Source organism: Pseudomonas sp. LBUM1653 (assembly GCF_059716115.1).
In genome coordinates, this window is record NZ_CP166803.1 from 872,843 (window position 1) to 930,513 (window position 57,671).

Annotated in this window: 45 protein-coding genes and 1 pseudogene (1 of these 46 cut by a window edge); 22 read left to right on the forward strand and 24 right to left on the reverse strand. The window is 59.6% G+C overall.

What is annotated here, in order from left to right:
* Positions 1-348 precede the first annotated feature (348 nt).
* Entirely contained in the window at positions 349-1,053 is a 705-nt protein-coding gene (locus ACA054_RS03875; protein ID WP_497690242.1) for a methyl-accepting chemotaxis protein, read from the forward strand.
* Between the two features lie 179 nt (positions 1,054-1,232).
* Complete coding sequence (locus ACA054_RS03880; RefSeq protein ID WP_497688260.1) at positions 1,233-1,622, forward strand: hypothetical protein; 390 nt, start codon at positions 1,233-1,235, stop codon at positions 1,620-1,622.
* Here ACA054_RS03880 and ACA054_RS03885 read toward each other — a convergent pair whose 3' ends face one another.
* Both ACA054_RS03885 and cra read right to left on the reverse strand, forming a co-directional pair.
* Positions 1,623-2,399 (reverse strand): TatD family hydrolase, encoded by a 777-nt coding sequence (locus ACA054_RS03885; protein WP_497688261.1) that lies wholly within the window; start codon positions 2,397-2,399, stop codon positions 1,623-1,625. It abuts the gene before it with no gap.
* 3 nt (positions 2,400-2,402) lie between these two features.
* Positions 2,403-3,398: a catabolite repressor/activator gene (cra, locus tag ACA054_RS03890; protein WP_497688262.1), complete on the reverse strand. Its 996-nt coding sequence runs from the start codon at positions 3,396-3,398 to the stop codon at positions 2,403-2,405.
* A gap of 293 nt (positions 3,399-3,691) precedes the next feature.
* On the opposite strand from cra, the gene ptsP reads away from it, so the two are divergent.
* The 3 genes from ptsP to ACA054_RS03905 are packed head-to-tail and all read left to right on the forward strand — an operon-like array spanning position 3,692 to position 9,245.
* Positions 3,692-6,553, forward strand: a complete 2,862-nt coding sequence (gene ptsP, locus ACA054_RS03895; RefSeq protein ID WP_497688263.1) for a phosphoenolpyruvate--protein phosphotransferase — start codon at positions 3,692-3,694, stop codon at positions 6,551-6,553.
* Entirely contained in the window at positions 6,553-7,494 is a 942-nt protein-coding gene (gene pfkB, locus ACA054_RS03900; protein WP_497688264.1) for a 1-phosphofructokinase, read from the forward strand. The genes ptsP and pfkB overlap by 1 nt, the downstream gene beginning before the upstream one ends.
* An 11-nt stretch (positions 7,495-7,505) precedes the next feature.
* Positions 7,506-9,245, forward strand: a complete 1,740-nt coding sequence (locus ACA054_RS03905) for a PTS fructose-like transporter subunit IIB (RefSeq protein ID WP_497688265.1) — start codon at positions 7,506-7,508, stop codon at positions 9,243-9,245.
* Positions 9,246-9,326: 81 nt separating this feature from the next.
* Here the strand turns inward: ACA054_RS03905 and ACA054_RS03910 are convergent, their stop codons facing one another.
* Complete coding sequence (locus ACA054_RS03910) at positions 9,327-9,569, reverse strand: pyocin S6 family toxin immunity protein (protein ID WP_497688266.1); 243 nt, start codon at positions 9,567-9,569, stop codon at positions 9,327-9,329.
* Between the two features lie 167 nt (positions 9,570-9,736).
* On the opposite strand from ACA054_RS03910, the gene ACA054_RS03915 reads away from it, so the two are divergent.
* Positions 9,737-11,278 (forward strand): alkaline phosphatase D family protein, encoded by a 1,542-nt coding sequence (locus ACA054_RS03915; RefSeq protein WP_497688267.1) that lies wholly within the window; start codon positions 9,737-9,739, stop codon positions 11,276-11,278.
* A 117-nt stretch (positions 11,279-11,395) separates the two neighbouring features.
* Here the strand turns inward: ACA054_RS03915 and ACA054_RS03920 are convergent, their stop codons facing one another.
* Positions 11,396-13,924, reverse strand: coding sequence for a PepSY domain-containing protein (locus ACA054_RS03920; protein WP_497688268.1), 2,529 nt, complete (start codon positions 13,922-13,924; stop codon positions 11,396-11,398).
* Between the two features lie 230 nt (positions 13,925-14,154).
* A complete protein-coding gene (locus ACA054_RS03925; RefSeq protein WP_497688269.1) occupies positions 14,155-16,494 on the reverse strand; it encodes a TonB-dependent receptor in 2,340 nt (779 codons plus the stop codon).
* 207 nt (positions 16,495-16,701) lie between these two features.
* Between ACA054_RS03925 and ACA054_RS03930 the strand changes: the two genes are divergently transcribed.
* On the forward strand, positions 16,702-17,382 hold the full coding sequence (locus ACA054_RS03930) for a Fe2+-dependent dioxygenase (protein WP_497688270.1): 681 nt from the start codon (positions 16,702-16,704) through the stop codon (positions 17,380-17,382).
* Positions 17,379-18,125, forward strand: coding sequence for a tetratricopeptide repeat protein (locus tag ACA054_RS03935; protein ID WP_497688271.1), 747 nt, complete (start codon positions 17,379-17,381; stop codon positions 18,123-18,125). Before ACA054_RS03930 ends, ACA054_RS03935 begins: the two co-directional genes overlap by 4 nt.
* Before the next feature lie 90 nt (positions 18,126-18,215).
* Here ACA054_RS03935 and ACA054_RS03940 read toward each other — a convergent pair whose 3' ends face one another.
* The 5 genes from ACA054_RS03940 to ACA054_RS03960 form a co-directional block, all read right to left on the reverse strand.
* Positions 18,216-19,379, reverse strand: a complete 1,164-nt coding sequence (locus ACA054_RS03940) for a type III PLP-dependent enzyme (protein ID WP_497688272.1) — start codon at positions 19,377-19,379, stop codon at positions 18,216-18,218.
* A 468-nt stretch (positions 19,380-19,847) separates the two neighbouring features.
* The gene (locus tag ACA054_RS03945; RefSeq protein ID WP_497688273.1) at positions 19,848-21,005 is read right to left on the reverse strand and encodes an osmoprotectant ABC transporter ATP-binding protein OsmV; all 1,158 of its coding nucleotides are present in this window, start codon (positions 21,003-21,005) and stop codon (positions 19,848-19,850) included.
* Positions 21,002-21,655 (reverse strand): ABC transporter permease, encoded by a 654-nt coding sequence (locus ACA054_RS03950; RefSeq protein ID WP_497688274.1) that lies wholly within the window; start codon positions 21,653-21,655, stop codon positions 21,002-21,004. The genes ACA054_RS03945 and ACA054_RS03950 overlap by 4 nt, the downstream gene beginning before the upstream one ends.
* A 12-nt stretch (positions 21,656-21,667) precedes the next feature.
* Entirely contained in the window at positions 21,668-22,561 is an 894-nt protein-coding gene (locus ACA054_RS03955) for a glycine betaine ABC transporter substrate-binding protein (RefSeq protein WP_497688275.1), read from the reverse strand.
* 20 nt (positions 22,562-22,581) lie between these two features.
* Positions 22,582-23,298: an ABC transporter permease gene (locus tag ACA054_RS03960; protein ID WP_497688276.1), complete on the reverse strand. Its 717-nt coding sequence runs from the start codon at positions 23,296-23,298 to the stop codon at positions 22,582-22,584.
* 559 nt (positions 23,299-23,857) lie between these two features.
* Between ACA054_RS03960 and ACA054_RS03965 the strand changes: the two genes are divergently transcribed.
* Positions 23,858-25,441 carry a peptide chain release factor 3 gene (locus ACA054_RS03965; RefSeq protein WP_497688277.1) on the forward strand — a complete coding sequence of 528 codons (1,584 nt, stop codon included), beginning with the start codon at positions 23,858-23,860 and terminating at the stop codon, positions 25,439-25,441.
* A 156-nt stretch (positions 25,442-25,597) separates the two neighbouring features.
* Here the strand turns inward: ACA054_RS03965 and ACA054_RS03970 are convergent, their stop codons facing one another.
* Entirely contained in the window at positions 25,598-25,963 is a 366-nt protein-coding gene (locus ACA054_RS03970; protein WP_497688278.1) for a nuclear transport factor 2 family protein, read from the reverse strand.
* A gap of 219 nt (positions 25,964-26,182) precedes the next feature.
* Here ACA054_RS03970 and ACA054_RS03975 point away from each other — a divergent pair, with 219 nt between their 5' ends.
* The 4 genes from ACA054_RS03975 to ACA054_RS03990 all read left to right on the forward strand — a co-directional run bounded on the left by ACA054_RS03975 (position 26,183) and on the right by ACA054_RS03990 (position 30,246).
* On the forward strand, positions 26,183-27,568 hold the full coding sequence (locus tag ACA054_RS03975; RefSeq protein ID WP_497688279.1) for a DUF6002 family protein: 1,386 nt from the start codon (positions 26,183-26,185) through the stop codon (positions 27,566-27,568).
* Complete coding sequence (locus ACA054_RS03980; RefSeq protein WP_497688280.1) at positions 27,565-28,617, forward strand: GNAT family N-acetyltransferase; 1,053 nt, start codon at positions 27,565-27,567, stop codon at positions 28,615-28,617. The genes ACA054_RS03975 and ACA054_RS03980 overlap by 4 nt, the downstream gene beginning before the upstream one ends.
* Positions 28,610-29,839, forward strand: coding sequence for an MFS transporter (locus tag ACA054_RS03985; RefSeq protein ID WP_497688281.1), 1,230 nt, complete (start codon positions 28,610-28,612; stop codon positions 29,837-29,839). The genes ACA054_RS03980 and ACA054_RS03985 overlap by 8 nt, the downstream gene beginning before the upstream one ends.
* Before the next feature lie 149 nt (positions 29,840-29,988).
* Positions 29,989-30,246 (forward strand): hypothetical protein, encoded by a 258-nt coding sequence (locus ACA054_RS03990; protein WP_497688282.1) that lies wholly within the window; start codon positions 29,989-29,991, stop codon positions 30,244-30,246.
* 172 nt (positions 30,247-30,418) lie between these two features.
* On the opposite strand, the gene ACA054_RS03995 is transcribed toward ACA054_RS03990, so the two are convergent.
* The 9 genes from ACA054_RS03995 to ACA054_RS04035 all read right to left on the reverse strand — a co-directional run bounded on the left by ACA054_RS03995 (position 30,419) and on the right by ACA054_RS04035 (position 42,405).
* Entirely contained in the window at positions 30,419-31,399 is a 981-nt protein-coding gene (locus tag ACA054_RS03995) for a peptide ABC transporter ATP-binding protein (protein WP_497688283.1), read from the reverse strand.
* Positions 31,399-32,367, reverse strand: coding sequence for an ABC transporter ATP-binding protein (locus tag ACA054_RS04000; RefSeq protein ID WP_497688284.1), 969 nt, complete (start codon positions 32,365-32,367; stop codon positions 31,399-31,401). The genes ACA054_RS03995 and ACA054_RS04000 overlap by 1 nt, the downstream gene beginning before the upstream one ends.
* A gap of 10 nt (positions 32,368-32,377) precedes the next feature.
* The gene (locus tag ACA054_RS04005) at positions 32,378-33,304 is read right to left on the reverse strand and encodes an ABC transporter permease subunit (RefSeq protein ID WP_497688285.1); all 927 of its coding nucleotides are present in this window, start codon (positions 33,302-33,304) and stop codon (positions 32,378-32,380) included.
* Between the two features lie 11 nt (positions 33,305-33,315).
* Positions 33,316-34,326: an ABC transporter permease subunit gene (locus ACA054_RS04010; RefSeq protein ID WP_008085273.1), complete on the reverse strand. Its 1,011-nt coding sequence runs from the start codon at positions 34,324-34,326 to the stop codon at positions 33,316-33,318.
* Between the two features lie 73 nt (positions 34,327-34,399).
* The gene (locus ACA054_RS04015) at positions 34,400-35,995 is read right to left on the reverse strand and encodes an ABC transporter substrate-binding protein (protein WP_497688286.1); all 1,596 of its coding nucleotides are present in this window, start codon (positions 35,993-35,995) and stop codon (positions 34,400-34,402) included.
* 78 nt (positions 35,996-36,073) lie between these two features.
* On the reverse strand, positions 36,074-37,507 hold the full coding sequence (locus tag ACA054_RS04020; RefSeq protein WP_497688287.1) for an OprD family porin: 1,434 nt from the start codon (positions 37,505-37,507) through the stop codon (positions 36,074-36,076).
* Between the two features lie 175 nt (positions 37,508-37,682).
* Positions 37,683-39,284 carry an ABC transporter substrate-binding protein gene (locus ACA054_RS04025; RefSeq protein WP_497688288.1) on the reverse strand — a complete coding sequence of 534 codons (1,602 nt, stop codon included), beginning with the start codon at positions 39,282-39,284 and terminating at the stop codon, positions 37,683-37,685.
* A 305-nt stretch (positions 39,285-39,589) separates the two neighbouring features.
* A complete protein-coding gene (locus ACA054_RS04030) occupies positions 39,590-41,215 on the reverse strand; it encodes an ABC transporter substrate-binding protein (RefSeq protein WP_497688289.1) in 1,626 nt (541 codons plus the stop codon).
* 473 nt (positions 41,216-41,688) lie between these two features.
* The gene (locus tag ACA054_RS04035) at positions 41,689-42,405 is read right to left on the reverse strand and encodes an SIMPL domain-containing protein (protein WP_497688290.1); all 717 of its coding nucleotides are present in this window, start codon (positions 42,403-42,405) and stop codon (positions 41,689-41,691) included.
* A gap of 318 nt (positions 42,406-42,723) precedes the next feature.
* Between ACA054_RS04035 and ACA054_RS04040 the strand changes: the two genes are divergently transcribed.
* The 9 genes from ACA054_RS04040 (at position 42,724) to ACA054_RS04080 (ending at position 54,309) form a co-directional block, all read left to right on the forward strand.
* On the forward strand, positions 42,724-43,986 hold the full coding sequence (locus tag ACA054_RS04040; protein WP_497688291.1) for an ATP-binding protein: 1,263 nt from the start codon (positions 42,724-42,726) through the stop codon (positions 43,984-43,986).
* Positions 43,979-44,539 carry a response regulator transcription factor gene (locus ACA054_RS04045; protein WP_008057484.1) on the forward strand — a complete coding sequence of 187 codons (561 nt, stop codon included), beginning with the start codon at positions 43,979-43,981 and terminating at the stop codon, positions 44,537-44,539. Before ACA054_RS04040 ends, ACA054_RS04045 begins: the two co-directional genes overlap by 8 nt.
* A 97-nt stretch (positions 44,540-44,636) precedes the next feature.
* Complete coding sequence (locus ACA054_RS04050) at positions 44,637-46,364, forward strand: ABC transporter ATP-binding protein/permease (protein ID WP_497688292.1); 1,728 nt, start codon at positions 44,637-44,639, stop codon at positions 46,362-46,364.
* Positions 46,365-46,541: 177 nt separating this feature from the next.
* Entirely contained in the window at positions 46,542-47,291 is a 750-nt protein-coding gene (locus ACA054_RS04055) for a FadR/GntR family transcriptional regulator (RefSeq protein WP_175391458.1), read from the forward strand.
* Between the two features lie 415 nt (positions 47,292-47,706).
* Positions 47,707-48,618, forward strand: a complete 912-nt coding sequence (kdgD, locus tag ACA054_RS04060; RefSeq protein WP_497688293.1) for a 5-dehydro-4-deoxyglucarate dehydratase — start codon at positions 47,707-47,709, stop codon at positions 48,616-48,618.
* Between the two features lie 61 nt (positions 48,619-48,679).
* Positions 48,680-50,125: an aldehyde dehydrogenase family protein gene (locus ACA054_RS04065; protein ID WP_497688294.1), complete on the forward strand. Its 1,446-nt coding sequence runs from the start codon at positions 48,680-48,682 to the stop codon at positions 50,123-50,125.
* Positions 50,126-50,272: 147 nt separating this feature from the next.
* The gene (locus ACA054_RS04070; protein WP_497688295.1) at positions 50,273-51,643 is read left to right on the forward strand and encodes an MFS transporter; all 1,371 of its coding nucleotides are present in this window, start codon (positions 50,273-50,275) and stop codon (positions 51,641-51,643) included.
* Positions 51,644-51,654: 11 nt separating this feature from the next.
* Complete coding sequence (gene garD, locus ACA054_RS04075; protein ID WP_497688296.1) at positions 51,655-53,208, forward strand: galactarate dehydratase; 1,554 nt, start codon at positions 51,655-51,657, stop codon at positions 53,206-53,208.
* Positions 53,209-53,367: 159 nt separating this feature from the next.
* Positions 53,368-54,309 (forward strand): AEC family transporter, encoded by a 942-nt coding sequence (locus ACA054_RS04080; RefSeq protein ID WP_497688297.1) that lies wholly within the window; start codon positions 53,368-53,370, stop codon positions 54,307-54,309.
* Here ACA054_RS04080 and ACA054_RS04085 read toward each other — a convergent pair.
* From ACA054_RS04085 to ACA054_RS04100, 4 genes and pseudogenes are all read right to left on the reverse strand, one after another.
* Entirely contained in the window at positions 54,306-55,781 is a 1,476-nt protein-coding gene (locus ACA054_RS04085; RefSeq protein ID WP_497688298.1) for a PhoPQ-activated pathogenicity-related family protein, read from the reverse strand. The two genes, ACA054_RS04080 and ACA054_RS04085, sit on opposite strands and share 4 nt — an antisense overlap.
* 192 nt (positions 55,782-55,973) lie before the next feature.
* A complete protein-coding gene (locus tag ACA054_RS04090; RefSeq protein WP_497637929.1) occupies positions 55,974-56,354 on the reverse strand; it encodes a carboxymuconolactone decarboxylase family protein in 381 nt (126 codons plus the stop codon).
* Positions 56,351-57,413: pseudogene (locus tag ACA054_RS04095) on the reverse strand (calcium/sodium antiporter). Before ACA054_RS04095 ends, ACA054_RS04090 begins: the two are co-directional and overlap by 4 nt.
* A 50-nt stretch (positions 57,414-57,463) precedes the next feature.
* Positions 57,464-57,671, reverse strand: the 3' portion of a protein-coding gene (locus tag ACA054_RS04100; RefSeq protein ID WP_497688299.1) for a septal ring lytic transglycosylase RlpA family protein. Its footprint extends 164 nt past the window's final position; the window shows 208 of its 372 coding nt (coding positions 165-372); the start codon falls outside the window, past its right edge; its stop codon occupies positions 57,464-57,466.

The following is a 57,671-nucleotide window of genomic DNA, read 5'->3' on the forward strand; positions in this document are numbered from 1 at the left end:
CAGGCCGTGGCGCTGTCGGTGGTGTTTGTGCTGATCTTTTATCTTTACGGCGCCTTCTACGCCTCGACCCGCACCACCCTCAAGCGTCTTGGCGCAGTCATGGACAAAGTGGCGGCCGGCGACATGACGGTCACCTTCAACGCCCACAGTCGTGATGAACTGGGCGAGTTGGGCGAGGTGTTCAACGGCACCGTGAAAAAGATCCATGACTTGATCGAGCGTGTCGGGCAGACCGTCGGCGAGGTCGAGCGCCAAGCCGGGCAAGTCGAGAGTGTCTCGGCGCGAAGCAACCAGGCCGTGGCCGGGCAGCGCTCGCAGATCGAGCAGGTCGCCACCGCGATGAACCAGATGTCGGCCACCTCCCTGGAGGTGGCGCGCAGCGCTGCCGCCGCAGTCAGCAGCGCCCACAGCGTCAATGACGAAACGGTGAGCGGTCGTGGGCTGGTGCAGTCGCAGCAGGGCAGCATCGCTGCACTGGCCAGCGAAATCGATCAGTCGGTGCAGGTGATCAACCAACTGGCCAGCGACAGCCAGTCCATCAGTCGTGTGCTGGAGGTGATCAAGAGCATCGCCGAGCAGACCAACTTGCTGGCACTCAATGCCGCCATCGAGGCAGCCAGGGCGGGTGAGCAGGGCCGCGGGTTTGCGGTGGTGGCGGATGAAGTCCGTACGCTGGCCAAGCGCACCCAGCAATCGACCGAAGAAATCGAACAGATGATCGCCAAGCTGCACGGCGGAGTCGGGGCCGCGGTCAAGGCGATGGGCGTCAGCCATGAGATGGCCAACGGTACGGTGGGGCAGTCGGAAAAGGTCCAGCAGGCCCTGGAAAATATCTTGGGGGCTGTCGGCATGATCGTCGACCAGAACCAGCAGATCGCCGCGGCTGTGGAACAGCAGACCGCCGTGGCCCACGACATTGACCAGAACATCGTCGAGATCAATCGTGCCGGAGAACGCACGGCTGAAGGTGCGAATCAGACGGAGGATGCCAGCCGCGCGCTGTCGGCGCAGGTTGTGGAGCTCAAACAGCTGATCAGCGCCTTCCGGGTTTAAAAAGCAGCTCGGCCTCCTGTGGGAGCGAGATTGCTCCCACAGGTTTGTGAATGTCTGAAAATTTTGTAGTACCTATTCTCAGCTTTCGTGGGAACAGTCCTGTTTTCCCCCGCGCTCTGGTTTTTCGTCTTCAATGAACGAAGATCCACTTCAATCAACCGCTTGAAGGAGGCCCGGTCATGGCTGTTGCAACACTTGGAATCCAGGGTCGCTGTGCACATTGCCAGCGCACGCTATTGCTCAAACCCTGGCAACTCAATGCCATTGCAATCAACGAAGCATTCACCTGTTCTCACTGTCAGAAAACCCTGCAACTGTGCGACCCGACACAGATCAAGCGCTTCAAGTCCCTGGACGCAGTGGCCATGTTGAAGGCGAGCCTGTTAGTCATGATTTGCAGCACATTGCTGGTGGCGTTGGTAATGGAATGGATTGGAATGCTCAGCGTCGTGGAGCAACTGAACGTTTCGCTGGTGGCGATTTTCGTCTACTTCGTTGCCCTTCGATTGGCCCGTCAGCGTCAGCACATGACGCTGATTCTTGATGCCGCCAAGGCCCACATCGACTGATTACCAGTTGAACAGTTCGCGGGCATTGGCACTGCTGGCGGCGGCCAGTTGTTCGGGGGCGAGCGACATGATTGCCGCCAGTGCCGTGCAGATCGCCGGCAAGTGCGCCGGGCTGTTGCGCTGGCCTGGGAACATCACGGGCGCCATGTCTGGCGAGTCGGTTTCCAGCACCACCGATTCCAGCGGCAACCGGGCGAGCACGCGGTGCATGCGCAGTGCCTGGGGCCAGGTCGCAGCGCCACCGAGGCCTAGCTTGAAACCGAGTTTGATGTATTCGCGAGCTTCTTCCTCGCTGCCCGCGAAGGCATGGATGATCCCGGCGCGTTTCAACTTGAAACGCTTGAGCGTGGCGATCACGGCCGCATGACTGCGGCGCACATGGATCAGCGCGGGCAGGTTGAAATCCACCGCCAGTTGCAGTTGCGCGTCGAACAACGCTTGCTGGCGCTCACGGTCCAGGGTTTCGATGAAGTAGTCCAGGCCGATCTCGCCCACCGCACACAGCTGGCGATGGCCGGCCAATCGCGTCAGCCAGTCGCCCAGTTCGGTGAGATGCTCGGGGCGATGATCCTCCAGGTACACCGGGTGCAAACCGAACGCCGCATGCAGGTCGGGATCGCTTTGCACCAGTTCCCAGACGCGCTGCCAATTGCCCTGATAAACCCCCAGCACCACCATCTGCCGCACCCCGAGAGCACGGCTTTGGGCCATTAGCGCCTGACGATCCGCGTCGAAGTCGGGAAAGTCCAGGTGGGTGTGGGTGTCGATCAGGTCCATGGCTCAGTCCTGGCGAATACGTTGTTTGAACGTCCGCGCGATGGCCTGCACACCGGGTTGGTAATCGGATTGCTCGATGGCCGCCAGAGCGAGTTCGAGTGCCTTGTCAGCAATCAATTGGTGTTGCTGTGCCATGGCGTTCACCGGCAGCGGCAGGAAATCCAGCAACTGGGTGTCACCAAATGTGCCGAGGCGCAGCGGACGGGTTTTCAGCGGGAAGTCGTGCAACGCATCGAATACACCCTGAAGCAGTACATAAGACGTCGTCACCAGTGCCTCGGGCAAATGTCCTACGCGCTGGAGCAGTTCTTCCATCAACTGTTTGCCGCACTCACGGCTGAACGACTCACCGTGTTCGATCAGTACCTCGCCGTCGTACCCGGTCAGGGCTTCCTTGAAACCGGCGGCCCGTTCCTGGCTGATGCTCAACTCGGGACGGGCGCCGATCAAGGCGATCTGTTTGGGCAACGGATCAAGCAGGCTTTGGGTCAGGTGCAGGCTGGCCTCTCGGTCGTCGCTGATCACCGAGCAGAAATATTCAGGCTCCATGACCCGGTCGATGGCGATGATCGGAATGCCTTTGGCTTGCAGCTGGCGGTAGCTGTCGTCACCGCGCGGCAGGCAACTGGCGACGATCAGGGCATCACAGCGACGGGCGCGGAACAATTGAAGCAGTTGCCGTTCACTGTCGGGTGCATCGTCGGAGCTGGCAATCAACAGCTGGTAGCCACGCGCCCGGGCGCCTTGTTCCAGTAGCTTGGCGATCCTCGCGTAACTGGGGTTTTCCAGGTCCGGCAGAATGAAGCCCAGGGTCCGGGTGTGGCGGCTGCGCAGGCCGGCCGCCTGGGGATTAGGCGTGAAGCCATGTTCTTCGACGACCGCGCGCACGCGTTCGACGGTGGCGCTGCTGATGCGTTGTTGTTCGGCCTTGCCATTGATGACGTAACTGGCGGTGGTGACGGACACACCGGCCAGTTGGGCTATATCACTGAGTTTCAACCCGCTATTCCTTGTTTTCTCGAGCTTGCCTCGACATTTTCACCAATCCTACCCGATTCAGGCAGGCGACCTCGGGCACAACGCATCCGACAAGTTGGACTTCAACGATGCAACATTATCGAGTAACGTGCCAATCACTCTAGATTAAACGTTTCAGCAAGCGTATTTTCTACGTTATTGGCTTCTTCGGCCGGTTCTGCCGCGAAACCGCCGAAGATTGTTTCAAGACAAAGGCCTAAGCTGGATCATTCAAAAACAATACCTGGCGCCTCAGGGTGCCAACAGGAGAAAGCATGCTCGAGCTCACCATAGAGCAGATATCCATGGGCCAGTCGGCTGTGGATAAGTCCGCAGCGTTGCAATTGCTGGCCCGACACCTGATTGCCGACGGCCTGGTTGACGAGGGCTATCTCAGCGGCTTGCAGGCGCGTGAAGCCCAGGGCTCGACCTTTCTCGGTCAAGGTATCGCCATCCCCCACGGTACACCCGAAACCCGCGATCAGGTGTTTTCCACGGGCGTGCGCCTGATGCAATTCCCCGACGGCGTGGACTGGGGCGACGGACAGATCGTCTACCTGGCGATCGGCATTGCCGCCAAATCCGACGAACACCTGCGCCTGCTGCAACTGCTGACCCGTGCCTTGGGCGAGACTGATCTGGGCCAGGCCTTGCGTCGCGCCAGTACCGCCGATGCCTTGCTGAAACTGCTGCAAGGCGCGCCGCAAGAGCTGGCGCTGGATGCGCAGATGATCGGCCTGGGCGTTGCCGCCGAAGATTTCGAAGAGCTGGTCTGGCGTGGCGCGCGTTTACTGCGTCAGGCCGACTGCGTCAGCAACGGTTTCTCCGCCGTGTTGCAGCAAGTGGAAGCGCTACCGCTGGGCGATGGCCTGTGGTGGCTGCACAGTGAACAAACGGTCAAGCGTCCGGGTTTGGCGTTCGTCACTCCGGACAAACCGCTGCGCTACCTCGGTCAACCGCTGAGCGGTTTGTTTTGTCTGGCCAGCCTTGGCGAGGCCCATCAAGCGTTGCTAGAACGCCTGTGTGCGTTGCTGATTGAAGGTCGCGGCCATGAGTTGGGCCGTGCCACCAGTTGCCGCGCGGTGCTTGAAGTGCTCGGCGGCGAGCTGCCGGCGGACTGGCCGAGCGCACGCATTGCGCTGGCCAACGCCCACGGCCTGCACGCCCGTCCGGCGAAGATCCTCGCGCAACTGGCGAAAAGTTTCGAAGGCGAGATTCGCATCCGCATCGTCGATGGCCAGGACAGCGCGGTGTCGGTGAAAAGCTTGAGCAAACTGCTCAGCCTCGGTGCCCGTCGCGGTCAGGTGCTGGAAATCATCGCCGAGCCGAGCATTGCTGCCGATGCCTTGCCCGCCCTGTTGGCCGCCATCGAAGAAGGCCTCGGAGAAGAAGTCGAGCCGTTGCCAGCGGTGAGCCAGCCGCGTGAAGAAATGCTCGAGGTGGCCCAAGTGCTGCTCGCCCCGGCGTCCGGCAGTCTGGTGCAGGCCATCGCCGCCGCCCCGGGAATCGCCATCGGCCCGGCGCATATTCAGGTGCTGCAAACCATCGATTACCCGCTGCGCGGAGAGTCCGCCGCCATCGAGCGTGAGCGTCTCAAGCAAGCGTTGGCGCACGTGCGTCAGGACATCGGCGGCTTGATCGAGCGCAGCAAGGCCAAGGCCATCCGCGAGATTTTCATCACCCACCAGGAAATGCTCGACGATCCGGAATTGACCGATGAGGTCGACACCCGTCTCAAGCAGGGCGAAAGCGCGGAAGCGGCGTGGATGTCCGTGATCGAAGCCGCCGCCAGGCAACAGGAGTCCTTGCAGGACGCCTTGCTCGCCGAGCGCGCCGCCGATCTGCGCGACATCGGTCGCCGAGTGCTGGCGCAACTCAGTGGTGTCGAAACCCTGAGTGAACCTGAACAGCCGTACATTCTGGTGATGGACGAAGTCGGTCCATCTGACGTGGCGCGACTTGATCCGACCCGTGTCGCCGGCATTCTCACCGCGCGGGGTGGCGCCACCGCCCACAGCGCGATTGTGGCGCGGGCCTTGGGGATTCCAGCGCTGGTGGGCGCCGGTGCCGCGGTGTTGCTGCTGGCACCGGGTACGCCGCTGTTGATCGATGGTCAACGCGGTCGTTTGCATGTGGACGCCGACGCGGCGACCTTGCAGCGTGCCACCCAGGAGCGCGACACCCGCGAGCAACGCCTGAAGGCCGCCGCCGAACAACGCCATCAACCGGCATTGACCACCGACGGCCACGCGGTCGAAGTGTTCGCCAATATCGGTGAAAGCGCCGGCGTCAACAGTGCGGTAGAGCAGGGCGCCGAAGGGATCGGTCTGCTGCGCACCGAGCTGATTTTCATGGCCCACCCGCAAGCGCCGGACGAGGCGACCCAGGAAGCCGAATACCGCCGCGTTCTCGATGGCCTGGCCGGTCGACCGCTGGTGGTGCGCACCCTTGATGTCGGTGGCGATAAACCGCTGCCGTATTGGCCGATCGCCAAGGAAGAAAACCCGTTCCTCGGGGTGCGCGGCATTCGCTTGACCCTGCAACGGCCGCAGATCATGGAAGCACAGTTGCGCGCCTTGCTGCGCGCCGCCGACAACCGCCCGCTGCGGATCATGTTCCCGATGGTCGGCAGCGTCGACGAGTGGCGCCAGGCGCGGGACATGACCGAACGCCTGCGCCTGGAAATTCCGGTGGCGGACCTGCAATTGGGGATCATGATCGAAGTGCCATCGGCGGCCTTGCTAGCGCCGGTGCTGGCCAAGGAAGTCGACTTTTTCAGCGTCGGCACCAATGACCTGACGCAATACACCCTGGCCATCGACCGTGGGCATCCAACCTTGTCGGCCCAGGCCGATGGCTTGCATCCGGCGGTACTGCAATTGATCGACATCACCGTGCGCGCGGCCCATGCCCATGGCAAGTGGGTCGGCGTGTGCGGCGAGCTGGCGGCCGATCCGCTGGCGGTGCCGGTGCTGGTCGGCCTGGGTGTGGATGAACTCAGTGTTGGCGGGCGCAGCATTGCCGAGGTCAAGGCGCGGGTTCGCGAACTCAGCCTGACCCGGGCTCAAACCCTTGCCCAACAGGCACTTGCCGTGGGCAGCGCGAATGAAGTGCGCGCATTAGTGGAGGCTTTGTAATGGCCAGGATTTTAACCCTGACCCTCAACCCGGCGCTGGACCTCACCGTCCAGCTTGCGCGCCTGGAACCCGGTCAGGTCAACCGCAGCGACACGATGCACACCCACGCCGCCGGCAAAGGGGTGAACGTGGCGCAGGTGTTGGCGGACCTCGGGCATCAATTGACCGTCAGCGGTTTTCTCGGTGAAGACAATCTGCAAGCGTTCGAAACCCTGTTCGCCAAACGCGGTTTTGTCGATGCGTTTATTCGTGTTCCCGGCGAGACGCGCAGCAATATCAAACTGGCGGAAAGCGACGGGCGCATCACCGACCTCAATGGCCCGGGACCGCTGGTCAGCGCGGCGGCGCAGCAGGCACTGCTCGAGCGTCTCGATCAGATTGCGCCGGGGCATGACGCGGTAGTGGTTGCCGGCAGCCTGCCCCAAGGCATCAGCCCGCAGTGGTTGCAGGCGTTGATCGGGCGATTGAAAGGCCTGGGCTTGAAGGTCGCCCTCGACACCAGCGGGCAGGCATTGCGTGCCGCGCTCAAGGCCGGTCCATGGTTGATCAAGCCCAATGCCGAGGAACTGGCTGAAGTGCTCGGTGGCGAGGTGGTGTCGGTCATGGCCCAGGCTGAAGCCGCCAGCCGTCTGCACGCCCAAGGCATCGAACATGTGGTGATATCTCATGGCGCCGAAGGCGTGAACTGGTTCAGCGTCGGTTCGGCGCTGCACGCCACGCCACCCAGGGTCAGTGTTGCCAGTACGGTCGGGGCGGGTGATTCGCTGCTGGCCGGGATGCTTCATGGCCTGGTCAACGCCGACACGCCCGAGCAGACGTTGCGCACTGCCACGGCGATTGCCGCGATGGCGGTCACCCAGATCGGTTTCGGTATCAGCGATGCTGCGCAACTGGCGCAGCTCGAACAGGGTGTGCGCGTGCGCCCCCTGACAGAACAATAAGAGGGTTGGTCATGAAGTTAGCCATTGTTACTGCCTGCCCGAATGGCATGGTCACCAGTGTGCTGTGTGCCCGTTTGCTCGATGCAGCGGCCCAGCGTCAGGGCTGGAGCACCAGCGTCGAGATCAGCGATGCGGCGCATCCCGAACGGCAACTGTCGGCAGCCACGATCGAGGCCGCCGAGTGGGTGTTGCTGGTGACCAGCGCGCCTGTGGATATGTCGCGTTTCGTCGGCAAACGATTGTTCCAGAGCACCCCTGCCCAAGCGCTGCAAGATGTCGAAGCCGTGTTGCGCCGTGGTGCTGAAGACGCTCAGGTATATGTTGCACCTGAAGCCGTGGTCGAGCCGGTTGCGGTCGTTAATAACGCGCCGCGACTGGTTGCCGTGACGGCGTGTCCGACCGGTGTGGCCCACACCTTCATGGCCGCCGAAGCCTTGCAGCAAGCGGCCAAGCGCTTGGGCTATGACTTGCAGGTGGAAACCCAGGGCTCGGTCGGCGCACGCAATCCGCTGAGCAGCGACGCGATAGCCGACGCCGATGTGGTGCTGCTGGCGGCGGACATCGAAGTCGCCACCGAGCGTTTTGCCGGCAAGAAAATCTACCGTTGCGGCACCGGCATTGCCCTCAAACAGGCTGAAGCGACGCTGAATAAAGCGCTGGCGGAAGGCCGGCAGGAAACCGTCTCGACCGGTGCCAAGGGGCCGGCCAAACAAGAGAAGACCGGGGTCTACAAACACCTGTTGACCGGCGTGTCGTTCATGTTGCCGATGGTGGTGGCCGGCGGTCTGATGATCGCCTTGTCGTTCGTGTTCGGCATCACCGCTTTCAAGGAAGAGGGGACGCTGGCGGCGGCGCTGATGCAGATCGGCGGCGACACCGCGTTCAAACTCATGGTGCCGTTGCTGGCAGGCTACATCGCCTATTCGATTGCCGACCGTCCGGGCCTTGCGCCGGGGATGATCGGTGGCCTGTTGGCCAGCACCCTGGGCGCCGGGTTTATCGGCGGGATCATTGCCGGTTTCCTCGCTGGTTACGCGGCGCAGGCGATCAATCGTTATGCGCGGTTGCCGCAGAGTCTTGAGGCGCTGAAACCGATCCTGATCATCCCGTTGCTGGCGAGCCTGTTTACCGGCCTGGTGATGATTTACGTGGTCGGCAAGCCGGTGGCGGGCATGCTCACCGGGCTCACGCATTTCCTCGACAGCATGGGCACCACCAACGCGATTCTGCTCGGCGTGCTGCTGGGCGGCATGATGTGCGTCGACCTTGGCGGGCCGATCAACAAGGCCGCCTATGCGTTTTCGGTCGGGCTGCTGGCGTCGCAGAGTTATGCACCGATGGCGGCGACCATGGCCGCCGGCATGGTGCCACCGATCGGCCTGGGGATCGCCACGTTCATCGCCCGGCGCAAGTTCGCCCAGACCGAACGCGAGGCGGGTAAAGCGGCCTTGGTGCTGGGGCTGTGCTTCATCTCCGAAGGCGCGATTCCGTTTGCCGCGAAAGACCCGCTGCGGGTGATCCCGGCGAGCATTGCCGGCGGTGCGCTGACCGGTGCCTTGTCGATGTACTTCGGCTGCAAGTTGATGGCGCCCCATGGTGGGCTGTTCGTGTTGGCGATTCCGAATGCGATCAACCATGCGTTGCTGTATTTGCTGGCGATTGTTGCGGGGAGTTTGTTGACGGCGGTGGTGTATGCGCTGGTCAAGAGGCCGGAGGTGGTGGAGTTGGCGGTAGACCCCGTCACCGCCTGACACCCTAACCCTGTGGGAGCGGGCTTGCTCCCACAGGGATCTGCTGTGTTGGTAAGTTTGTGGCATGTCTAAGACACAGCCTTACATGTAGCTGCTGAGATGCAGCATTAGATTTCTGGGTAATTTGATCATTGCGAGATTCTCTATTTTCGCAATCTGCCTGGCGGTTAGCAGATGGATCGCCATGGCATCCTCTTCTTGATGCCAAGCCATTATCGGCATCAGGGCATCCGTGGTAACGGTCGGGGGTAAATCGGTTTCGAATACCGCCAGATCGCGGGCTTCGTCTCTCCCGTAAATTTGAAACTTCAAATCATATTTCATGGTTCAACCATCCTGGTTACGTTGGCCGGCGCTGTCTGCGCCTGTGTCTTCGAGTTAAAACTACTGAAGTGGCTCAGGCGCTGGCGTTAGGACGTTTCTCCATGGCGCTGTTGAAATTTCCTATTCTTTGGTAGGGCCAGCAAATCAGTCGGTCCAGGGAGAACACCATGAGCGAACTCGACCTCGGCCGCCGGCGTATCATGCAAGCGCTTGGTGCCGGTTTTTTGATGCCAGGCCTCGCACCGGCGGTGATCGCTTCGGTCAAGGATCGTCCACAACTCACCGACGGCGTGCAGTCCGGCGACTTGCTGGGCGATAAAGCGATCATCTGGAGCCGCTGCGATCGGCCTGCGCGGATGGTGGTTGAGTGGGACACCCGCAGTCTCTTTCCCAATCCCCGACGGTTCGTCTCGGCCCTGGCCGATGCCCGCAGCGATTTTACGGCGCGGGTCGAACTCACCGGGCTACCCGCCGATCAGGCGATTTTCTACCGTGTGCTGTTTGAGGATGCCCAGAGCGGCGTCGCCAGCGCGCCGTGGTTCGGCCACCTGCGCAGTGTGCCCCAGATCCGGCGCGATATTCGTTTCGTCTGGAGCGGCGACACTGCCGGTCAAGGCTTCGGGATCAACCCGGACATCGGCGGCATGCGCATCTACGAAGCCATGCGCCTGCGCCTGCCGGACTTCTTTATCCACAGCGGCGACACCATCTACGCCGACGGCCCCATACCTGCGCTACTCCTCACCGAGGGCGGCCGGGTATGGCGCAACATCACCAGCGAGGCGAAGAGCAAAGTCGCCGAAACCCTCGACGATTACCGTGGCAACTACCGCTACAACCTGATGGACGAAAACGTCCGCCGTTTCAACGCCGAAGTCCCGCAGATCTGGCAATGGGATGACCATGAAGTGCTGAACAACTGGTCACCGGGGACAGCGCTGGATAAGCGCTACACCCACGAAGATATCCACAGCCTGGTGAGTCGCGGACGCCAGGCGTGGCTTGAATATGCGCCGATGCGCTGGCAGGCCGCCGAGGGTGGCAAACGGATTTATCGTCAACTCGCTTACGGGCCTTTGCTCGATGTGTTCGTGCTCGACATGCGCAGTTATCGCGGGCCCAATGACGCCAATCTTGGCGATGCCAAAGCGTTTCTTGGACGTGAACAACTGGACTGGCTGAAGGCTTCGTTGAAAGCTTCCAAAGCCCAATGGAAAGTCATCGCTGCGGACATGTCGATTGGCCTTGGCGCACCGGATGGCCAGGTCAGTCCCGGCGTGATGCGCTGGGAAGCAGTGGCAAACGGTGACTCCGGACCGGCCCAGGGTCGGGAGCTGGAAATTGCCGAGTTGCTGGGTTTTCTGCGGGCGCAGCAAGTGCGCAATTTTGTCTGGCTGACGGCGGAAGTGCACTATTGCGCGGCGCATCACTATCACCCGGACCGTGCGGCGTTTCAGGACTTTGAACCGTTCTGGGAGTTTGTCGCGGGGCCGCTGAATGCGGGGAGCTTCGGCCCGGACAAGCTGGACAAGACCTTCGGCCCTGAAGTGGTGTTCGAGAAAGCGCCACCCGCGCAAAACTTGTCGCCGTTTGCCGGATTTCAGTTTTTTGGCGAGGTGAACATTGATGGGCAGAGCGGGGAGTTGAGTGTGGTGTTGCGGGATCTGGAAGGGGTGGCGGTGTTTGAGCAGAAGTTGCAGCCTATCTAAAATACCAGCCCCTGTGGGAGCGAGCTTGCTCGCGATGACGGTGGGACATTCAACATTTAAGCTGGCTGTCAGTCCGCTTTCGCGAGCAAGCTCGCTCCCACAGTGGATTCGGGGGGGTCAGTAAACGTCGCGGCGATAGCGGCCTTGTTCGATCAGGCGCTCGACCTCGGCAGCGCCGAGTACATCGTTGAGAACTTGATCGACGCCTGAGGCCATGCCCTGCAAGCTGCCGCAGATGTAAATCACCGCACCGTCCGCCAGCCACTTTTTCAGCTCTCCGGCCGATTCACGCAAGCGATCCTGCACGTAGATCTTCTCGGCCTGGTCCCGCGAAAACGCGAGGTCCAGGCGCTCAAGATCGCCGGCAATCAACCACTCTTGCAGCTCATCGCGACACAGATAGTCATGCTCACGATTGCGCTCGCCGAACAACAACCACTGGCGTTGCTGGCCATCGGCGATCCGCGCCTTGAGCAAGCTGCGCAGACCGGCCAGCCCGGTGCCGTTGCCGATCAGGATCATCGGCACCGGTTCATTGGGCAGGTGGAAGCCGCTGTTGCGGCGCACGCGCAGGCTGATGCTGCCACCCACGGGGGCGTGTTCGGTCAACCAGCCGGAACCGACGCCAAGGCTGCCATCGGGATGCAGTTCCTGGCGCACGATCAATTCGAGGATGCCGTCGGCAGCAATCGAGGCGATGGAGTATTCGCGCATCGCCAAAGGCACCAGCGCAGCCACCAGCGCCTGGGCATGCAAGCCGACCAGATGCGTCCGGTTCTCGGGCAGCTGGCGACCGGCCAAGGCCTGCTCCAGCGTTTGCGACAAGCCATCGAGTTCAATCGTGGCCCGACCATCAATGCCCAGGCCATCGAGGAAATGCTCAATCGCCCATGGACAATTGCGCGGCAGCACCTCCACCAGATCACCGGCCAACCAGCTGCTGGTACTTGGAGCCTTGAGGCCCAACATGTACACCGATGAACCGCTGCTGTCAGGGTTGAGCAATTCCCTACGGACCAGGGTCCAGTTTTCGTAGCTCGGTGCTTGCCAGGTGCCCACAGGCGCCTGGCCGGTCACCAGGCCGAGTTGCTGCTGCCAGTGACGCAAGGCATAGGGGTCGCCGCTGTCGACTTCCACCGGTGCGAACAAGGTCTTGCCGCCGTGCTCGCCCAGCCACTTGTGCAGGCGCTGGGCGAATCCGCAGAAGTGTTGATACTGCCGGTCGCCGAGTCCCAGCACGGCGTAGTTCAGGCTATCGAGGCTCAACGCCCGGCCCAACACCTTGCGCTCGAAACCCCGGGCGCTGTCCGGCGCTTCGCCGTCACCGAAGGTGCTGACCACAAACAGCGCGTTGTTCGAAGCATGCAGGTCCTGCTCGCTGACATCCGCCAGCGGCTGCACCTTCACCGGCAGGCCCGCCGCCTGCAACTGGCCAGCGGTCTGCCAGGCCAGTTGCTCGGCGAAGCCACTCTGGCTGGCGAAACCGATGAGCCAGGCCGGGGTGTCGCTGCCGGGTTGCGCCAGGCCTTTGCGGGCGTCCTTGATCTGGCGCTTCTTGCGTCGACGATCAAGGTACAGCAGCCAGCCGGTGATGAAGAACAGCGGCATGCTCAAGGCCGTGAGCGTCAGGATGATGCGCCCGACGATGCCGAAGTAGCTGCCCACGTGCAGCGCATAGATGCTGGTCAGCAGCTGCGCCTTGAGGCTCTTGTCGCTGTAGCGGTCATGCCGTTTTATCGCGCCGGTTACCGGGTCGAGGGTGATCTGGTTCAGCGCACGGTCGTGGGGCGAGTTTTTCAACAGGTAGAAAACGGTTGCCGGTTGCCCGGCCACGGGCGGCATGCGGGTGTTGTAGAAGCTCAGGTCGGGACCGGCAGCGCTGTAGATGCTGCTCCATACGGCCGAGTAATCGACCGTTGGAGCAGGACCGCTTGGCGCAGGGCCGCGCCCGCCGCGTACCCGTTCGTTTTGCGGCGAATCGGAGAGCAGGCGAGTCAAGCCCTTGTTGTACCACTCGTAGGACCAGGACAAGCCGGTCAGCGCGGCCAGGAGGTAAAACACCAGGCACCAGGTGCCGGCAATCGAGTGCAGGTCCCAATTGAAGCTGCGACCTTTTTTCTTCCAGTCGAGGGTCAGCCAGGCGCGCCAGCTTTTCCACTGGCGAGGCCAGCGCAGGTATAGCCCCGACAGACAGAAGAACACCAGGATCAGGGTGCAGGCGCCAGTGATTTGCCGGCCAGTATCGCCCATGGCGAGGAAGCGGTGCAGTTGCAGCATCAGGCCGAAGAAGCCTTGGCCGGTGGCGTCGCCCAGGAGTTCGCCGGTATACGGATCGACGTAACGCATGGGGCCGCGCCGCTCGCCCGCTGGCGGAGTGAAGAACACTTTTGCGGCAACGTCGCTGTCGATGCCGACCGAGAGCATCGCGACTTTCATGCGCGTCGCCGCTTCGATCTTCTCCACCAGATCGGCGGGTGGCAGCACGCCGGCGACTTGTTTCTGGACCTGCAACACGGAAGGGTTCAGCGCGTACAGGATTTCATCCTGAAACGAGACCGTTGCACCGGTGATGCCCATCAGGGCCAGGACCAGTCCGGCGCTGATGCCAAAAAACCAGTGCAACTGGAACAGGGTTTTCTTCAACACGTCGCTCGCCTTGTTCGTTTAAAAATAATCATCACGGCGCGCATTATGCCGTGGGTTGTCGAGAAACATTCCCTTTACACACAAAAGCCCCGTTCACCTGGATGAACGGGGCCTGACCTCACTGCCGGCCAATCCATGTGGGAGCGAGCCTGCTCGCGAAGGCAACATCAGCCGCGACAAATGCGTTGCGACAGACACCGTATTCGCGAGCAGGCTCGCTCCCACATTGGTCAGAAGTGGAAGTTGGTGCTCAGCAACGCAGTCCGGCCCGCCGCCTGGTTGGCGAAGTGCGTGGAGAACGCCTTGTCGTAGTAGGTGACGTCGGTCAGGTTCTGCACGTTCAACTGCAGGTCGATGTTCTTGGTCAGCTTGTAGGCGGCCATGGCGTCGTAACGCACATAGTCGTTGACCATAGTGGTGTTGGCCGCGCTGCCGAACACGTCGTCGACATAGAACGCACCGCCACCGATGGTCAGCTTCGGCGTGACCTGGTAGGTCGTCCACAGGCTGGCGCTGTTTTTCGGGGTGTTAGGCAGTTCGTTGCCGTCGTTGGCTTTGTTTGCCGGCATGTCACCACCATCGATTTGCTCGCTGTCCATGTAGGCGTAGCCGGCGAAGACTTGCCATTTGTCAGTGAGTTTACCGGTGGCCGACAACTCGAAACCTTGAACACGGGTTTTGCCGACGTTTTCGTACGTAGTGGTGTTGGTCTGTACACGAGCGTTGTCTTTCTCCGTGCGGAAGATATCCGCGGTCAAGGACAAACGATCGTTCAGCAGATCCCACTTGGTACCGATTTCGTAGTTCTTGGTGGTTTCCGGCTCCAGGTCGCTGCTCAGCAGGTTGCCGTTGCGATCCGGGGTGCCGCCCAGCGGGTTGCCGTCCTGACCTTCGCCAAGCGTGGAGCCCGGAGGTGTCGCGGACGTTGCGTAGGACGCATAGATGCTGCCGTTTTCCGCTGGTTTGTAGACCACACCGAACTGACCGGTGACGAACTCGCTGACATCATCGCCCTTGGACGTGGTGGTGCCGGCGGCGTTGTAGGTCTTGTAGTCGGTGTCGAAATGGTCGTAGCGCAGGCCCATGTTCACCAGCCACTGTTCGGACAATGTCAGGGTGTCGAACACGTAAAGCGCGTAGGTTTTACCCGTGGTGTCGGTGCCGGCGTAGTTGCGGGTGATCGAACCGTTCCATGGATCGTTCGGGTTCGGGTTCGACAGCGAGGTGCAGTTGTAGCCGCTCGGAGCACCGATCATCGCTTGGGCGCAGTTGCTGCCTGATGGAGTCGCTGGTGTAATTGGAGTCAGTGGCGTTGTATCGGTGTTGACGGTATACGAGGACTTTTTGCTTTCCTCGCGGCTCAACTCGATACCGGTGGCGAAGCTGTTCTTGAAGCCTGCGATGTAGACATCACCAAACAGGTCGGTCTGGTTGGTCGTCGTATCGGTGTTGCTGACGCGGGTGTTGGCCCGACGCCACACGGTACCGTTGTTGACGTTGCCCTTGCTGTCGTCCGGCTGGGTCAGGATGTAGTCCTGCATGCTGCTGCCGTGGCGCAGGGTGTTCTTGACGGTCAGCGCGTCGTTCAGGTCGTGCTCGACGGCGATGGTCGCGGTGTCGGTACGGCCCTTGCGGAAATCACGATCGGTCAGGCCGTAGAAGTTGCTGCTGTCGCCGCCGGCGTACGGTTTGTCCGGATTGGACTTGGTGCGGGCAGTCGAGCCACCGGCCGGGATGGTGTAGGGAATACCCGAATCCGGCGTGTCGTTGCTTTCCAGGTGGTAGTAGTCGAGGTTGACACGGGTGTCGGTGCCCAAGCCGAAGGCCAGCGATGGCGCGACGCCCCAGCGATCGTAATCGACGCTTTCGCGGCCTGCGACATTGCTTTCGTGGCTCATCAGGTTCAGACGACCGGCAGCGGTGTCGGAAAACTGGTAGTTGCCGTCCATGGTGTAACGCTGGGTCTGGTCGGAACCCCAGGTAAAGCCACCGTCGAACGAGTCGCCCAGGTGGGCTTTCTTGCTCACCAGGTTGATGCTGCCGCCGGCAGCGCCGCGACCGCCAATGGCCGAGTTGGGGCCCTTGCTGACTTCGATCGATTCAACGGCGAAGATTTCGCGGCTCTGCGAACCGGTATCGCGCACGCCGTCCAGGTAGGTGTCGCCTTGGGCATCGAAACCGCGAATGAACGGACGGTCGCCCTGGGGGTTGCCGCCTTCACCGGCACCGAAGGTGATGCCTGGAACGGTGCGCAGTGCGTCCTGCATGTTCAGGGCGCCGGTGTCCTTGAGAACTTGTTGCGGGATGACGGTGATCGAGCGCGGTGTGTCCACCAGGGGCGCGGTGTACTTGGGCGAGGAGGCTTTTTCGACGTTGTAGGAGGTCTCGTCCTGGGCTTCGCCGGTGATCGCGGTAGCACCCAGGGAAATCGTGTTGCTCGGCGCTTTCTCGTCGGCTTTTTCAGCGGCGAAAACCATGTGGCCCGCAGAGCCGGCAGTGATTGCCACGCCAATTGCGGAAGCGAGCAGACGCGGTGAACTGACCGGTAGTTGTGGGTGTTGACGTGACATTTTTATTCCCCTCCCCAAGGATTTGAGGCGGCGGAATATAGGGTAAACACGTATTTGTATCAATTGCGAAATATTACTATTCGCGCTGAATTTACATTCTTTACAATTTAGCCATACGGTTTTTACCGTTTCATTCGTCTCGCGGGTTTTACACGGGCAATAAGAATCAATACCATTGGCATCCCTTTGCTCTCAGGTGCTTGCCCCATGCTGCTGCACATTCCCGGCTTGTTCGAAAAAGAAGAAGTGCAGCGTATTCGCGAGGCTCTGCAACAGGCCGATTGGGCCGATGGCAAGATCACGGCCGGTTACCAGTCGGCCAAGGCCAAGCACAACCTGCAGTTGCCGGAAGGTCACCCGCTGGCCAAGGAGATCGGCGCGGCGATGCTGGAGCGGCTGTGGAAAAACCCGCAGTTCATGTCAGCGGCGTTACCACACAAGGTGTTTCCTCCGTTGCTGAACTGTTACACGGCCGGCGGCAGTTTCGACTTCCACATCGACAACGCCGTGCGTCAGCCCAAGGGCAGTATCGAACGGGTGCGCACCGACCTCTCGGCCACGCTGTTCTTCAGCGAGCCCGAGGACTACGACGGCGGCGAACTGGAGATCCAGGACACCTACGGCACCCAGCGCGTGAAGTTGCCGGCTGGCGACATGGTGTTGTACCCCGGCACCAGCCTGCACAAGGTCAGCGCCGTCACCCGTGGTACGCGCTACGCCTCGTTTTTCTGGACCCAGAGCCTGGTGCGCGAAGACAGCCAGCGGGCGCTGTTGTTTGAGATGGACGGGGCGATCAGGCAACTGACCCAGGACGTGCCGGATCACCCGTCGCTGATCCGCCTGACGGGGACTTATCACAACCTGTTGCGTCGTTGGGTCGAGGTATGAGTTTTCAATTGCGCCGCCAAGAGGTGCTCGATGGAGACCGTCTCAAATCCATGCTCGACGAAAGCCCCGCCCGTGCGGCCCAGGCGATTGTAGCGGCGGCCCGCGAGGGGCTCGTCGATGCCCAGGCGCTGCTCGGGCAGATCCTGCTGGACGGAAGTGGAATCGCCCAGGATCAACCGCTGGCGTTGCGCTGGTTCGACATCGCCTCCCGACAAGGGCACCTGATGGCGCGCAACATGCTTGGGCGCTGTCATGAACATGGCTGGGGTTGTGTGGCCGATGCAGCGGCGGCGGCTCGGCATTATCGAATCGCCGCAGAAGCGGGGCTGGATTGGGCGATGTACAACTACGCCAACCTGCTGGCCACTGGGCGCGGAGTGGCCGAGGATCAATCGTCGGCGCTGAACCTGTATCGCCGCGCCGCCGAGCTTGGCCATGCGAAATCGATGAACCTGCTGGGACGCTATCTGGAAGAGGGGCGCGTTTGCCCGGCAGATCCCAAAGCGGCCCGGGACTGGTATCGGCGTTCGGCGGTAGGTGGGGATTTTCGTGGGCAGTTCAGTTATGCGGCGGTGTTGGCCGCTGAGGGGAACATCGACAGTGCATTGGGTTGGCTGCGCAAGGCATTGACCGGTGGCAATCTGAACTTTCTTCGGGTGGCGAGCCAGGCGCTCATGGGCGCAACCGAGCCCCGGATTCGCGCAATGGCCGACGACTACGCCAAACGTTGCGCCGAGCTGTAAGCACACCTGAAGACAGAGCGTGGGAACGATCAGTCAGGTACAAAAAAGCCCATGACTCGTCATGGGCTTTTTGCTTTCAGCGTGTAGCGCTTACACGTAGAAAGATTTCAACGGCGGGAAGCCATTGAACTCAACTGCGCTGTAGCTTGTGGTGTACGCACCGGTCGACAGCCAGTACAAACGATCACCGATCGCCAGGTTCAGTGGCAGGCCGTACTTGTAGTTTTCGTACATGATGTCGGCGCTGTCACAGGTTGGGCCGGCGATGACGACTTCTTCCATCTCGCCTTTCTTTTCGGTCCAGATCGGGAACTTGATGGCTTCGTCCATGGTTTCGATCAGGCCGGAGAACTTGCCCACGTCCGTGTACACCCAACGCTCGACGGCGGTACGGGATTTACGGGCGACCAGCACCACTTCGCTGACCAGGATGCCGGCGTTGGCGATCAGCGAACGGCCCGGCTCCAGGATGATTTCCGGCAGGTCGTCACCGAAGTCTTCCTTGAGGAAGCGAATGATTTCTTCAGCGTAGGTTTCCAGGCTGTTGGTGCGGGTGATGTAGTTGGCCGGGAAGCCACCGCCCATGTTGATCAGCTTCAGCACGATGCCGTCTTCTTCCTTCAGGCGTTCGAAGATCACTTTGACCTTGGCGATCGCGGCGTCCCAGACGCTGATGTCGCGCTGCTGCGAGCCTACGTGGAAGGAGATACCGTACGGCACCAGGCCCAGGTCACGGGCGAGGATCAGCAAGTCCATGGCCATGTCGGTCTGGCAGCCGAATTTGCGCGACAAAGGCCAGTCGGCGGTGGTCGAGCCTTCGGTCAGGATGCGTACGTAGACTTTCGAGCCCGGTGCAGCCTTGGCGATGTTGCGCAGGTCGGCTTCGGAGTCGGTGGAGAAAAGACGCACGCCCTTCTCGTAGAAGTAGCGGATGTCCTTTGATTTCTTGATGGTGTTGCCGTAGCTGATTCGGTCAGCGCTGACGCCACGGTCCATGACTTTGTCCAGCTCGTAGATCGAGGCGATGTCGAAGCTCGAGCCTTTCTCTTTGAGCAGGTCAATGATTTCCACAGCCGGGTTGGCCTTGACCGCGTAGTAGACCTTGGCGAATTCGAAACCGGCGCGCAGGTCGTCGTAGGCCTGGCTGATCATCGCGGTGTCTATGACCACGAACGGGGTTTCTTGCGTGTCGGCGAAGGCCTTCAATTTCTGAAAGGTTTCGCGCGCGTAATAGTCTTCGACGTTGATCGACATGCTGGGAACTCCTACTGGCAAACTAAATTAATCAATGGGTGCAAATGAACGTCCTCCGTATCCCCACTTTGGTTCGCCTACTTCCCAAGGCATGTCGCCGAAAGCAAAAAGGCCATGGGAAGCGCTGCTTCCCTTGGCCTTGCTGTCTCGTCGTCAGTACTTGAGCCGGATGGATCGTTTCCAGCATGGACGTTCGGCGCGAACTTTAGGGCGTGAGGGGCTTGAGATCAACAAAAAATGTCGCGTTTTTGCACGCATCCGTCGTGCGGTCCCTTACAGCTACTGATGTAACGGACCTGTGTGACGGTGTGATGTTCCCCTTGGAGGGATATTTGAGGTGATTCAGCGGGAATTGAGGAGCCCCATTCGCGAGCAGGCTCGCTCCCACAAGGGATGTGTGTTTTTGCACACATTTGTATGCAGACCACAGATCAATTGTGGGAGCGAGCCTGCTCGCGAAGGCGCCGGTCAGGCCAGCACGGCTTCTGCTGGCGAAACAATACTGGTCTTGCCCCCACGGGACTTGCCGGAACTTAAATACTCGGCAATCGATTCCTGAGTCACTTCCCCAAGGAACACCCGCTCCGCATCCATCACCGGCAGCCACGACCGGTTGAACTCATACATCCGCGACAACAGGATGCGCAAGTGCTCGTCATACGCCGCCGTGGCGTTGAACTCACGCAGGTACTGCCCGCAAGTGCCAGCCTGCCGGTGCAGGTCGCGACGGCGTACATAACCCAGGGCCTTGTTCTCGGCGCAAGTGACCACCACGTAGCGACGGTCATGCTCATCCATCAATTCCAGCGCCTCGGCCACCGGCGTTTGCGGGCTGACCGATGGCGCGTTGTCCGCCGCATCTTCGGCCTTGACCAGCAAGAGGCGCTTGAGGGTGCTGTCCTGGCCGACGAAGTTGCTGACAAAATCGTCCGCCGGGTGGGCCAGCAGGGTATCCGGGTGGTCGATCTGCAGCAGTTTGCCAGCACGGAAGATCGCGATCTTGTCGCCGAGCTTGATCGCTTCGTCGATGTCATGGCTGACCATGATCACGGTCTTGTTCAGCGCCCGCTGCATCTCGAAGAACTCGTTCTGGATCATCTCGCGGTTGATCGGGTCGACCGCGCCGAACGGTTCGTCCATCAGCAACAGCGGTGCATCGGCGGCCAGCGCGCGAATCACGCCGATCCGCTGTTGCTGGCCGCCGGACAGTTCCCGAGGGTAGCGATGCAGGTATTGCTTGGGTTCGAGCTTGATCATGCTCATCAACTCGCGGGCGCGGTCGTGGCATTTCTGCTTGTCCCATCCCAGCAGTTTGGGCACCACCACGATGTTCTCTTCGATGGTCATGTTCGGGAACAGGCCGATCTGCTGGATCACATAACCGATGTTACGGCGCAGGGTCACTGCGTCGAGACCGGTGGTGTCTTCGCCATTGATCAGGATCTTGCCCGAGGTCGGTTTGATCAGGCGGTTGATCATCTTCAGCGTGGTGCTTTTGCCACAGCCCGAAGGCCCGAGGAACACGCAAATCTCGCCTTCATTGACGGTCAGGTTCACCGAGTCCACGGCTTTCACGTCTTTGCCGTTGCTTTGGAAGGTCTTGCTGAGGTTTTGAAGTTCGATCATTTCAGGAGTCCTTTTGGAGTCAGCGAGCGTTGCAGCCATTGCAGAAGCAGGTCGGCGAAGATGGCCAGCAGGCTGACCAGCACGGCGCCGACGATCAGCATCGACATGTCGCTGCGGCTGATGGAAGCGAGAATGAGTACACCGAGGCCACCGGCGCCGATGGTCGCGGCAATGGTCATGACACCGATGTTCATGACCACGGCCGTGCGCACGCCGGCGAGGATCACCGGCACGGCGATCGGCAATTCGACCATGCGCAGGCGCTGGCCGAAGGTCATGCCGATGCCGCGCGCGGCCTCGCGGATGCCCGGTTCGACGTTGGTCAGGGCCAGGTAGGTGTTACGCATAATCGGCAACAGCGAGTAGAGAAACACCGCGGTGATCGCCGGCATCGGCCCCAGGCCCTGACCGAATTTCGAGTAGAACGGCAACAACAGGCCAAACAGGGCGATCGATGGCACGGTCAGCAGCACCGTGGCGCTGGCTTGTAGCGGTCCGGCGAGGCTGGGGAAGCGCGTCATCAGCACGCCCAGTGGCACGCCAACCAAAATCGCCAGGGTCACGGCGATGCCAACCAGGGTGATGTGCTGCCCGGTCAGCTGAAGTACCTGCTGCCAGTCGAGATGGGAAAAGGCGTTCAGGAATTCCATAGCTCTACCTCTTCAGTTCAATGGGTGTTGGCGCAGGAAATCGGCGGCAACGGCTGAAGGACTCTGGTGATCGACATCGACCCGCGCGTTGAGCTCGCGCATGGTGTCGTCGTCGAACAGTTCAGCCAGTGGCTTGAGCTGTTCGGCCAGTTGCGGATGCGCATCGAGGTAGGCCTGGCGAACCACGGGCGCGGCGGTGTAGTCGGGGAAGTAATGCTTGTCGTCTTCCAGGAGCTTGAGCTTGAAGGCGTTCAAGCGACCGTCGGTGGTGTAGACCAGGCCGGCAAACACCTGGCCGTTGCGCAGGGCGGTGTAGACAAGGCCTGCGTCCATCTGCCGGATGTTCTTGCGGGTGAGGTTCATGTCGTACAGCTGCACCATACCGTCGAGCCCGTCCGAACGATTGGCGAACTCGGTGTCGAGTGCCACCAGATTGTTGGTCCTGGCTTCCTTGCGCAGCACGCTGTTCAGCTCGCTGATGGTGTTGATCTGCGGGTACTGGTCGGCGACGTTTTTGGGCAGGGCCAGGGCATAGGTGTTGCTGAATTTCGAGGGAGTCAGCCAGACCAGGCCTTTTTTCCCGTCGAGTTCTTTCACCCGGGCGTAGGACTGTTCGCTGTCGAGTTTTTCAGTGACATGGTTGTAGGCCACCAGCGACACGCCGGTGTATTCCCAGAGCATGTCCAGTTGCCCGCTTTCGTGGGCGCTGCGGGCCAGATTGCTGCCCAGGCCGCCGGTCACTTGCACCTCATAACCCTTGGTGCGCAGGTATTGGGAGGTGATTTCCGCCAGCAATGTCTGTTCGGTGAACACCCGGGCACCGATGCGGATAACCGGTTTTTCCGCGGCTTGGGCAAATCCTGCGAACAGCAGGACGCAGCCTAGTAAAAAGCTTGATGTCTTCATGATGATTCCTTTGCCGGGGCTTAAGACGGGCGCAAACCGCGTTCGAGCCAGAGACGGCTGGCAAGTGTCACCAAGCCATCGAGCAACAAGGCCAGCAGGGCGGTGCAGGCAGCGCCCAGCAGCAGTTGCGGCTGGTTGTTCAGGGCGATGCCGGGGAAGATCAGGCTGCCCAGGCTGTTGGCGCCGATCAGGAACGCCAGCGGCGCCGTCCCGACGTTGATCGCCAATGCCACGCGCACGCCGCCGATGATGATCGGCACGGCATTCGGCAGTTCGACCCGCCACAGCACTTGTGTCGGCGTCATGCCGATGCCGACGGCCGCTTCCTTGAGTGAACCCTGAACGTTTTTCAAGCCTTCATAGGTATTACGCACAATCGGCAACAACGAGGCGAGGAACAGGGCGAAGATCGCGGGGCCGCTACCGATGCCGAGGATGCCCAGGGCGATGGCCAGTACGGCGAGAGGCGGCACGGTGTTGCCGATGTTGAAGACCTGCATGAAGCGTTCGGCGCGTCCGACCATGGTCGGGCGGCTGAGGAAAATGCCGGCAGGGATGCCCACAAGGAGGGCGGCCAGCATGGAAGCGAGGACGAGAATCAGGTGAGCTTGCAGGTAAAACAACAAATCGTCGCGGTAATGTTCGATCGTGTTGATGCCGATCCAGTGGACCAGCAGGGCCAGAAGGGCGACGACAACCGCACCTCCTATCAGCCCTTTGCCATAGCGAATAGCCACAGGCGAACTCCTTTTTTTCAGTCGGCGAACGCAGTCCCGAGTGGCAATGCCATTCCTGGCTGCCGGGAAATACAACGTTCGCGAGAAGCAGCTCATGCCGAACGCGTCCCACTGTAGGAGCGAGCCTGCTCGCGAAAAACGCCCAGACAACGCGTGCATTCAGACACCCAACGTTATCGTTGACGTCCATCGCGAGCAGGCTCGCTCCTACAGGGGACGGCGTACGGCTTATCGAGCCATAAGCGCAGCCTCGTCAGGCTAACTTGCTGATTTTTCAGCCCCTGGTACGAGTGCTGTAACAGGGGAGTGGACGCCTCCACCTTTTAAAAGGTTCCATATTTAACAGCAGATAGCCACCCTCGATGCCATAACACACACCTGTAGGAGCCGGCTTGCTGGCGATGGGCGCAACTCGGTCTGTCAGATACACCGAGGTGATTCGATCGCCAGCAAGCCGGCTCCTACAAAGTTCCGCGCGTCCGGGCGGGCGGTGGTCCGTGAAGGTCGGTTTGCGCTATACTCGCCGCCCTTTTTTGAATCACCTGCCAGGCGATTTCCCATGACCAAACAGGCCGCCGAAGTCGCGAAACGCCGCACTTTCGCCATTATTTCCCACCCCGATGCCGGTAAGACCACCATCACCGAGAAGCTCTTGCTGATGGGCAAGGCGATTGCGATTGCCGGTACGGTGAAATCTCGTAAATCCGACCGCCATGCCACCTCCGACTGGATGGAAATGGAAAAGCAGCGTGGTATTTCCATTACCACGTCGGTCATGCAGTTCCCGTATCGCGAGCACATGATCAACCTGCTCGACACCCCGGGCCACGAAGACTTCTCCGAAGACACCTACCGCACCCTGACGGCAGTGGACTCGGCCTTGATGGTCCTCGACGGCGGTAAGGGCGTTGAGCCACGGACCATCGCCCTGATGGACGTCTGCCGTCTGCGCGACACGCCGATCGTCAGCTTCATCAACAAACTCGACCGTGACATCCGCGACCCGATCGAACTGCTCGACGAAATCGAAGCGGTCCTGAAGATCAAGGCGGCGCCGATCACCTGGCCGATCGGTTGCTACCGCGACTTCAAGGGCGTGTACCACCTCGCCGACGACTACATCATCGTCTACACCGCCGGTCACGGCCACGAGCGCACCGAAACCAAGATCATCGAAAAGCTCGATTCCGACGAAGCCCGCGCCCACCTGGGTGACGAGTACGAGCGCTTCATCGAGCAGCTTGAACTGGTGCAGGGTGCCTGCCACGAGTTCAACCAGCAGGAATTCCTCGACGGCCAGCTGACGCCGGTATTCTTCGGTACCGCACTGGGTAACTTCGGTGTCGATCACGTACTCGACGCGGTAGTCGACTGGGCGCCACGCCCGCTGGCACGGGTGGCCAACGAGCGCACCGTGGAGCCGGTGGAGGAGAAGTTCTCGGGCTTCATCTTCAAGATCCAGGCGAACATGGACCCCAAGCACCGCGACCGTATCGCCTTCATGCGGATCTGCTCCGGCAAGTACGAAAAAGGCATGAAGATGCGTCACGTGCGCACCGGCAAGGACGTGCGGATCGGCGATGCCCTGACCTTCTTCTCCTCCGAACGTGAGCAACTGGAAGAGGCCTTCGCCGGCGACATCATCGGCCTGCACAACCACGGCACCATCCAGATCGGCGACACCTTCAGCGAAGGCGAAGTCCTGGGTTTCACCGGCATCCCGCACTTCGCCCCGGAACTGTTCCGCCGCGTACGCCTGAAGGACCCGCTGAAGTCCAAGCAACTGCGCCAGGGCCTGCAACAACTGGCCGAAGAAGGCGCGACCCAGGTGTTCTTCCCAGAGCGCAGCAACGACATCATCCTCGGCGCCGTTGGTGTGCTGCAGTTCGATGTGGTCGCCAGCCGCTTGAAAGAGGAATACAAGGTCGAGTGCTCCTACGAGCCGATCACCGTGTATTCCGCGCGCTGGATCGAATGCAGCGACAAGAAGAAGCTTGAGGAATTCTCCAACAAGGCGGTGGAAAACCTGGCACTGGACGGCGGCGGTCACCTGACTTACCTGGCTCCGACCCGGGTCAACCTGGCACTGATGGAAGAGCGCTGGCCAGACGTGAAATTCCGTGCGACGCGTGAGCATCACTAAGCGTTGAGTTGAAACACCAAAAACCCCGTTGCGAAAGCTGCGGGGTTTTTTGTTGGCGAACCGATCGTTCCCACGCTCTGCGTGGGAATGCAGCCAGGGACGCTCCGCGTCCCAAAGGCCGGTTGCCACTGGTTGGTTGCAAGAGCACACCAGAAGTCAGCTCTGGGGAATCAATGTTCCCTGGTGGAAAACCATCTGCCATTGCTCGCCCTGCCTACGCCAGATGGAACTGCGCAAACTGCCGATGGTGCAACTCTGGCCGAGGATGTCGGCGTGACAGTGGTAACTCACCAAGGCGGTGTGTTCTGACAGTGGTTTGACTGCAAACTGGCTGATGGTCCGTTGGGTGAAAGACTCTTGGGGCAACTGCTCGACCACCTCGGCCTTAGTCCAGATGCTGCCGCTGGCGCCGAACCCGATGAAGTCGTCGGCGAGCAGGCCTGAGAGTTCCTCGGCATCGCGTCGCGTTGCCTGTGACAGGAGGCGTTGTTCGAGTTGCAGAAGTGTTTGAGACAGATCCATGGCGGTAGCCTTTTCCTGAGTTGTACGGTTTCACCTTGCGTAGCGAACCAAGTCGATAGCTGGGTAAGACTTTTCTGTCGGAGCATTTTCCTGAGTCTGTAGCTTGAATCTGGTTTTCCATTCCACCGGCTTTTACCCGCGACAACGCATTCCTTGACGTCTAGCGTTCGAAGGGCATTTCGCAAATAGCGAATTTCCTCGGCCAGGAGCATATGAAAAATGGATGCGATGAAAATTGATACCGGAGCATTGGCAACGCAACGACCTGAAACTCCTATTTCTGTTATCGAGCGTTACTACGATCTGATCGTCAGCAGTTCTTCCTATTTTGAGATCAGTACCAGCGGTGCCGCTTTCGAACCATCGATGAGATTGCCTGAACTTGACCCCCGCATGCAGTCTTTTCTATCCGTTGCCACAGCGCAGCTTTTCGAAATGGGCAGCTATCGAGATGTACCGCTGCGTGTATTCGACCTTAGACAAAACGAAAGTACGCAAACGACAAAGACCTTTGCCTCCACGCTGATCGTTGCTCGTGCCATCCGGCATATTCAGGAAACTGGCGACAGCATTCTGTTGTTTTCCCCTTCATCGGGAAATAAGGCCATTGCACTACGTGATGCGGTTCTACGTGCACTGAAAGCCAAACTGGTTCATCCCGAGCAGTTGCGTATCGTCACGCTGACACCCATGCAGACTATCGGGAAGTTGCGAAAGACTGAGCTCTATGATGACCCTCGGCTGCGTGACCTTAATCCGATATTCGTCCTTGATACAGAGTCGCCGGAGGCTGTGAAAATTGTTGGGCAGCAGTTCAAGGAACTCTTTAATCGCAAGCCAGTGGGTGATTCGAAGCTGTGGCATTCCTTGCGACTTGAAAATTACCGATTCTCTGACCAGGCTCGGGCGTTTTTTGACTTCGAGTACGGAGACGCTTGGGACACTGATCGCAAGACGGTACATGTGCATGCGGTGTCGAGCGCTTATGGTCTTCTGGGATATTGCTCTGGTGTGGAGCTGTTGAAGCGTCAGAGAGAAAAGGTTTCCACTCCTTCATTTTTATTGGTTCAACACTTAGCTACCAGTGACATGGTTCTGCACTTGCTCGACGGAAATTTCGAGGGTGCTTCCACTCCACATTACATCCAGGAAGGAAGCGGTTTGTGGACGCAATCGGAATCTGCACATTTTCCTGCAAAGACCTGGAGTCCCGCAGAGATCCTTGAGCCCACTTTTTATACTCATCAGCCACCAACAGCTGTGGAAATGTCCAAGCATGTTAGAGCCAGTGGTGGCTCAGGAATTGTCGTTTCGCTCTATGAATGCATGCAACGCTACAGCGAATGCGCTCATTTGCTCGCCAATACCCCTGTGCGACTGCCCGACGATCCTCGGGATTTAAAAGAATGGTCGTTGGTGATGGCGATGACCGGTTGCCTGAATGCGATTGATCGAGAGTTGCTGGAGGGTGTGGACGGTTTCACCATTCATGCATCAGGTACCTATTGTCATGGGGATTATCAAGTCATGCCACTTGATGGGTTGTCATTCATAGGCAGTGCTGAAGAGATGATAGAAACCCTTCTTAATCGTAACAATACATGAGTGCTGATTTTCAAATGACTCAGAAAGCACTCTGTCATTTTCGTATTTACAGTGGGAGCTCCAGAGTCGGAAGCTCGGCTCGTCTTACGTATATCGGAGTCGAAGAGGGGCTGCTCTACATTGCCCCTTTTGTGGATCAATGCTTTTTCGATCATTCATCCGTGGAGCGAGAGGGGGTTTTGGAATGGGAGCAACTTGAGGTTTTTTTAGAACAGAATCAAACCGACATGAGCTTATTGATGGCGTCGTTGGCGGTCGTCCAGCGATGCCAGCAATCAGGTGATATTGTCGGGCTCAGCAGGATTCACCAGAAAGTCGATGTGTCTGCGGGGTGGGAGTATGTGTTGGGGGAAATCTCCCATCGGGAAAGCAAGCGCAGGACTCAATCGATCAAACAGGGTTTTAAGTTCGATGTGTCAACTGAGGATGAAGACTTTTTCTCTTTTTATCGCTCCATGCACGTTCCGACAATGAGCGCTCGCTATGGGGTCTTTGCTCGAAGCGTACAGGAGCAGCCGGCATACCGAAATTTGTTCAAAAAAGGAGTTTTGTTCCGGATCCACTTGAATGAGGAATGGGTAGCGGGGAGTGTTTCCCAGATTGATTGGCCAGCGCGCACCTTGAATGCACGCTTGATTGGGGTAAAAGACGGTGGAGCACTTTATCGGGAAAATGGGGCGCAAAATTTTGTTTATCACTCGATCCTGGAGTGGGCCTCCAATCAATCATCGATTAACAGTGTCGACTTCCAAGGTTGTGAGCCGTTTTTGAGCAAAGGAACATTTCAATACAAAAAGCGCTTCGGGGCTGAGGCTATTATTCCTGCGAACACGTTCGGTCTAATGCGGATATTGATTCGAGCACCGACACTTTCCGCTGCGTCCCGACATTTTTTGATTAACAACCCTTTAATCGGTCTGGATGCTGACGGAGAGCTTCAAGCTCAGTATTTTTTCGATTCAGATCACGAGATTCGTCCAGATATTCCATTTGCTGCAAAAGGCATTCACAGTCGAGTGAGCCACAACCTGGATCACTGGCATGACTAGTCGGCTCGCCCTCCTGATTCGGCTGGATGGCTACTTCTCCACAATGGCCTGGGTACTTGCTGCATTGATTTTCATCAGTCGGTTGAGCGCTATGGTCAAGTTGTTCATGGCGTTGTATCTGCGTCAGGCGCTGGGGCTGCCGATTGAAACCGTTGGCTGGTTGTTATCGGGTTACGGAGCAGGGTTGCTGATTGGGTCTATGGGCGGTGGATTGCTGAGCGATTATTTCTCCACGGCGCGGCTTACGGCCTTGTTGTTTTTTTTATCGGCGTGGATTCTGGTTTTATTGGGTCTGGTCAGCAACGTGCTTTTGTTGGCTGGATTGCTGCTGTTCAGCGGTGCGCTCGATGGTGCGATCCGTACCCTGCATCAGCGTTTGATTATGGAGTATTGCCATCTTGCGCAGCGTGCCCGTGCGCAGTCTTTAAGCCGTGTTGCCAGCAATCTGGGTATGGCGGTAGCAGGAGTGGTCGGGGGATTTCTGGCACAGACTGATTTTCGATGGGTGTTTTTCGTCAGTGCCGCCATGACGTTGCTGGCCTTGGTCTGGTTTGTCCGGGCGACGCCTCATCGAAAGGTGCTGACGCGGGAAGAGTTTGTCGATACCACTTCGGGCTCAAGCGTTCCTTTTCGCGACAAGCCCTTTCTCTGGTTACTGGCGGCTTCTGTTTTACTCGGCCTTGCATTCGAACCGGTCTACAGCGTGTTGGGTAACTATTTACTCGACTTCTATCAGGTAGGACCGGAGTTCGTAGGATGGCTATTTGCGCTCAATGCGATGCTCGTGGTTTTACTGCAAATTCCGTTATCCCATCTGAGCGAAACATGGGGCCCGCGCCGGCAGCTGATGGCTGGTGCCGTATTGCTGGCTTGTGGACTTGGAATGTTGCCGTGGGGAAACGATGCCCTTTATGCGTGCCTGTCGACCATTATCTGGACGCTGGGCGAAATCCTGTTTTTGCCAACGTTGAACGTGTTGGTCATGCAACGTGCGCAAGCAGGTAGAAGCGGGCTTTATTTTGGCGCTTTTTCAATGTGCTGGAGTATGAGTGTGCTTATTTCGCCGACATTGGGCGGCCAGTTGTACGGATACTTAGGAGGACATAGTGTCTGGATCGCGGGCGCGACCCTGGCATTGTTAGCGATGCCATTGATCTGCCAAGCGACACGCTTACACATGGGAATCGTTCGCTCCTCTTTGCCAAGTGAAACGGCACCATAGCTGATTTGCTTATATCACCTATTCAAAACCAGTCTCATCTTCCACGGCATTTCCGACCGGTCGTTAGCGTCCTATTTGGAGATCCCAGCTGATCGGAACTAGATTTTATTCAGCGCCGGACAGGCACTCTACGAAAGGAAGGATTCGACATGAACAGGTTGCTACGCGTTGTGTTGCTGTTGAAGGTTTTGGTGATGCTGGCCCTCGGCAGTTCGGCGGTCTGGGCCGAGTGTGAGGATCACGAAACCCAGGCGTCGAGCGGGCAGGGGACCCACGGTGATCTGATGATCGCCAAGTCCGAATCGGAACCGGGCGACAAGGGGCAGGGTGGTGCCGACAACGATGATGACTCGACCACCGATGAGCCAGACTCCGATGACTCGGACGAGGGAGACAGCCAGACGTAAATTGCAGGCAAAAGAAAACCCCTATTCCCCCGACTAGTGCGTAATCGAAGGAGAAGGGGTTGTTGAACTGGAGAAATCCTGTGGGAGCGGGCTTGCTCGCGAATGCGGTGTGTCAGTCGATGGAGAAGGTGACTGACAGAACGCCTTCGCGAGCAAGCCCGCTCCCACATATTTATGCCGCGCCGTCGAGGAATTGCTCGGCGTAGTGGCAAGCCACCTGGCGATTATCCAGCAACCGTAAAGCCGGCTCTTCAGTGCTGCAACGCTCAGTCGCATACGGGCAACGCTTGTGGAAAGCGCAGCCGGGCGGCGGGTTCAACGGGTTGGGCAACTCGCCGACGATCTTGATTTTCGGCTTGTTGGGGTCCGGGTGGATGGTCGGGGTGGCCGACAGCAACGCCTGGGTGTACGGGTGCAGGGGACGCTCGTAGATGTCGTTCTTCGGGCCCATTTCCACCGGGCGGCCGAGGTACATCACCATCACGTCATCGGCGACGTGTTGCACCACCGCCAGGTTGTGGGAGATGAACACGTACGCCGTGTTGAACTCTTGCTGCAAATCCATGAACAGGTTCAGCACCTGCGCCTGGATCGACACGTCCAGTGCCGAGGTCGGTTCGTCCGCGACCAGCACTTTCGGTTGCAGCATCATCGCGCGGGCCAGGGCAATCCGCTGGCGCTGGCCACCGGAGAACATGTGCGGATAACGCTGATAGTGCTCAGGGCGCAAACCCACCTGCTTCATCATCGCCTGGACTTTCTCGCGACGTTCCGAGGCGCTCAGGTTGGTGTTGATCAGCAGGGGCTCTGCCAGTTGATCACCGACTTTCTGCCGTGGGTTCAGCGAGGCGTACGGGCTCTGGAACACCATCTGCACGTCTTTGCGCAGTTGTTTGCGCTGGGCCTTGTCGGCACCGGTGACTTCCTGGCCGGCGATTTTCAGGGAGCCGGAGGACGGTTCCTCAATCAGGGTCAGGGCACGGGCCAAGGTGGACTTGCCGCAGCCCGACTCACCTACAACGGCGAGGGTCTTGCCGGCTTCCAGCTCGAACGACACCCCATTGAGGGCGCGGACGGTGGCGTGTCCCTTGAACATGCCACGGGACACTTCGTAGTGACGGGTCAGGTCGCGGGCGGTAAGTACGACGGCCATTACGCCACCTCCTGGTTCAGCGGGTAGAAGCAGCGGGCGAGGCTGTTGCTTTTCTGGTCAAGGTTTGGGCGCTGCACGCGGCAGTTGTCCTGCACATAGGGGCAGCGCGGCGACAGCAGGCAACCCTGCGGACGGTCGTAGCGACCCGGCACGATGCCCGGCAGGGTCGACAGGCGCGAGGCGCCCAGGCTGTGTTCCGGAATCGCCTTGAGCAGTGCTTCGCTGTACGGGTGCGCAGGGATGTCGAACAGTTGTGGCACCTGACCGACTTCGACCGCTTGGCCGGCGTACATCACGCACACGCGCTGGGCGGTTTCGGCCACGACCGCGAGGTCGTGGGTGATCAGCACCAGGCCCATGTTCTGCTCTTTCTGCAACGCCAGCAGCAGCTCCATGATCTGTGCCTGAATCGTTACGTCCAGTGCAGTGGTCGGTTCGTCGGCGATCAGCAGCTTCGGTTCGCCGGCAATCGCCATGGCGATCGCGACACGCTGGCTCATGCCGCCGGACAGTTGATGCGGGTAGGCGTCCATACGGCTGGCGGCGCCCGGGATTTCCACTTTTTCCAGCAGTTCAATAGCCCGTTTGCGCGCTTGCTTGCCGGACATTTTCAGGTGCAGGCGCAGCACTTCTTCGATCTGGAAACCGACGGTGTAGCTCGGGTTCAGCGCGGTCATCGGGTCCTGGAAGACCATCGACAGGTCTTTACCGACAATCTGCCGACGCTGACGGTTGCTGAGCTTGAGCATGTCCTTGCCGTCAAAGCTGAGCGAGTCGGCGGTGACGATACCAGGATGCTCGATCAGGCCCATCAGCGCCATCATGGTCACGGATTTACCCGAACCCGACTCGCCAACGATGGCCAGCACTTCGCCCTTGTCGACTTTCAGATCGAGGCCATCGACCACGGGCGTAGCGTTCTTGTCGCCGAAGCGAACGTTGAGATTCTTGATTTCTAGCAGTGACATTGGAATCTCCTCAGGCGGCGTTCTTGAGTTTCGGGTCCAGCGCATCGCGCAGGCCGTCACCCATCAAGTTAATTGCCAGCACGCTGAGCAAAATGGTCAAACCAGGCAGGCTGACGACCCACCAGGCGCGTTCGATGTAGTCGCGGGCCGAGGCCAGCATGGTGCCCCACTCAGGGGTTGGCGGTTGTACGCCAAGGCCGAGGAAGCCAAGGGCTGCGGCATCGAGAATCGCCGAGGAGAAGCTCAGGGTGGCCTGAACGATCAAGGGCGCCATGCAGTTGGGCAGCACGGTCACGAACATCAGGCGTGGCAGGCCGGCACCGGCCAGGCGCGCGGCGGTCACGTAGTCGCGGTTCAGCTCGCCCATCACCGCGGCGCGGGTCAGGCGAACATAAGACGGCAACGAAACCACGGCGATGGCAATAATGGTGTTGATCAGGCCAGGGCCGAGGATGGCGACAATCGCCACGGCCAGCAGCAGCGAGGGCAGGGCCAGCATGATGTCCATCAAACGCATGATGGTCGGGCCTAAAATACGCGGGTAGAACCCGGCGAACAGACCCAGCAGGATCCCCGGGATCAGCGACATCACCACCGATGACAAACCGATCAGCAGCGACAGGCGCGAACCCTGGATCAGGCGCGACAGCAGGTCGCGACCCAGTTCATCGGTACCCAGCAGGAACTGGATCTGCCCACCTTCCAGCCAGGCTGGCGGGGTGAGCAGGAAGTCGCGGTACTGCTCGCTCGGGTCATGCGGGGCGACCCACGGGGCGAAGATGGCGCAGAAAATCACCAGCAGCATGAACATCAGGCCGGCAACGGCACCTTTGTTCTTGGAAAACGCTTGCCAGAATTCTTTATACGGCGACGGGTACAGCAGGCTTTGATCCACCGCGGAGGTGGTAGTGGCTACTGAGGATGTTGGAGTGCTCATGGGTATTGACCTCAGCGCTGATGACGGATGCGTGGGTTGGCAAAGCCGTAGAGGATGTCCACTACGAAGTTGACCAGAATCACCAGGCAGGCGATTAACAGGATGCCGTTTTGCACGACCGGGTAGTCCCGGGCGCCAATGGCTTCGATCAGCCATTTGCCGATACCCGGCCAGGAGAAGATGGTCTCGGTCAGGACCGCGCCGGCCAACAGGGTACCGACTTGCAGGCCGACCACGGTCAGCACCGGAATCAGCGCGTTGCGCAGGCCGTGCACGAATACAACGCGCGATGGCGAAAGGCCCTTGGCCTTGGCGGTACGGATATAGTCTTCACGCAGCACTTCGAGCATCGACGAACGGGTCATCCGCGCGATCACCGCCAGCGGGATGGTGCCGAGCACGATGGCCGGCAGGATCAGGTGGTGCAGGGCATCGAAGAACGCGCCAACGTCATCGGCCAGCAGCGTATCGATCAGCATGAAGCCGGTGCGTGGCTCGATGTCATACAGCAGGTCGATGCGCCCGGATACCGGGGTCCAGCCCAGGGAGACCGAAAAGAACATGATCAGGATCAGGCCCCACCAGAAGATCGGCATCGAGTATCCCGCCAGGGAGATGCCCATCACCCCGTGGTCGAACAGGGACCCTCGCTTGAGGGCCGCGATCACCCCGGCCAACAGGCCCAGGATACCGGCGAACAACAGGGCGGCCATGGACAGTTCCAGGGTCGCGGGGAATAGGGAGGTGAACTCGGTCCAGACGCTTTCACGGGTACGCAGGGATTCCCCGAGATCGCCGTGGGCCAGTTTGCCGATGTAATCCAGGTACTGGGCATACAGGGGTTTGTTCAGACCTAGGCGTTCCATTGCCTGAGCGTGCATTTCCGGGTCGACTCTGCGTTCGCCCATCATGACTTCCACGGGGTCGCCAGGGATCATGCGAATCAACGCGAAAGTCAGCAAGGTGATGCCGAAAAACGTGGGGATCAGTAACCCCAGTCGGCGGGCAATAAAACTAAACATCGTGGGTTGTACCTCATCAGCCGGTTAGGCGTGCCCGGCAGGCCTGGGTCAGGCATGCCGGGAGTTTTCTTATTTACTTCACCTGGGTGGTGGCGAAGTTATTCGTGGTGAGGGGGCTAATGTGATAACCCTCTACGTTGTTGCGCATTGCAGTGAACATTCTAGTGTGCGCCAGGCTGATCCATGGCTGGTCCTGGTTAAAGATAACCTGAGCCTGTTCGTACAGCGCTGCACGTTCGGCCGGGTCGGTTTTTTCGCGGGCCTGGTCTAGCAGGGCCTGGAATTTTTCATTGCACCAGCGTGCATAGTTTTCGCCGTTCTTCGCCGCCTCGCAACTGAGCATAGGCGTCAGGAAGTTATCCGGGTCGCCGTTATCGCCCGCCCATCCGGCGGAAACCATATCGTGCTCGCCGTTTTTCGCGCGTTTGAGCATTTCGCCCCATTCCATCACGCGGATGTCGATCTTGATCCCGACCTTGGCCAGGTCGGCCTGCATCATCTGCGCGCCGAGCATCGGGTTCGGGTTGGTCGCACCACCGCCGTTACGGGTGAACAGGGTGAACACGGTGCCTTCCGGTACGCCGGCTTCCTTGAGCAGGGCGCGGGCCTTGTCCAGGTCACGGGTCGGGTTCTTCAGGTCGTGGTTGTAGCCCAGCAGGGTGTCCGGGAACGGGTTGACCGCCGCGGTCGCATTGCCTTTGCCGAACAGCGCGTTGACGGCCGCTTCCTTGTCGAAGGCGATGTCGATGGCTTTACGTACGCGCACGTCACTCAGGTATTTGTGCTGGGTGTTGATAGCGATGTAGGCGACGGTCATCGCATTCAGTTCATCGACCTTCAGGTTCGAGTCTTTCTTGATGCTCGGAATGTCATCCGGCTTCGGATACAGCGCGACCTGGCACTCGTTGGCCTTGAGCTTCTGCAAGCGCACGTTGTTGTCGGTGGCGATGGCGAGGATCAGCGAATCAGCTGGCGGCTTGCCACGGAAATAATCCGGGTTGGCCTTGAAGCGGACCTGGGCGTCCTTGTTGTAGCGCTGGAAGACAAACGGACCGGTGCCGACCGGCTTGCTGTTCAGGTCGCCGGTCTTGTTGACCTTGAGCAACTGGTCGGCGTACTCGGCAGGGTAGATCGAGGAGAACGCCATGGCGAGGTCGGCCAGGAACGGCGCTTCGCGGCGGGTCAAAGTGAACTTGACCGTGTAGTCGTCGACTTTTTCGACGTTTTTCAACAGTTCCTTGAAGCCCATGCTTTCAAAGTACGGGAAGCCCACGCTCGACAGTTTGTGCCATGGGTGGTTCGGGTCCAGCTGACGCTGGAAGCTCCAGACCACGTCGTCGGCATTCATGTCGCGGGTCGGCTTGAAGTATTCGGTGGTGTGAAACTTGACGCCTTTGCGCAGGTGGAAGGTGTAGGTCAGGCCGTCTTCGCTGATGTCCCAGGATTCGGCCAGTGCCGGAATCACATCAGTGGTCCCGGGCTTGAAGTCCGCCAGGCGATTGAAGATGGTTTCGGCCACCGCATCGGCTGTGACTGCAGTCGTGTACTGGACCATGTCGAAGCCTTCGGGGCTGTTTTCGGTGCACACCACCAGCGGCTTGGCCGATACACCCACCGCGACAGTCAGCAAGGCGGCCGCGATGGCCGCACGTAGGGGAAGCATTTTCATCAAGAACCCTCTGCAATCGGTTGAAGGACAAAAGCCCCACGGTTGATTCATCGTTGGATCAACCGTGGGGCGGGTGCATTACAGAATGTTGAACGGAACAGTAGTCACGAGACGGAACTCGTTGATGCTGCCGTCAGCCTGGTTTTCGCTGGCGCGGTGAGCGGTGTAGGTCCCGCGAACAGTGGTGGCCTTGAACGGGCCGCTCTGTATAGCGTAGGTGGCACCGATGCCATATTCGTAATGGTGTTCGCCGTCTTGCGACTGGATACCGTCGTAGCCTTTGTCCGCCACGCCTTTGTTGCCGGTGTAGTGGGTACCGTCGATGCCCCAGCCGCGCGCCTGGTAGATGTTGAACTTCAGGCCTGGCACGCCGTACTCGGCCATGTTCAGGCCGTAGGCGATCTGGAAGGACTTCTCGTTCGGACCGTTGAAGTCCGACAGCAGGGAGTTGGCCAGGTAGATACCGTTGGTTTCGTGCAGGTAGTCGAAGTACTCGTTACCGTTCACTTCCTGGTACGAGAAGGTCAGGCTGTGCGCCTGGTGAGTCAGGCCGAACGACAGGGAGTAGGTGTCGTTGTCGATGTCGCCGATCAGCGCTTTGCCTTCTTCCTGGGTTTTGTAGTAGTTCAGGCCGGTGGTCAGGCTCAGCACCTGGCTGTCGCCCAGGACGTGAGTGGCGCCGAAGTAATACTGGTTCCAGATATCTTCAGCCTGGGTTGCCCAGAGGCTGGTGGTCAGGCTGGCGAACGGGGTGTAGGTGATACCGCCGGTGTAGACGTGGTCGGATTCAACGATGCCGTTGGCGTATTCGGTGCGGAATTTGCGCTGGCTTTCTTCGGTACGCGGCGAGTTGCGATCGAAGGTGGCCAGGTCGAACGCCAGGTTGTTCAGTTCTTCGCTGTGGATCGCCACACCCTGGAAGCTCGAAGGTAGCGCACGGTTACCGATGACATCGACCATCGGGCTGCTGAAGTTCTGACGACCGGCGGTCAGGGTGGTGTTGGAAATACGCGCCTTGACGTTGGCCAGGCCCAGTTTGCTCCACTGGCCAACGGCGTCGCCGCCTTCTTCGGTCAGGGTACGGTTGTTGCCCGCGCCTGGGCGAGTGCCCGGTGCGCCACCATTGTTGGACGCCAGGTCCTTGCGGTCCTGGTCCAGGGCGATGGCGTTGTAGGCTGCCACTTCAGTGCTGACACCGACTGTGCCTTCGGTGAAGCCCGAGTTGTACTTGACGATGGTGCCCTGAACCCAGTTGATGCGACGGTCAGTTGGTGTCGAAACGCCGTCTTTCTTGTAGGAGAAATTGGCGCCACGTTTCAGCTGTTCATTGGCGTACCAGTTACGGGTAGTGCCACCGATCGACTGGCCTTCGAGGAAACCGGTGGCTTCGCTCTGGGCGCTTTTCTCATTCACTGTAACCGGGGTGTACGCCTGGCTCTGGGTTTCAGCGTAAGCCGTGGCGGTGATGCTGCTAATGGCCAACGCCAGTATTGCGGTGCTGCTCAGTTTCATGGGTGAAGCTCCTTACTTTCTATTATTAATGCCGGCCTTTTTTGGTGGTTCGGCTATTTGCTTTTGGAACTCTTTCACGCATCGCAAACGTTTGCTGTGCGCCGGATTGGCGAATTGCGGCAATACGCTTGCGTGAGGGCGCAATGCGCCCCCAAGCGTTTTCAGCTACACGGTTTTATTTTTCGATGCTGACACCCGAGAACACGTTGCGACCGAAGGGGCTGACCTTGAACCCTTCGATTTTGGCGCTCAACGGCTGGTTGACCGTCGAATGGGCGACAGGCGTGATCGGCACCTGCTGCTTGAGGTACTGCTGCGCCTGTTTGTAGAGCTCGGTGCGCTGGTTGCGGTCGGTCACGACCTTGGCCTGCTTGATCAGCTTGTCGTAAGCCGGATCACACCACATGGAGTAGTTGTTGCCGCCAATGGCATCGCAGCTGTACAGCGTGCCGAGCCAGTTGTCCGGGTCACCGTTGTCACCGGTCCAGCCGATCAGGCTGATGTCGTGCTCGCCATTCTTGGTGCGCTTGATGTACTCGCCCCATTCGTAGCTGACGATCTTGACCTTGAGGCCGATCTTCGCCCAGTCAGCCTGGAGCATCTCGGCCATCAACTTGGCGTTGGGGTTGTAGGGGCGCTGTACGGGCATGGCCCATAGGGTGATTTCGGTGCCTTCCTTCACGCCGGCAGCCTTGAGCAGTTCCTTGGCTTTTTCCGGGTTGTAGGCGGCGTCCTTGATCGTGTCATCGTAGGACCATTGGGTCGGCGGCATGGCGTTGACCGCCAGTTGCCCTGCACCCTGGTAAACGGCATTGAGAATGCTTTGCTTGTTCACCGCCATGTCCAGTGCCTGGCGCACTTCGAGCTGGTCGAATGGCTTGTGACGCACGTTGTAGGCGATGTAGCCGAGGTTGAAGCCGGGCTTTTCGATCAACTGCAGTGCGGGATCGTTCTTCAGCGCGGTCACGTCGGCGGGGCGGGGGTGCAAGGTGATCTGGCACTCATTGGCCTTCAGCTTCTGCACGCGCACCGAGGCGTCGGTGTTGATGGCGAAAATCAGGTTGTCGAGCTTGACCCGGCTCGGGTCCCAGTAATGCTTATTGCCGGTGTAACGGATGTTCGAGTCTTTCTGGTAACTCTTGAACACGAACGGCCCGGTGCCGATCGGCTTCTGGTTGATGTCGCTCGGCTTGCCTTCGGCGAGCAGCTTGTCGGCGTACTCGGCGGAGAGAATCGCGGCGAAGCTCATGGCGATGTTCTGGATGAACGCGGCGTCCACGCTGTTGAGCGTCATGACCACGGTCAGCGGCCCGGTCTTTTCGACCTTGGCGATGTTCTTGTTCAGGCTCATGCCGTTGAAATACGGGAATTCAGTCGGGTAAGCCTTACGGAAAGGTTGCTGCGGATCGAGCATGCGATTGAACGTGAAAAGCACGTCGTCAGCGTTGAAGTCGCGGGTCGGCGTGAAGTATTTGGTCGTGTGAAATTTCACTCCGGGACGTAGGTGGAAGGTGTACTGGAGGCCGTCCTCGGAAATATCCCAACTGGTGGCTAGACCGGGTACGACATTGGTCGAGCCTTTTTCAAACTCTGCCAGGCGGTTGTACAGCGGTTCGGCGGCGTCGTTATCGGTCGCGGTGGTGTACTGCGCGGTGTCGAAGCCGGCGGGGCTGCCTTCGGAACAGAACACCAGGCTGTTGGAGGCAGCCTGGCTCATGGACGTGGCGGCCAACAGGCCCGCGCCCAGTAATGCGGATAAAACCAAGGTATGGCGCATGACGCTCTCTCTTGTTCAGTGTTGTGACAATGAGCCTCCGTCCCGTCCGCAGACGTGAAGGCTTCACTGGTTTCCAGCCATGACGTGCAGCAAAAAAACCGATGACCCACGCATTCGCTGGTCAGATCCCGACGGTATGTACCGTGGGTCCGGCAGTAAATACGAAAAGTCCGAAAGACTTGTGGGAAAAGACGACGCGTCCTAGCGCTCCGCTGTAGTCAGCGGGCGATTTGGATGTAGGTGATTTCCTGCTTTCTCGGTAGATAAAGTAACGGCGACGTCATGAACGTCGCCGTTACCAAACCTTACTTGCTGACGCTGACGCCGTAGAAGGAGTTCAAGCCAAACGGGCTGATCTTGAAGTCCTGCACATTGGCGCGCATGGGTTGGAACACCGTCGAGTGAGCGATAGGTGTCATTGGCGTCTGATCTTTAAGGATGTGTTGCGCCTGCTTGTACAGTTCGGTGCGTTTGCCTTGATCCGAAGTGCGCTTGGCTTGCTTGACGATGTCGTCAAACGGCTTGTAGCACCATTTCGAGAAGTTGTTGCCTTCCAGCGAGTCGCAGCCGAACAGCACGTTCAGCCAGTTGTCGGGATCACCATTGTCACCGCTCCAGCCAATCAGCATCGCCTGATTCTCGCCGCCTTTGGAGCGCTTGATGTACTCGCCCCACTCGTAGCTCTGGATCTTGACCTTGAGGCCGACCTTCGCCCAGTCGGACTGCAGCATTTCTGCCATCAGCTTGGCGTTCGGGTTATACGGACGCTGTACCGGCATGGCCCAGAGAACGATTTCGGTGCCGTCTTTCACGCCGGCTTCCTTGAGCAGCTCTTTGGCTTTCTCAGGGTTGTACGGCGCATCCTTGATGGTGGTGTCGTAGGACCACTGGGTCGGTGGCATGGCGTTGACGGCCAGTTGGCCGGCGCCCTGGTACACGGAGTCGATGATCTGTTGCTTGTTGACCGCCATGTCCAGTGCCTGACGCACTTTCAATTGGGCCAACGGGTTTGGCTCGTTGCTGCCCTTGACCTTGTCCATCACGTTGTAGGCGATGTAACCCAGGTTGAAACCGGCCTGGTCAGGCAGCTTCAGGGTCTTGTCTTCGCGCAGCGCTTTCAGGTCAGCCGGACGAGGGAACAGGGTGACCTGGCACTCATTCTTCTTCAGCTTCTGGATACGTACCGACGGGTCGGTGGTGATGGCGAAGATCAGGTTGTCGATCTTGACGTCTTCCGGCTTCCAGTAGTCCTTGTTCCCGGTGTAGCGGATGTTGGAGTCTTTCTGGTAGCTCTTGAACACGAACGGACCAGTGCCGACCGGCTTCTGGTTGATGTCCGCGGCCTTGCCTTCTTTCAGCAGCTGGGCTGCGTATTCGGCGGACTGGATCGAGGCGAAGCTCATGGCCATGTTCTGGATGAACGCGGCATCAACGTCTTTGAGGGTGAACTTGACGGTTTTGTCGTCGACTTTATCGATCTTGGTGATGTTGGTGTCCATCCCCATGTCGGTGAAGTACGGGAATTCGGTCGGGTACGCTTTGCGGAACGGTTCATCCTTGTTAATCATGCGATTGAAGGTGAACAGTACGTCGTCGGCGTTGAACTCACGAGTCGGCTTGAAATACGGTGTGGTGTGGAACTTGACGCCTTCGCGCAGGTGGAAGGTGTAGTTCAGGCCGTCATCGGAGACGTCCCAGCTGGTCGCCAGGCCAGGAATTACGGCGGTGCCGCCGCGCTCGAACTGGGTCAGGCGGTTGAACATGGTTTCGGCAGAGGCGTCGAAGTCGGTTCCGGTGGTGTATTGACCTGGATCGAAACCGGCCGGGCTCCCTTCGGAGCAGAACACCAGGTTAGTCGCAGCTTGAGCGAACGGTGCACTAGCCAACAGGCTGGCGCCGACTAAAAACGGAATGACCGCGTGTTTAAGCATGGTGGCCTCATGATTTGTTGTCATTTTTTGATTTTGAGGACGACCTCGTGAGTCGTGCCTGCGGATACTTATGCAGGGGCCATACCCAATGCAAGATCCAGAGCGACTACAGGCATTAAACAGTGGCACGAACGTACCTTAATGTCGCAATTGTATAAAACTCGCCGCATTTGATCGTTTGCGCGGCGTTTTTTAGGTGCAAACGACGCACTTAATTGGTGCGCCATGGTTTCTGGATGCTCCCGATCAGGGCGGGGTGTTACTTATTTATACCCCTGTTCGTGGGGTGGGTATGGCGTGAATAAGAGTGGTTATTGTTGCAACCCGATCGGCCCCCGGACATTGGTTGCACCCATTGCAACTCGGGCTTTTCGTGGGTGTGCGTATTCATTTATAGCTCATGCACGCAAACGTCCCGCAAAAAAAACGGCGATCACTTCAATGATCGCCGTTTATCTATTCAGGTTATCGAATCAAGGCATCAGCACTTCAATCGATCCATCGGCCGTCATACTGACCTGGCTGGTGCCGGCTTCCACTTCCGGCGTCACCGGAGCCGCGTCCATGCTGGCGGCTTTCATCATCATCGGCCCGCGCATGTAGGGTTGTGGGTAACCGTTGCTGTTGAGATTCAGATTGACGATTTTGTAGCCCTTGCCGCCCAGGGCGTCGGTGGCCAGCTGCGCGCGGGCCTTGAAGGCGGTTACGGCGTCCTTGAGCAGGGCGTCTTCGCTGGCCTTGCGGGTTGGCGTGGCGATGGCGAAGTCCATGCCGCCCATTTTCAGGTCGGTGAGCAGTTCGCCAGTCAGCTTCGACAGTGCGGCGAAGTCCGGGCTTTCCAGGCGCAGTTCGGCACGTTCACGCCAGCCGGTGATTTTCTGGCCCTTGGCGTCGTAGATAGGGTAGCTGTTGCGACTGCCCTGGCGCAGGGTGATGTCCTTGACTTGCTTGGCCTGGGCCAGGGCCTTGTTCATGGTGGTGCTGACGTCCGCGGCGAGTTTGGCCGGGTCGGTATTCTGTTCTTCGGTGTAGAGGGTCACGATCATCAGGTCGCGAGCCACTTCCTGGCTGACTTCGGCACGCAGGGAAATCTGGTTGTAATGAAGTTCGTCGGCGGCCAGGGCCGGGAGGGCGGCGAGGGTGCCAGCACTCAGGGCGAGGAGGGCGGCGCTGCGGCGGAATGTGTGCATGAAGGCTCCTAGGATGGTGCGCAGGGTTTTGTCCGGGCCTGCGTGAAACCATCAGACTCTAGCTTTAATGATCCGGTTCGCACAGTTACAACTTCTATACAGATCGACTGCAGGTGGCTGCTTCGCAACCATTCGCGGGCAAGCCACGCTCCTACAGGGAAATGCATTCCAATGTGGGAGCGAGCCTGCTCGCGAAGGCGTCCGTATAGACACCGCTAAGCTTCCCGCCATGTGGCCGTTTGCCGCACTTTCGCCTGCCAGCCCCCGCGCTTGGTTATACTCCCGTCGATCCGCCTGGAGCGCTCATCAGGAGAGCTCATGCTCGCCCCCGTTCAAATCACTTCCGCCACGCGCCAGAATCTCTGGCGGCTGACGTTCATCCGTACCTTGGTATTGGCCGCTCAAGCCGGTTCCGTAGGCTTGGCCTACTGGCTCGAACTGCTGCCATTGCCCTGGTTCCAACTGGCCGCGACCCTTGGCTGCTCGATGCTGCTGTGTGCTTTCACGGCCATTCGGCTGCGCACCACATGGCCTGTCACCGAGCTCGAATACGCGGTGCAATTGGCCTGCGACCTGTTTATCCACAGTGCGCTGCTGTATTTCTCGGGTGGTTCGACCAACCCCTTCGTCTCTTATTACCTGGTGCCGCTGACCATCGCGGCAGTGACCTTGCCATGGCGTTACTCGGTGATTCTGTCGGGCATCGCCTTGACCATGTACACCTTGCTGCTGGCGCGCTTCTACCCGCTGCAAACCTTCCCGATCGCCCGGGAAAACCTGCAGGTGTACGGGATGTGGTTGAGCTTCGCCCTGGCGGCGGCAGTGATCACGTTCTTCGCCGCGCGCATGGCCGAAGAGCTGCGTCGCCAGGAAGAGCTGCGCGCCATTCGCCGCGAAGAAGGCCTGCGCGACCAGCAACTGCTGGCCGTCGCCACCCAGGCGGCAGGCGCCGCCCATGAGTTGGGCACGCCGTTGGCGACCATGAGCGTGTTGCTCAAAGAGATGCAACAGGATCATCCTGACCCGATGCTGCAGGATGACCTGAAAGTGCTGCAGGATCAGGTCAAGCTGTGCAAAGAGACCTTGCAACAGCTGGTTCGGGCGGCGGAGGCCAATCGCCGTTTGGCGGTGCAGATGCAGGACGTCACCGACTGGCTCGACGAAGCGCTCAATCGCTGGCACCTGATGCGCCCGGAAGCCAGTTATCGCTTCCAGCGCCTGGGCCAGGGCACGGTGCCGCGCATGGCGCCGCCACCAGACCTGACCCAGGCACTGCTCAATCTGCTCAACAACGCGGCGGATGCCTGTCCCGAGGGGCTGCAAGTCACCCTGGACTGGAATACCGAGGACTTGACCATCAGCATCCGCGACCACGGCGCCGGTGTGCCGCTGGCCATCGCCGAGCAGATCGGCAAGCCGTTTTTTACCACCAAGGGCAAAGGCTTCGGCCTGGGCCTGTTTTTGAGCAAGGCCAGCGTGACACGCGCCGGCGGCTCAGTGAAACTCTACAGTCATGAGGAAGGCGGCACGCTCACCGAGCTGCGCCTGCCCCACGGCGCCCGAGGAGACCAACATGAGTGACGAAATCCAAGTCGAAGGCGAAGAACTGCCGCATTTGCTGCTGGTCGATGACGACGCGACCTTTACCCGGGTGATGGCCCGCGCCATGGCCCGCCGTGGCTTTCGCGTCAGCACCGCCGGTTCCGCCGAAGAAGGGCTGACCATCGCCCAGGCCGATCTGCCGGACTATGCCGCGCTGGACCTGAAAATGGATGGTGACTCGGGCCTGGTGTTGCTGCCCAAGTTGCTGGAAATGGACCCGGAAATGCGCGTGGTGATCCTCACCGGTTATTCGAGCATTGCCACCGCCGTGGAAGCGATCAAGCGCGGCGCCTGCAACTACCTGTGCAAACCGGCCGACGCCGACGACGTGCTGGCCGCGCTGTTGTCCGAACACGCCGACCTCGACAGCCTGGTGCCGGAAAACCCGATGTCCGTGGACCGCTTGCAGTGGGAACACATTCAGCGCGTGTTGACCGAGCACGAAGGCAACATCTCCGCCACCGCCCGCGCCCTGGGCATGCACCGCCGCACGCTGCAGCGCAAACTGCAGAAGCGCCCCGTTCGTCGCTGAACCTGCGCTGAACGAATGCGGGCCACTCCTCGCGAAAAATCGAACCGATCATCTATGATCGGTTCGTACGTGTTCTTTTCCTTATCGAGCCTTATCCATGAATCAGAACGCTGAGTACTCCGCGGTCAATGATGCTGTGCGCGGGCAGTTTTTCCGAAAAGTCTGGGCGATGATCACGCCTTACTGGCGCAGTGAAGAAAAGGTCAAGGCCTGGACGTTGCTGATCGCAGTGATTGCATTGTCGCTCGTCAGCGTGGGGATCTCGGTGTGGTTCAACACCTGGTACAAGGATTTCTACAATGCCCTGCAGCAAAAGGACGAGGCGGCATTCTGGCGGCTGATCCTGTATTTCTGCGCGATTGCAGCGGTGGCGATTGTGGGTGCGGTGTACCGGCTCTACCTGACGCAGATGCTGACGATTCGCTGGCGGGCGTGGCTCACCGAAAAGCATTTCGCCCGTTGGCTCGGCAACAAGAATTACTACCAGCTGGAGCAGGGCGGTTACACCGATAACCCGGACCAGCGCATTTCTGAAGACCTCAACAATTTCACCTCCGACACCTTGAGTCTGGGCATCGGCCTGCTGCGCAATATCGTCAGCCTGGTGTCGTTCTCGATCATCCTCTGGGGTGTGTCCGGAAGCATTGAAGTGTTCGGTGTGACCATTCCCGGCTACATGTTCTGGGCCGTACTGGTTTACGCGGTTCTGGGCAGCTGGCTGACGCATTTGATCGGTCGCCGCTTGATCGGCCTGAACAACCGCCAACAACGCTTCGAAGCCGACCTGCGTTTCTCCATGGTACGGATTCGCGAGAATGCCGAAAGCATCGCGTTGTACAACGGCGAGCCCAATGAGAACCGCCGCTTGACCCATCGTTTCTCAATGGTCTGGCACAACTACTGGGACATCATGAAGGTGTCCAAGCGCCTGACCTTCTTCACTTCCGGTTACGAGCAGGCCGCTGTCATCTTCCCCTTCATGGTTGCCGCGCCGCGTTACCTCGCCGGCAAGATCGAACTGGGTGAGCTGATGCAAATCAGCTCGGCGTTCGGCAATGTCCAGGACAGCTTCAGCTGGTTTATCACCGCGTACCAGAGCCTCGCCTCATGGCGCGCCACCTGCGATCGTCTGCTCAGCTTCCGCCAGGCCATGACTGACAACGAGCAACGCGCGCCGGCCATCGACGTGCAGAACTCCGGCTCAGCCTTGAAGGTGCACAACCTCGGCCTCGACCTGGCTGACGGCCGCCACCTGTTGACCAGTGGCGACATGACCGTGGAGGAGGGCGAGCGCGTGATGCTCAGCGGTCGTTCCGGCAGCGGCAAGTCGACCTTGCTGCGGGCGATGGGGCACCTGTGGCCTGCGGGGCACGGCAGTATCCGCCTGCCGGCGGCGCGCTATCTCTTCCTGCCGCAAAAGCCTTACTTGCCGATTGGCACCTTGCGTGAAGCGCTGAGTTATCCACAGGCCGGTGATACCTACCCGAACGAGCGTTACGTGCACGTTCTGGAAACCTGCCGTCTGCCGCATCTGGTGGCGCGTCTCGACGAAGCCAATCACTGGCAGCGCATGCTCTCGCCTGGCGAGCAGCAACGTCTGGCCTTTGCCCGTGCGCTGCTTTATGCACCGCAATGGCTGTACATGGACGAAGCGACTTCGGCGATGGATGAAGAAGACGAGGCGTCGCTTTATCAGGCACTGATCGATGAGTTGCCGGGCCTGAGTATCATCAGCGTCGGGCATCGCAGCAGCCTCAAGCGCTTCCATCCACGGCACGTTCGTATCGAGAATGGCCATTTGGTGGATCAGACCGTGACCGCCTGAGCACCGCGCCCCCCTGTAGGAGCTGCCGAAGGCTGCGATCTTTTGATTTTGTTTTTCTAGATCAAGATCAAAAGATCGCAGCCTTCGGCAGCTCCTACAAGGGGTGTGTGGGTGATCGTACAACCGCGTTGAGCTATGATGCGCTTTCAGCCGAATTTTTCGAGACAGATGTTCACCATGGAAAACCCGAACGACGCACCACGCCTCCCTCGCAAGCGCCGCAGCCTCGCTCAGGAACTGGTGACGGTGCTGTCCGAGCAGATCCGCGACGGTCACCTCAAGCGTGGCGACAAGCTGCCCACCGAGTCGGCGATCATGGATGCCCATGGTGTCAGCCGCACGGTGGTACGCGAGGCGATTTCCCGTTTACAGGCAGCCGGGCAGGTGGAAACCCGTCACGGCATCGGAACCTTCGTGCTGGACACCCCAAGCCCGAGCGGGTTTCGCATCGACCCGGCAACTGTGGTTACCTTGCGCGACGTGCTGGCCATTCTGGAACTGCGCATCAGCCTCGAAGTGGAGTCCGCTGGCCTCGCCGCGCAACGCCGCAGCCCCGAGCAGTTAGCGCTTATGCGCGCGGCACTGGATGCCCTGAACGAAAGTGTTTCCCACGCCAGCGATGCCGTGGCCTCGGACTTCCAGTTCCACCTGCAGATTGCCCTGGCAACCGGCAACCGCTACTTCACCGACATTATGACTCACCTGGGCACCAGCATCATCCCGCGCACCCGCCTGAACTCCGCGCGGCTGGCCCATGACGATCAGCAGCACTACATGAATCGCCTGAGCCGCGAGCACGAAGAGATCTACGACGCGATCGCCCGCCAGGACTCCGACGCGGCGCGGGCGGCCATGCGCTTGCACCTGACCAATAGCCGTGAGCGACTGCGTCATGCCCATGAAGAGGCTGAGGCGCAGCGGGGGTAAGATTCTGGGTCAGGTAATCCATTGCCTGTCAGACCGTATTCGCGAGCAGGCTCGCTCCCACAGTTGATCGCGGTGGTTCACAATAATTGTGTCCGCAGGTGAGCCATTGTTGGAGCGAGCCTGCTCGCGAAGGGGCCAGGAGTCATTGCACACATCCTTCAGGCGCTCCGCCAATCGTCATTTGATCCTCCGACAACGTATCTCTAACGAACCGTTGATAGCGTAACTTTATCCTGTCCTCCCGTTATGAAAGGCCCGAGAGCACGGCCTTTCAGTCTTTCTTGTCCAACAATTTTCACCCCTGACGATGAAATGCAGTTGACGCTTATTTTATTAGTTGTACGATGACCTACAACTTCGGCGAAGGCTGAACGGTTTTCTCACACATAACGTCGCTACCCAGGGTGTTCGAATAATGAATCCACAAGAACTGAAGTCCATCCTCTCTTCCGGTCTGCTGTCTTTCCCGGTAACCGATTTCAATGCCCAGGGCGATTTCCACCGCGCTGGCTACATCAAGCGCCTGGAATGGCTGGCCCCATACGGCGCCTCGGCTTTGTTCGCCGCAGGCGGCACCGGTGAATTCTTCTCCTTGGCGGCCAGCGAATATTCAGAAATCATCAAGACTGCCGTCGACACCTGCGCCACCAGCGTGCCGATCCTCGCCGGTGTCGGTGGTGCCACCCGTCAGGCCATCGAATACGCACAGGAAGCCGAGCGTCTGGGCGCCAAAGGCCTGTTGCTGCTGCCGCACTACCTGACCGAAGCCAGCCAGGACGGCGTTGCCGCTCACGTTGAAGCCGTGTGCAAATCGGTCAACATCGGCGTGGTGGTCTACAACCGTAACGTCTGCCGCCTGAACGCGCCGCTGCTGGAACGTCTGGCCGAGCGTTGCCCTAACCTGATCGGCTACAAGGATGGCCTGGGTGATATCGAGTTGATGGTGTCGATCCGTCGCCGCCTCGGTGATCGCTTCAGCTACCTGGGTGGTCTGCCGACCGCCGAAGTCTACGCCGCGGCCTACAAGGCGCTGGGCGTACCGGTCTACTCCTCGGCGGTGTTCAACTTCATCCCGAAAACCGCGATGGATTTCTACCACGCCATCGCGCGTGAAGATCACGCCACCGTCGGCAAGATCATCGACGACTTCTTCCTGCCGTACCTGGACATCCGTAACCGCAAAGCCGGCTACGCCGTGAGCATCGTCAAGGCCGGGGCAAAAATTGCCGGCTATGACGCAGGTCCCGTGCGTGCGCCGCTGACCGACCTGACCGGCGAAGAGTACGAAATGCTCGCCGCGCTGATCGACAAGCAGGGTGCGCAGTAACACATCCGATTAAGTAAGGCCGCTGAGTGATCAGCGGCCTTTTGCGTGAGGAGAAACTTCCGTGGCAGATGCAAAGCGTTTCGATAACTACATCAACGGCGAATGGGTTGCCGGTGGCGATTATTCGACCAACATCAACCCGTCCGAACTGACTGACGCCATCGGCGATTACGCCAAGGCTGACCTGGCCCAGGTCCACGCTGCCATCGACGCCGCCCGCGCCGCGTTCCCGGCATGGTCCACTTCCGGCATTCAGGCGCGTCATGATTCCCTGGACAAAGTCGGTACCGAGATCCTCGCCCGTCGCGAAGAGCTCGGCACCCTGCTGGCCCGGGAAGAGGGCAAGACCCTGCCCGAAGCCATCGGCGAAGTGACTCGCGCCGGCAACATCTTCAAGTTCTTCGCCGGTGAATGCCTGCGCCTGTCTGGCGACTACCTGCCGTCAGTGCGTCCGGGCATCAACGTTGAAGTCACCCGCGAAGCCTTGGGCGTGGTCGGTCTGATCACCCCGTGGAACTTCCCGATTGCCATCCCTGCATGGAAAATCGCCCCGGCCCTGGCCTACGGCAACTGCGTCGTGCTCAAGCCTGCGGAACTGGTGCCGGGTTGTGCCTGGGCCCTGGCGGAAATCATCTCCCGCGCCGGCTTCCCGGCCGGTGTGTTCAACCTGGTGATGGGCAGCGGTCGTGTGGTGGGCGATGCGCTGGTGCATAGCCCGAAAGTCGATGGCATCAGCTTCACAGGCTCCGTGGGTGTAGGTCGTCAGATCGCCGTCAGCTGCGTGTCGCGCCAGGCCAAGGTGCAGCTGGAAATGGGTGGCAAGAACCCACAGATCATTCTCGACGACGCCGACCTCAAGCAAGCGGTCGAGCTGTCGGTGCAGAGCGCGTTCTACTCCACCGGCCAGCGTTGCACAGCATCGAGCCGCTTCATCGTCACCGCCGGGATTCACGACAAGTTCGTCGAAGCCATGGCCGAACGCATGAAGTCGATCAAGGTCGGTCATGCATTGAAATCCGGCACCGACATCGGTCCGGTGGTGTCGCAGGCGCAACTTGAACAGGACATGAAGTACATCGACATCGGCCAGTCCGAGGGTGCGCGCCTGGTCAGCGGCGGTGACCTGGTGACCTGCGACACCGAGGGCTACTTCCTCGCGCCAACGCTGTTTGCCGATAGCGAAGCCTCTATGCGCATCAGTCGCGAAGAGATCTTCGGCCCGGTGGCAAACATCGTTCGCGTGGCTGATTACGAAGCCGCACTGGCCATGGCCAACGACACCGAATTCGGTCTGTCGGCGGGCATCGCCACCACTTCCTTGAAGTACGCCAACCACTTCAAGCGCCACTCCCAGGCCGGGATGGTGATGGTCAACCTGCCGACCGCCGGCGTGGATTACCACGTTCCGTTCGGTGGGCGTAAAGGTTCATCCTATGGGTCACGTGAGCAAGGTCGCTATGCGCAAGAGTTCTACACGGTCGTAAAAACTGCCTACATCGGCTCCTGATATACCGCAATACCTGTAGGAGCCGGCTTGCTGGCGATGCAGGCACCTCGGTGTGTCATTTACACCGCAGTGATGCGATCGCCAGCAAGCCGGCTCCTACAGCACCGTTATTACCCGCATAAAAATAATCAGTGGGAGTACATCTACATGCAATCGACCAAGAAGCCGACTCACGTCCGCTATTTGATCCTGCTCATGCTGTTTCTGGTGACCACGATCAACTACGCCGACCGCGCCACCATCGCCATCGCCGGCTCAAGCCTGCAAAAAGACCTCGGCATTGACGCAGTCACCCTCGGTTATATCTTCTCCGCATTCGGTTGGGCATACGTGGCCGGGCAAATCCCCGGTGGCTGGCTGCTCGATCGTTTCGGTTCGAAAAAAATCTATGCACTGAGCATCTTCACCTGGTCGCTTTTCACCGTGTTGCAGGGTTATGTCGGCGAGTTCGGCATGTCCACGGCAGTGGTTGCGCTGTTCATGCTGCGCTTTCTGGTGGGCCTGGCCGAAGCGCCGTCCTTCCCCGGCAACGCACGCATCGTCGCCGCCTGGTTCCCGACTGCTGAACGTGGCACCGCCTCGGCGATCTTCAACTCGGCGCAATACTTTGCCACCGTGTTGTTCGCACCGCTGATGGGCTGGATCGTCTACAGCTTCGGCTGGCAGCACGTGTTCATTGTCATGGGCGTGATCGGCATCATCTTTTCGGGCATCTGGCTGAAGGTGATCTACAGCCCGCGTCAGCACCCGATGATCAACGAAGCCGAGTTCAAGCACATCGCCGACAACGGCGGCATGGTCGACATGGACCAGGACAAGGGCAAGGGCAAAAAGGGCGACGGTCCGAAGTGGGACTACATCCGCCAGTTGCTGACCAACCGCATGATGTTGGGCGTGTACCTTGGGCAATACTGCATCAACGGCATCACTTACTTCTTCCTGACCTGGTTCCCGGTGTACCTGGTGCAAGAACGTGGCATGACCATTCTCAAGGCTGGCTTCATCGCCTCGTTGCCGGCGATCTGCGGCTTCATCGGTGGCGTACTCGGCGGAGTGATTTCCGACTACCTGCTGCGCAAGGGCCATTCCCTGACCTTCGCCCGCAAGGCGCCGATCATCGCTGGCCTGCTGGTGTCCAGCAGCATCGTGGCTTGTAACTATGTGGACGTCGAATGGATGGTCGTCGGCTTCATGGCCCTGGCGTTCTTCGGCAAAGGCGTAGGTGCATTGGGTTGGGCCGTGGTGTCCGATACTTCGCCGAAGCAGATCGCCGGTCTCAGCGGTGGCCTGTTCAACACCTTCGGCAACCTGGCGTCGATCACCACGCCGATCGTCATCGGTTACATCATCAGTTCCACCGGTTCGTTCAAATGGGCCCTGGTGTTTGTCGGTTGCAACGCACTGGTCGCGGTGTTCAGCTATCTGGTCATCGTCGGGCCGATCAAGCGTGTGGTGCTCAAGGAGCCGCCTGTTAACGGTCCTGAAGCATCCGGTAAATTGTCTCAAGCGCATTCCTGAGGAGCGGCGTCATGCAGTTGATTGAACATTCCGACTCGCCGCGTTACATCCGCCTGCACGAGCGGGACAACGTGGTGATCGTGGTCAATGACCAGGGGGTACCGGCCGGTACCGAGTTTTCCGATGGCCTGGTCACCGTCGACTTCGTGCCACAGAGCCACAAGGTCACCCTGGAAGACATTCCCGAAGGTGGCCAGGTGATCCGTTACGGGCAGGTCATTGGCTACGCCCTGCAGCCGATTCCCCGTGGCAGTTGGGTCAAGGAAGATCAACTGCGCATGCCGACCGCACCGCCGCTGGACAGCTTGCCGCTGTCCACCGAAGTGCCGGCCGCGCAGGCACCGCTTGAGGGCTATACCTTCAAGGGTTACCGCAACGCCGACGGTACCGTCGGCACGCGCAACATTCTTGGGATCACTACCACGGTGCAATGCGTGACCGGTGTGCTGGATCACGCGGTCAAGCGCATCAAGGACGAGCTGCTGCCCAAGTACCCGCACGTCGATGATGTGGTGGCGCTGACCCACAGCTATGGCTGTGGCGTGGCGATCACCGCCACCGACGCCTACATCCCGATTCGCACCGTGCGCAACCTGGCGCGCAACCCGAACCTGGGTGGCGAAGCACTGGTGATCAGCCTGGGTTGTGAGAAATTGCAGGCCGGGCAGGTGATGCACGAGAACGACAGTTCGGTGGATTTGAGCGAGCCGTGGCTGTATCGCCTGCAGGATTCCAGCCACGGTTTTACCGAGATGATCGAGCAGATCATGGAACTGGCTGAAACCCGTCTGAAAAAACTCGACCAGCGCCGCCGGGAAACCGTACCGGCGTCGGAGCTGATCCTCGGCATGCAGTGTGGCGGCAGCGATGCGTTTTCCGGGATTACCGCCAACCCGGCGCTGGGTTATGCCTCGGACCTGTTGCTGCGTGCGGGTGCGACGGTGATGTTCTCCGAAGTCACCGAAGTGCGCGATGCGATCTACCTGCTGACCTCCCGCGCGCAGACCAAGGAAGTCGCGCAGGAACTGGTGCGGGAAATGGACTGGTACGACCGTTACCTGGCCAAGGGTGAGGCGGATCGCAGCGCCAATACCACGCCGGGCAACAAGAAGGGCGGTTTGTCGAACATTGTCGAGAAGTCCCTGGGCTCGATCGTCAAGTCCGGCAGCAGCGCTATCACTGGCGTGCTCGGCCCTGGCGAGCGGTTCAAGGAAAAAGGCCTGATCTTCTGCGCGACCCCGGCCAGTGACTTTGTCTGCGGGACGTTGCAGTTGGCGGCGGGGATGAACCTGCACGTGTTCACCACCGGCCGCGGCACGCCTTACGGGTTGGCCATGGCGCCGGTGGTGAAGGTATCGACCCGGACCGAACTGGCGCAGCGCTGGCCGGACTTGATCGACATCGACGCCGGGCGAATCGCTACCGGGCGGGCATCTATCGAAGACCTCGGCTGGGAGCTATTCCACTACTACCTGGATGTGGCCAGTGGCAAACAACAAACGTGGGCTGAAAAGCACAAGCTGCATAACGACATCACGCTGTTCAACCCGGCACCGATCACCTGAGACCGCGTTATCGTTCTTCGCGAGCAGGCTCGCTCCCACAGTTGATCGCATTCCCCTGTGGGAGCGAGCCTGCTCGCGAAGGCGATCTACCAGACGGCAACGTCGCAGGTGGCTTATCATTAGCCCCCTAACGACGCCCACCTCAAGGTCTTCTCCGGCATGCTGGCAATTTTCCTCGAAACCCTGAACATCACCGCCCCGGTGTTCGCCATGCTGTTTCTGGGGGTGTTGCTCAAGCGCATCGACTGGATCAACGACAACTTCATCCACACCGCCTCGGCCCTGGTGTTCAACGTCACCATGCCGGCGCTGCTGTTTCTGGGCATCCTGCATGCCGACCTGCATGCCGCGTTGCAACCGGCACTGCTGATTTACTTTTCCCTCGCAACCCTGGTGTGCTTTGCCATTGCCTGGGGCTGGGCGATCTTCAGGTGCCCGCGCGAAGACCGGGGGATTTACACCCAGGGCGCTTTTCGCGGTAACAACGGAGTGATCGGCCTGGCGCTGGCCGCGAGCATGTACGGCGACTACGGGATCTCCCTCGGGGCGATTCTGGCGGCGCTGGTGATTCTGTTCTACAACACGCTCTCGACCATTGTCCTGGCGGTGTACAGCCCGGTGATCAAGTCCGATCCGTGGAGCATTTGCAAAAGCGTATTCAGCAATCCGCTGATCATCAGCGTGATTGCGGCGGCACCGTTTGCTTATTTCAAAATCAGCCTGCCGGGATGGCTTGAGACGTCCGGCCAGTATCTGGCGCAAACCACCTTGCCGTTGGCGTTGATCTGCATTGGCGGCACGCTGTCGCTGGCGGCGATGCGAAAAAGCGGCAAGATGGCGTTGAGTTCAAGCCTGGTGAAGATGCTCGGCCTGCCAATTCTGGCGACCTTGGGTGCGTGGCTCTGGGGCTTTCGCGGTGCGGAGCTGGGGATTCTGTTCCTGTACTTCGGCAGCCCGACCGCCGCCGCCAGTTTCGTCATGGCCCGGGCAGCGGATGGCAATCATGAACTGGCGGCGGCGATCATTGTGATCACCACGTTGATGGCGGCGATTACCACCAACATCGGGATCTTTTTGTTGCAGTGGGGTGGCTGGATCTAGCGCCGCTCTTCGTCGGCCAGGGTTTTGCACGCCGGCTCGATTACCGGAGGCGCCTGGGTCGGATAGCGCATCGGTATGACCTGCACCGGGGTCGTCACGACGAAGCCATCGGCAAAGATCGCTTCGACAAAGGTCGCTTTCCAGCCATTTTCTGGAGTGTCGATCTGCATGCCGCCGTCGAGCGGGTCGGTGAGGCGCAGTTCTTCCGGTTCGTACTGGATGTCACAGGGCTGACGAAAGTCCCGGGCGTGCGGATTGGCCGCCGTCCACTGGATCACCCGCACCGGCGCTTCGGAAAACTGCAGTCCAATCGTTTGTGTTTGCTGATCCGGGGTCATTGAAATGACCGGCAAGGGCTGGTCCTGTTGCCAGCGATTGATGACGGGTATCAGTGAGTTCTCGATGAACCGTTTAATGCCGTAGTGGCTCGCATTAGGCGCGACTCGCAAGGCTTTCGGACCTGGAAGCCGGTCGAAGAAAAATCGCGCATTGTCTGGCAGGAAGAAATCGTCGTTGCTGGCGTTGACGATGTATTTCGGAATCGCCAGGCGCTCGGCATGGCGGGTCTGCAGGTAGTTCAACGGGTCTTCGATTTTCATCAGACGGGCGAAGTTTTCAGTCTTTATCCGTTGGGTGATGCCTTCGTGATGATAGTCAAAAAATGCCAGCGGCCAGTTCTTGCCGTAGCTTTGATAGGTATGTTCAAGGACGTTATCCGTGCCTAGCACGTCGATGACAAATGGCACGATGGCCTTGATCCTCTTGTCGGCAATGGCTGTCAGCCAAACGGTCCAGCCACGTTTCGATGCGCCGCTGGCAATGAAGCGGTCTATCCCCCAGGGTTGCAGCTCCTTTTGCGCGAGGTCCATGGCCTTGACCATCGACACCACCATGGGCAGGCGCACCGACATGAACGGGCGCTGGTGAGGGTCATCGAGAAAGAGTTTCCAGCTGTGGGCGACGCTGGCGTCTTCCGTGCGCGCAATGCCGTCGTCGGCATAGGTCAGGTACTGGTTCGGAACGTTGCTGACTGAAATGACAATCGTGCGTGTCTTACCCGCCACTTCAAGAGCCATGGCTTCGGTAAAGTCAGTCGGTTCGTTGGCATTGGTTTGCCCGGCGTTGGCGGTTCCGTTGTTGGCCACCAGCAGCGCCTGGCTGTGCAGGGCGTTGTCCGGAATGTAGATGTCAACCGTGTGTTTCCACTGTGCCGGGCTGACCAAGCCCTGTGGCGACCATTGCTGGGAGGACAATTCAAAGCTGCGTTTTTCAACGCCCGGAAATATCGTGCTCGCCTTGGCGGTGTAAAGCAGCGGGTTGGCGTCCTCGGCTTTCTTGTAACAGGCGAGCACTTCGCTGAAGTCTTGACCGCTGGCTTCGAAACACGCTTGGGCAGAGGCATGAATCGAGCTGCTGACGAGCAGGCTGGACAACATTAATTTCGACAATACGAACCTGGCGTTCAATTTCATGGGAACCTTCCTTGTGGTGCAGGGAAGGCTCGAATCCTGAGCGCAGCGAAGCTGCACCGACCATTCCCGTCTGGTTTTTGTCGGCGCAGTGTGTCGAAAAGAGGCTTGCGGGAACAGGTATGGCAGGGTGCTTTTTATTGTCGAAATATGTGGGTGAACTATTTAGCCACGAGCGTTACACAAGAGAAGTCTTCACTCCGGCTTCTGATAGCTGTCGATCACTTCCTGCGCCGCGCGAAACGCATCGATCGCCGCTGGCACCCCGGCATACACCGCGCAATGCAGCAGCGCTTCGCGTATCTCTTCCACGGTACAGCCGTTGTTCAGCGCGCCGCGCACGTGACCTTTCAATTCCTGCGGGCACTTCAATGCGGTGAGCGCGGCAAGGGTAATCAGGCTGCGGGTTTTCAACGGCAGGCCTTCGCGATTCCAGACCCCGCCCCAGGCATGTTCGTTGACGAAGTCCTGCAGCGGCTGGGTGAACTCGGTAGCGTTGCCCAGTGCGCGGTCGACGAAGGTGTCGCCCATCACTTGGCGACGTACTTCAACGCCGGTTTTCTTATTCTCGGTCATGGCAATTCCCTCTTACTGGTGTTGGCGACGCCAGGCGCGCAATGACGTGAACAACAAGAACGCCAGTAGCGCCGGCAGGACGAAAAAAAGCATCAGGTGTTCAAGCTTGCCGGCTAGCGGCATGCCGGTGGTGAACGACACCACGTGCAGGCCGTAAGCCAGGTACAAACCCAGAAACATCAGGCCTTCGGCGCGGGTCACCCGGTAACCGGAATAGAACACCGGCAGGCACAATGCCGCGACGCCAAGCATCACCGGCAAGTCGAAATCCAGGGCGTTTGGCGATACCGACAGAGGCGACGGAGCGATCAGCGCTGTCAAACCCAGCACGCCCAGAAGGTTGAACAGATTGCTGCCAATCACGTTGCCCACGGCAATTTCCCGTTCGCCGCGCAAGGCGGCGATAAGCGAAGTGGCCAGCTCCGGGAGGGAGGTGCCGACGGCGACGATGGTCAGGCCGATGATCCGCTCCGACAGCCCCAGGTCGGTGGCGACCGCTACCGCCGCACCCAGCAGCAGATGCCCGGCGTACACCAGCATCGCCAGGCCTGCGAGGATCATCAGCAGGCTGCGCAGCCATGGCGCTTCGCCGCTGTGGTCATGGCTTGATACCGGACGTGCCGAATGCCGCGACTGGCGCAGCAACAAGCCCAGGTACAGCAGCAATGCCACCAGTAGCATGACGCCGTCGGCACGGGTCAGTTCTTCATTCCACGCCAGGATAAACACCAGCAGGCTGGCGCCGATCATCAACGGAATATCCAGGCGCACCAGTTGCCGGGAAACCCGCAACGGTATGATCAGGGCGGAGAGCCCGAGGGTCACGAGGATGTTGAAGATGCTGCTGCCGATCACGCTGCCGACGGCAATGTCGGCGTTGTGCGCCAGGGTGGCTTGCAGGCTGACCGCCATCTGCGGTGCGCTGCTGCCGAGGGCGACGATGGTCAGGCCGATGATCAGTGGGCGTACATGCAGGCGTGCTGCCAGGCGCACGGCAGCGCGCACCATCAGTTCGGCGCCGGCAATCAGCAACACCAGCCCGCTGAGCAATTCGATCACGCTGATCAGGGGTAAATCGGCTAGTCCGAAAATGGTCGGGGCTCCGTCGGTCAGTCGAGGGCTTGCACGCGAACCCGCGCGGTGCCGCTTTTGAGCATGCCCAGCTGTTCGGCGGCTTCATGGGACAGGTCGATCAGGCGGCCACGGGTGTGGGGGCCACGGTCGTTGATGCGTACCACGCAGGATCTGTCGTTTTTCAGGTTGGTGACCTTCACCCGTGTACCGAAGGGTAGCTGGCGATGGGCGGCGGTCAGGGAA

What these genes read in the sequence shown, in the direction of transcription:
- ACA054_RS03965 (WP_497688277.1), top strand. Translation starts at nt 23,858, where the DNA reads ATGACCAAACAGGCCGCCGAAGTCGCGAAACGCCGCACTTTCGCCATT.
- garD (WP_497688296.1), top strand. Translation starts at nt 51,655, where the DNA reads ATGCAGTTGATTGAACATTCCGACTCGCCGCGTTACATCCGCCTGCAC.
- ACA054_RS04025 (WP_497688288.1), bottom strand. Translation starts at nt 39,284, where the DNA reads ATGCGCCATACCTTGGTTTTATCCGCATTACTGGGCGCGGGCCTGTTG.
- ACA054_RS03925 (WP_497688269.1), bottom strand. Translation starts at nt 16,494, where the DNA reads ATGTCACGTCAACACCCACAACTACCGGTCAGTTCACCGCGTCTGCTC.
- ACA054_RS03940 (WP_497688272.1), bottom strand. Translation starts at nt 19,379, where the DNA reads ATGTCGATCAACGTCGAAGACTATTACGCGCGCGAAACCTTTCAGAAA.
- ACA054_RS04090 (WP_497637929.1), bottom strand. Translation starts at nt 56,354, where the DNA reads ATGACCGAGAATAAGAAAACCGGCGTTGAAGTACGTCGCCAAGTGATG.
- ACA054_RS03875 (WP_497690242.1), top strand. Translation starts at nt 349, where the DNA reads ATGTCGGCCACCTCCCTGGAGGTGGCGCGCAGCGCTGCCGCCGCAGTC.
- ACA054_RS03980 (WP_497688280.1), top strand. Translation starts at nt 27,565, where the DNA reads ATGAGTGCTGATTTTCAAATGACTCAGAAAGCACTCTGTCATTTTCGT.
- ACA054_RS03945 (WP_497688273.1), bottom strand. Translation starts at nt 21,005, where the DNA reads ATGATCGAACTTCAAAACCTCAGCAAGACCTTCCAAAGCAACGGCAAA.
- ACA054_RS03880 (WP_497688260.1), top strand. Translation starts at nt 1,233, where the DNA reads ATGGCTGTTGCAACACTTGGAATCCAGGGTCGCTGTGCACATTGCCAG.
- ACA054_RS04035 (WP_497688290.1), bottom strand. Translation starts at nt 42,405, where the DNA reads ATGCACACATTCCGCCGCAGCGCCGCCCTCCTCGCCCTGAGTGCTGGC.
- ACA054_RS04045 (WP_008057484.1), top strand. Translation starts at nt 43,979, where the DNA reads ATGAGTGACGAAATCCAAGTCGAAGGCGAAGAACTGCCGCATTTGCTG.
- ACA054_RS04010 (WP_008085273.1), bottom strand. Translation starts at nt 34,326, where the DNA reads ATGTTTAGTTTTATTGCCCGCCGACTGGGGTTACTGATCCCCACGTTT.
- ACA054_RS04085 (WP_497688298.1), bottom strand. Translation starts at nt 55,781, where the DNA reads ATGAAATTGAACGCCAGGTTCGTATTGTCGAAATTAATGTTGTCCAGC.
- ACA054_RS03915 (WP_497688267.1), top strand. Translation starts at nt 9,737, where the DNA reads ATGAGCGAACTCGACCTCGGCCGCCGGCGTATCATGCAAGCGCTTGGT.
- ACA054_RS03910 (WP_497688266.1), bottom strand. Translation starts at nt 9,569, where the DNA reads ATGAAATATGATTTGAAGTTTCAAATTTACGGGAGAGACGAAGCCCGC.
- ptsP (WP_497688263.1), top strand. Translation starts at nt 3,692, where the DNA reads ATGCTCGAGCTCACCATAGAGCAGATATCCATGGGCCAGTCGGCTGTG.
- ACA054_RS04055 (WP_175391458.1), top strand. Translation starts at nt 46,542, where the DNA reads ATGGAAAACCCGAACGACGCACCACGCCTCCCTCGCAAGCGCCGCAGC.
- ACA054_RS03975 (WP_497688279.1), top strand. Translation starts at nt 26,183, where the DNA reads ATGGATGCGATGAAAATTGATACCGGAGCATTGGCAACGCAACGACCT.
- ACA054_RS03990 (WP_497688282.1), top strand. Translation starts at nt 29,989, where the DNA reads ATGAACAGGTTGCTACGCGTTGTGTTGCTGTTGAAGGTTTTGGTGATG.
- ACA054_RS03985 (WP_497688281.1), top strand. Translation starts at nt 28,610, where the DNA reads ATGACTAGTCGGCTCGCCCTCCTGATTCGGCTGGATGGCTACTTCTCC.
- ACA054_RS03950 (WP_497688274.1), bottom strand. Translation starts at nt 21,655, where the DNA reads ATGGAATTCCTGAACGCCTTTTCCCATCTCGACTGGCAGCAGGTACTT.
- ACA054_RS03885 (WP_497688261.1), bottom strand. Translation starts at nt 2,399, where the DNA reads ATGGACCTGATCGACACCCACACCCACCTGGACTTTCCCGACTTCGAC.
- ACA054_RS04030 (WP_497688289.1), bottom strand. Translation starts at nt 41,215, where the DNA reads ATGCTTAAACACGCGGTCATTCCGTTTTTAGTCGGCGCCAGCCTGTTG.
- ACA054_RS04000 (WP_497688284.1), bottom strand. Translation starts at nt 32,367, where the DNA reads ATGTCACTGCTAGAAATCAAGAATCTCAACGTTCGCTTCGGCGACAAG.
- pfkB (WP_497688264.1), top strand. Translation starts at nt 6,553, where the DNA reads ATGGCCAGGATTTTAACCCTGACCCTCAACCCGGCGCTGGACCTCACC.
- ACA054_RS04040 (WP_497688291.1), top strand. Translation starts at nt 42,724, where the DNA reads ATGCTCGCCCCCGTTCAAATCACTTCCGCCACGCGCCAGAATCTCTGG.
- ACA054_RS03955 (WP_497688275.1), bottom strand. Translation starts at nt 22,561, where the DNA reads ATGAAGACATCAAGCTTTTTACTAGGCTGCGTCCTGCTGTTCGCAGGA.
- ACA054_RS04005 (WP_497688285.1), bottom strand. Translation starts at nt 33,304, where the DNA reads ATGAGCACTCCAACATCCTCAGTAGCCACTACCACCTCCGCGGTGGAT.
- ACA054_RS04020 (WP_497688287.1), bottom strand. Translation starts at nt 37,507, where the DNA reads ATGAAACTGAGCAGCACCGCAATACTGGCGTTGGCCATTAGCAGCATC.
- ACA054_RS04015 (WP_497688286.1), bottom strand. Translation starts at nt 35,995, where the DNA reads ATGAAAATGCTTCCCCTACGTGCGGCCATCGCGGCCGCCTTGCTGACT.
- ACA054_RS04080 (WP_497688297.1), top strand. Translation starts at nt 53,368, where the DNA reads ATGCTGGCAATTTTCCTCGAAACCCTGAACATCACCGCCCCGGTGTTC.
- ACA054_RS03995 (WP_497688283.1), bottom strand. Translation starts at nt 31,399, where the DNA reads ATGGCCGTCGTACTTACCGCCCGCGACCTGACCCGTCACTACGAAGTG.
- ACA054_RS04070 (WP_497688295.1), top strand. Translation starts at nt 50,273, where the DNA reads ATGCAATCGACCAAGAAGCCGACTCACGTCCGCTATTTGATCCTGCTC.
- kdgD (WP_497688293.1), top strand. Translation starts at nt 47,707, where the DNA reads ATGAATCCACAAGAACTGAAGTCCATCCTCTCTTCCGGTCTGCTGTCT.
- ACA054_RS03935 (WP_497688271.1), top strand. Translation starts at nt 17,379, where the DNA reads ATGAGTTTTCAATTGCGCCGCCAAGAGGTGCTCGATGGAGACCGTCTC.
- ACA054_RS03930 (WP_497688270.1), top strand. Translation starts at nt 16,702, where the DNA reads ATGCTGCTGCACATTCCCGGCTTGTTCGAAAAAGAAGAAGTGCAGCGT.
- ACA054_RS03905 (WP_497688265.1), top strand. Translation starts at nt 7,506, where the DNA reads ATGAAGTTAGCCATTGTTACTGCCTGCCCGAATGGCATGGTCACCAGT.
- ACA054_RS03970 (WP_497688278.1), bottom strand. Translation starts at nt 25,963, where the DNA reads ATGGATCTGTCTCAAACACTTCTGCAACTCGAACAACGCCTCCTGTCA.
- ACA054_RS04050 (WP_497688292.1), top strand. Translation starts at nt 44,637, where the DNA reads ATGAATCAGAACGCTGAGTACTCCGCGGTCAATGATGCTGTGCGCGGG.